Origin of the sequence: Mucilaginibacter paludis DSM 18603 (assembly GCF_000166195.2) — a bacterium.
Lineage (GTDB): Bacteria > Bacteroidota > Bacteroidia > Sphingobacteriales > Sphingobacteriaceae > Mucilaginibacter > Mucilaginibacter paludis.
This window is the reverse complement of record NZ_CM001403.1, coordinates 7,221,233-7,278,903: the sequence shown is the minus strand read 5'-3', so window position 1 is coordinate 7,278,903 and position 57,671 is coordinate 7,221,233. Positions and strand designations below refer to the sequence as shown.

Annotated in this window: 47 protein-coding genes (2 of these 47 running past the window's edge); 12 read left to right on the top strand and 35 right to left on the bottom strand. The window is 43.4% G+C overall.

Annotated features, from left to right (window positions below):
* Positions 1 to 150, top strand: the end of a protein-coding gene (gene tenA, locus MUCPA_RS30925; protein WP_008511903.1) for a thiaminase II. It extends 513 nt beyond the left edge of the window; 150 of the gene's 663 nt are visible here — the last part of the coding sequence; the start codon falls outside the window, past its left edge; its stop codon occupies positions 148 to 150.
* A gap of 59 nt (positions 151 to 209) precedes the next feature.
* On the opposite strand, the gene MUCPA_RS30920 is transcribed toward tenA, so the two are convergent.
* The 5 genes from MUCPA_RS30920 to dcp all read right to left on the bottom strand — a co-directional run bounded on the left by MUCPA_RS30920 (position 210) and on the right by dcp (position 4,875).
* Positions 210 to 482, bottom strand: a complete 273-nt coding sequence (locus MUCPA_RS30920) for a UBP-type zinc finger domain-containing protein (RefSeq protein WP_008511902.1) — start codon at positions 480 to 482, stop codon at positions 210 to 212.
* A gap of 147 nt (positions 483 to 629) precedes the next feature.
* On the bottom strand, positions 630 to 851 hold the full coding sequence (locus tag MUCPA_RS30915) for a hypothetical protein (protein WP_008511901.1): 222 nt from the start codon (positions 849 to 851) through the stop codon (positions 630 to 632).
* Positions 852 to 1,653: 802 nt separating this feature from the next.
* Complete coding sequence (locus tag MUCPA_RS30910; RefSeq protein WP_008511900.1) at positions 1,654 to 2,025, bottom strand: response regulator transcription factor; 372 nt, start codon at positions 2,023 to 2,025, stop codon at positions 1,654 to 1,656.
* A gap of 165 nt (positions 2,026 to 2,190) precedes the next feature.
* Positions 2,191 to 2,574, bottom strand: a complete 384-nt coding sequence (locus MUCPA_RS30905; RefSeq protein ID WP_040626705.1) for a nuclease A inhibitor family protein — start codon at positions 2,572 to 2,574, stop codon at positions 2,191 to 2,193.
* 168 nt (positions 2,575 to 2,742) lie between these two features.
* The gene (gene dcp / locus MUCPA_RS30900) at positions 2,743 to 4,875 is read right to left on the bottom strand and encodes a peptidyl-dipeptidase Dcp (RefSeq protein WP_008511898.1); all 2,133 of its coding nucleotides are present in this window, start codon (positions 4,873 to 4,875) and stop codon (positions 2,743 to 2,745) included.
* 854 nt (positions 4,876 to 5,729) lie between these two features.
* Between dcp and MUCPA_RS30895 the strand changes: the two genes are divergently transcribed.
* Both MUCPA_RS30895 and MUCPA_RS30890 read left to right on the top strand, forming a co-directional pair.
* A complete protein-coding gene (locus tag MUCPA_RS30895; protein WP_008511897.1) occupies positions 5,730 to 6,629 on the top strand; it encodes a helix-turn-helix domain-containing protein in 900 nt (299 codons plus the stop codon).
* Between the two features lie 81 nt (positions 6,630 to 6,710).
* Entirely contained in the window at positions 6,711 to 7,547 is an 837-nt protein-coding gene (locus MUCPA_RS30890; RefSeq protein ID WP_008511896.1) for an SDR family NAD(P)-dependent oxidoreductase, read from the top strand.
* A 129-nt stretch (positions 7,548 to 7,676) separates the two neighbouring features.
* Here MUCPA_RS30890 and MUCPA_RS30885 read toward each other — a convergent pair whose 3' ends face one another.
* A complete protein-coding gene (locus MUCPA_RS30885) occupies positions 7,677 to 8,438 on the bottom strand; it encodes a PfkB family carbohydrate kinase (protein ID WP_233276811.1) in 762 nt (253 codons plus the stop codon).
* Between the two features lie 236 nt (positions 8,439 to 8,674).
* Between MUCPA_RS30885 and MUCPA_RS30880 the strand changes: the two genes are divergently transcribed.
* Entirely contained in the window at positions 8,675 to 9,442 is a 768-nt protein-coding gene (locus tag MUCPA_RS30880; protein ID WP_008511893.1) for a DNA alkylation repair protein, read from the top strand.
* A gap of 141 nt (positions 9,443 to 9,583) precedes the next feature.
* Here the strand turns inward: MUCPA_RS30880 and MUCPA_RS30875 are convergent, their stop codons facing one another.
* The 9 genes from MUCPA_RS30875 to MUCPA_RS30840 form a co-directional block, all read right to left on the bottom strand.
* Entirely contained in the window at positions 9,584 to 13,081 is a 3,498-nt protein-coding gene (locus MUCPA_RS30875; RefSeq protein WP_008511891.1) for a TraB/GumN family protein, read from the bottom strand.
* A 258-nt stretch (positions 13,082 to 13,339) separates the two neighbouring features.
* Positions 13,340 to 14,881 carry an AMP-binding protein gene (locus MUCPA_RS30870; protein WP_008511889.1) on the bottom strand — a complete coding sequence of 514 codons (1,542 nt, stop codon included), beginning with the start codon at positions 14,879 to 14,881 and terminating at the stop codon, positions 13,340 to 13,342.
* A 30-nt stretch (positions 14,882 to 14,911) separates the two neighbouring features.
* Positions 14,912 to 15,922, bottom strand: a complete 1,011-nt coding sequence (locus MUCPA_RS30865; RefSeq protein ID WP_008511887.1) for a hypothetical protein — start codon at positions 15,920 to 15,922, stop codon at positions 14,912 to 14,914.
* Positions 15,915 to 16,217 carry a diacylglycerol/polyprenol kinase family protein gene (locus tag MUCPA_RS39085; RefSeq protein ID WP_233276810.1) on the bottom strand — a complete coding sequence of 101 codons (303 nt, stop codon included), beginning with the start codon at positions 16,215 to 16,217 and terminating at the stop codon, positions 15,915 to 15,917. The genes MUCPA_RS30865 and MUCPA_RS39085 overlap by 8 nt, the downstream gene beginning before the upstream one ends.
* 2 nt (positions 16,218 to 16,219) lie before the next feature.
* Positions 16,220 to 16,588 (bottom strand): hypothetical protein, encoded by a 369-nt coding sequence (locus MUCPA_RS39080; protein WP_233276809.1) that lies wholly within the window; start codon positions 16,586 to 16,588, stop codon positions 16,220 to 16,222.
* The gene (locus MUCPA_RS30855) at positions 16,585 to 17,673 is read right to left on the bottom strand and encodes a DUF3419 family protein (RefSeq protein ID WP_008511883.1); all 1,089 of its coding nucleotides are present in this window, start codon (positions 17,671 to 17,673) and stop codon (positions 16,585 to 16,587) included. Before MUCPA_RS30855 ends, MUCPA_RS39080 begins: the two co-directional genes overlap by 4 nt.
* Entirely contained in the window at positions 17,673 to 20,291 is a 2,619-nt protein-coding gene (locus tag MUCPA_RS30850) for a PEP/pyruvate-binding domain-containing protein (RefSeq protein WP_008511880.1), read from the bottom strand. The genes MUCPA_RS30855 and MUCPA_RS30850 overlap by 1 nt, the downstream gene beginning before the upstream one ends.
* Positions 20,288 to 21,259 carry a UbiA prenyltransferase family protein gene (locus MUCPA_RS30845; protein WP_008511878.1) on the bottom strand — a complete coding sequence of 324 codons (972 nt, stop codon included), beginning with the start codon at positions 21,257 to 21,259 and terminating at the stop codon, positions 20,288 to 20,290. Before MUCPA_RS30845 ends, MUCPA_RS30850 begins: the two co-directional genes overlap by 4 nt.
* Positions 21,256 to 21,447 carry a hypothetical protein gene (locus MUCPA_RS30840; protein ID WP_040626703.1) on the bottom strand — a complete coding sequence of 64 codons (192 nt, stop codon included), beginning with the start codon at positions 21,445 to 21,447 and terminating at the stop codon, positions 21,256 to 21,258. Before MUCPA_RS30840 ends, MUCPA_RS30845 begins: the two co-directional genes overlap by 4 nt.
* A 92-nt stretch (positions 21,448 to 21,539) precedes the next feature.
* On the opposite strand from MUCPA_RS30840, the gene MUCPA_RS30835 reads away from it, so the two are divergent.
* Positions 21,540 to 22,778 (top strand): IS4 family transposase, encoded by a 1,239-nt coding sequence (locus tag MUCPA_RS30835; protein ID WP_008503844.1) that lies wholly within the window; start codon positions 21,540 to 21,542, stop codon positions 22,776 to 22,778.
* Positions 22,779 to 22,854: 76 nt separating this feature from the next.
* Here the strand turns inward: MUCPA_RS30835 and MUCPA_RS30830 are convergent, their stop codons facing one another.
* The gene (locus MUCPA_RS30830; RefSeq protein WP_008511876.1) at positions 22,855 to 24,069 is read right to left on the bottom strand and encodes a hydroxymethylglutaryl-CoA reductase; all 1,215 of its coding nucleotides are present in this window, start codon (positions 24,067 to 24,069) and stop codon (positions 22,855 to 22,857) included.
* A 143-nt stretch (positions 24,070 to 24,212) separates the two neighbouring features.
* On the opposite strand from MUCPA_RS30830, the gene MUCPA_RS30825 reads away from it, so the two are divergent.
* On the top strand, positions 24,213 to 24,812 hold the full coding sequence (locus MUCPA_RS30825; RefSeq protein ID WP_008511874.1) for an START domain-containing protein: 600 nt from the start codon (positions 24,213 to 24,215) through the stop codon (positions 24,810 to 24,812).
* A gap of 219 nt (positions 24,813 to 25,031) precedes the next feature.
* Positions 25,032 to 26,240: an MFS transporter gene (locus MUCPA_RS30820; protein WP_008511872.1), complete on the top strand. Its 1,209-nt coding sequence runs from the start codon at positions 25,032 to 25,034 to the stop codon at positions 26,238 to 26,240.
* On the opposite strand, the gene MUCPA_RS30815 is transcribed toward MUCPA_RS30820, so the two are convergent.
* The 19 genes from MUCPA_RS30815 to MUCPA_RS30725 all read right to left on the bottom strand — a co-directional run bounded on the left by MUCPA_RS30815 (position 26,221) and on the right by MUCPA_RS30725 (position 51,732).
* On the bottom strand, positions 26,221 to 29,874 hold the full coding sequence (locus tag MUCPA_RS30815) for a CheR family methyltransferase (protein ID WP_008511870.1): 3,654 nt from the start codon (positions 29,872 to 29,874) through the stop codon (positions 26,221 to 26,223). The genes MUCPA_RS30820 and MUCPA_RS30815 overlap by 20 nt on opposite strands.
* 429 nt (positions 29,875 to 30,303) lie before the next feature.
* Positions 30,304 to 31,410: an NADH:flavin oxidoreductase gene (locus tag MUCPA_RS30810; RefSeq protein WP_008511868.1), complete on the bottom strand. Its 1,107-nt coding sequence runs from the start codon at positions 31,408 to 31,410 to the stop codon at positions 30,304 to 30,306.
* A gap of 17 nt (positions 31,411 to 31,427) precedes the next feature.
* The gene (locus MUCPA_RS30805; RefSeq protein ID WP_008511867.1) at positions 31,428 to 31,727 is read right to left on the bottom strand and encodes an ArsR/SmtB family transcription factor; all 300 of its coding nucleotides are present in this window, start codon (positions 31,725 to 31,727) and stop codon (positions 31,428 to 31,430) included.
* A 520-nt stretch (positions 31,728 to 32,247) separates the two neighbouring features.
* The gene (locus tag MUCPA_RS30800) at positions 32,248 to 32,478 is read right to left on the bottom strand and encodes a DUF433 domain-containing protein (RefSeq protein WP_008511865.1); all 231 of its coding nucleotides are present in this window, start codon (positions 32,476 to 32,478) and stop codon (positions 32,248 to 32,250) included.
* A 97-nt stretch (positions 32,479 to 32,575) separates the two neighbouring features.
* Positions 32,576 to 32,977 (bottom strand): DUF1634 domain-containing protein, encoded by a 402-nt coding sequence (locus tag MUCPA_RS30795; protein ID WP_008511863.1) that lies wholly within the window; start codon positions 32,975 to 32,977, stop codon positions 32,576 to 32,578.
* A 14-nt stretch (positions 32,978 to 32,991) separates the two neighbouring features.
* Positions 32,992 to 33,825, bottom strand: coding sequence for a sulfite exporter TauE/SafE family protein (locus tag MUCPA_RS30790; protein ID WP_008511861.1), 834 nt, complete (start codon positions 33,823 to 33,825; stop codon positions 32,992 to 32,994).
* Between the two features lie 4 nt (positions 33,826 to 33,829).
* Complete coding sequence (locus MUCPA_RS30785; protein ID WP_008511859.1) at positions 33,830 to 34,480, bottom strand: FadR/GntR family transcriptional regulator; 651 nt, start codon at positions 34,478 to 34,480, stop codon at positions 33,830 to 33,832.
* A gap of 365 nt (positions 34,481 to 34,845) precedes the next feature.
* Entirely contained in the window at positions 34,846 to 36,084 is a 1,239-nt protein-coding gene (locus MUCPA_RS30780) for an IS4 family transposase (protein ID WP_008503844.1), read from the bottom strand.
* Between the two features lie 251 nt (positions 36,085 to 36,335).
* Positions 36,336 to 36,971, bottom strand: a complete 636-nt coding sequence (locus MUCPA_RS30775; protein WP_008511857.1) for a DUF4291 domain-containing protein — start codon at positions 36,969 to 36,971, stop codon at positions 36,336 to 36,338.
* A 2-nt stretch (positions 36,972 to 36,973) separates the two neighbouring features.
* Entirely contained in the window at positions 36,974 to 37,456 is a 483-nt protein-coding gene (locus MUCPA_RS36545; protein ID WP_008511855.1) for a hypothetical protein, read from the bottom strand.
* Between the two features lie 203 nt (positions 37,457 to 37,659).
* Positions 37,660 to 39,807 (bottom strand): catalase, encoded by a 2,148-nt coding sequence (locus tag MUCPA_RS30765; protein ID WP_008511854.1) that lies wholly within the window; start codon positions 39,805 to 39,807, stop codon positions 37,660 to 37,662.
* A 68-nt stretch (positions 39,808 to 39,875) separates the two neighbouring features.
* A complete protein-coding gene (locus tag MUCPA_RS30760; RefSeq protein WP_008511852.1) occupies positions 39,876 to 40,346 on the bottom strand; it encodes an ankyrin repeat domain-containing protein in 471 nt (156 codons plus the stop codon).
* 54 nt (positions 40,347 to 40,400) lie between these two features.
* Positions 40,401 to 40,958 carry a metal-dependent phosphohydrolase gene (locus tag MUCPA_RS30755; RefSeq protein ID WP_008511850.1) on the bottom strand — a complete coding sequence of 186 codons (558 nt, stop codon included), beginning with the start codon at positions 40,956 to 40,958 and terminating at the stop codon, positions 40,401 to 40,403.
* The gene (locus MUCPA_RS30750) at positions 40,955 to 41,533 is read right to left on the bottom strand and encodes a DUF1543 domain-containing protein (RefSeq protein WP_008511848.1); all 579 of its coding nucleotides are present in this window, start codon (positions 41,531 to 41,533) and stop codon (positions 40,955 to 40,957) included. Before MUCPA_RS30750 ends, MUCPA_RS30755 begins: the two co-directional genes overlap by 4 nt.
* Positions 41,511 to 43,238 carry an FAD/NAD(P)-binding protein gene (locus tag MUCPA_RS30745; protein WP_008511847.1) on the bottom strand — a complete coding sequence of 576 codons (1,728 nt, stop codon included), beginning with the start codon at positions 43,236 to 43,238 and terminating at the stop codon, positions 41,511 to 41,513. Before MUCPA_RS30745 ends, MUCPA_RS30750 begins: the two co-directional genes overlap by 23 nt.
* 134 nt (positions 43,239 to 43,372) lie before the next feature.
* Entirely contained in the window at positions 43,373 to 45,874 is a 2,502-nt protein-coding gene (locus MUCPA_RS30740; RefSeq protein ID WP_008511845.1) for a beta-galactosidase, read from the bottom strand.
* Between the two features lie 174 nt (positions 45,875 to 46,048).
* Positions 46,049 to 49,237 carry an efflux RND transporter permease subunit gene (locus tag MUCPA_RS30735; protein ID WP_008511843.1) on the bottom strand — a complete coding sequence of 1,063 codons (3,189 nt, stop codon included), beginning with the start codon at positions 49,235 to 49,237 and terminating at the stop codon, positions 46,049 to 46,051.
* Between the two features lie 15 nt (positions 49,238 to 49,252).
* Positions 49,253 to 50,383 (bottom strand): efflux RND transporter periplasmic adaptor subunit, encoded by a 1,131-nt coding sequence (locus tag MUCPA_RS30730; protein ID WP_008511842.1) that lies wholly within the window; start codon positions 50,381 to 50,383, stop codon positions 49,253 to 49,255.
* Positions 50,384 to 50,397: 14 nt separating this feature from the next.
* Positions 50,398 to 51,732, bottom strand: a complete 1,335-nt coding sequence (locus MUCPA_RS30725; protein ID WP_008511841.1) for a TolC family protein — start codon at positions 51,730 to 51,732, stop codon at positions 50,398 to 50,400.
* A gap of 335 nt (positions 51,733 to 52,067) precedes the next feature.
* On the opposite strand from MUCPA_RS30725, the gene spt reads away from it, so the two are divergent.
* The 5 genes from spt to MUCPA_RS30700 form a co-directional block, all read left to right on the top strand.
* Positions 52,068 to 53,273, top strand: a complete 1,206-nt coding sequence (gene spt, locus MUCPA_RS30720; protein ID WP_008511840.1) for a serine palmitoyltransferase — start codon at positions 52,068 to 52,070, stop codon at positions 53,271 to 53,273.
* Positions 53,270 to 54,388, top strand: coding sequence for a hypothetical protein (locus MUCPA_RS30715; RefSeq protein ID WP_008511839.1), 1,119 nt, complete (start codon positions 53,270 to 53,272; stop codon positions 54,386 to 54,388). The genes spt and MUCPA_RS30715 overlap by 4 nt, the downstream gene beginning before the upstream one ends.
* Before the next feature lies 1 nt (position 54,389).
* Complete coding sequence (locus MUCPA_RS30710; protein ID WP_008511838.1) at positions 54,390 to 55,379, top strand: NAD-dependent epimerase/dehydratase family protein; 990 nt, start codon at positions 54,390 to 54,392, stop codon at positions 55,377 to 55,379.
* A 99-nt stretch (positions 55,380 to 55,478) separates the two neighbouring features.
* Positions 55,479 to 56,804, top strand: a complete 1,326-nt coding sequence (locus MUCPA_RS30705; protein WP_008511837.1) for an inositol-3-phosphate synthase — start codon at positions 55,479 to 55,481, stop codon at positions 56,802 to 56,804.
* A 392-nt stretch (positions 56,805 to 57,196) separates the two neighbouring features.
* Positions 57,197 to 57,671, top strand: partial view of a DUF5686 and carboxypeptidase-like regulatory domain-containing protein gene (locus MUCPA_RS30700; protein ID WP_008511836.1) — the 5' portion only. Its footprint extends 2,066 nt past the window's final position; only the first 475 of its 2,541 coding nucleotides appear in the window; it begins with the start codon at positions 57,197 to 57,199; the stop codon falls past the right edge of the window.

The window sequence follows — 57,671 nt, the reverse complement described above, 5'->3', positions numbered from 1 at the left end:
GCTATTGATATTTGCAATGATGCGGCTCAAAACTGTACCCAACAGCAACAACAAGCCATGGCCGATGCTTTTGAAATGGGCTGCCAGTTGGAATGGTTGTTTTGGGACAGCGCCTGGCGGATGGAAACATGGGCCGCTAAGCTTATTTGATAGTTAAAAAAAGTCGCTCGGCAGAAACCGGACTGAACGACTTTTTTGACAATCATGTATCAATATTCCACAAACTGCTCATCCGGGTAGCACCATAGCCAGCGTTCTCCGGGCTCGGCAGATGCTATTACCGGGTGATGTTCAGCATGGTAATGCTTGGTCATGTGCTGTTGCGGCGAATCGTCGCAGCATAAGGTAACACCGCAGGTTTGGCAGGTACGTAGGTGCACCCATTGCTGATGATGCTTCACGCATTCTTCGCAAACGTGGCCCTCCCCTATTTTTACCTGTTCTATGGCCTGAAGATGCTTACAAAGTTGTTGATCGTTCATAAATTAAACTGGTTTTAAGCGATACAATCGATAACCGGCCTTGCACCGTATTAGAGCATACCCGTATCAATATTCAAAATTGCACAAAGCCCGTTTAATACGGTAGTTTTATTCCCTTATTTTTAAACGCTTTTACAACCTATCCGTTTATTCATCTTCAAGCGTATCCGGATCGCCAGATTCTAAGGGTACTAAGTCCGGATCTTCCGGATCGGGTTCATCCACATCATCGCTGGTTCTGATTTCCCTGAGATCGTCTTCATCTTCGGTATATTGTTCCTCCTCATTACCTGCCAATTCCTCGTCAGTAGTTTGATCTTCATCATCAATCGGGTCGATATCCGGGTTGTAATTTGCTGGAGTTTTCATGGCGCTTGTTTTTAAGTATAACCACCAGAAATCATTTTTGATTCGGATGAATACAGAAAAATAAACAAGCCGCGGAATTAACATCGCCAAAGGCAATCTTAAAAGGCTAATTTATACCTGATATTGTCCTCGTACGTAATGAATACAAGGTGAGGCACTTGCCTTCAGGAAAAATAAGATGATGAAGTAACAACCCTCCCCGCGGCGACTGAGCGGGCCGATGTAGTAAATTAAAAATACTGATTATTGGAGCAAAGATAGCACATTGACAATCAGCGCACCCGATATGATGCATACTTATCGCGCGCAAAAGGTCCCTCCTGGCGTCGGGATGACATGACGGAGAGAGATTCAACTTTGACAATCAACAACTTAACAGCACATCATTATAAGTAATGGACCCGGCCAACCGAAAAAAAAACAAGGATGACGTTTGAAAACCTATAGATTACCAAGTGCAGATATGAAGAGTGCGCAAAGGCCCCGACTGCACGCCGGGCCGGGTGTTGGCCTGTGGGCGGAAGGATCGGGCAGTCTTGACTTTTTGGTTCTTTTTTGTCAAGAAAAAAGAACAAAGCCCTTCCCGCGGCGACTGAGCGGGCCGATGTTACAAATTAAGAATACTGATTGTCGGAGCAAAAACAGACGCACTCATATCAAAAACTTAAGTAGACGCCTTTATAATATACAGGGAGAACCTTCAAAGCCGCTCTGCCTATGTAGAGATTGCTTCGTACCTCGCAATGACGATTTGATATTGATAATCAATAACTTAACATCATTATAAACAAACAGTTTCTGGCTACTGAACAATGGCGTCGGCATGGCTACGCACCTTTTGCAGAAAAAAAGTAAGATCGAACGGCTTGGCAATATGATCGTCGGCACCGCATTCCTGTTTAATCTGTTCCAAATCGCTATTGGCCGAAACGAGTATTACCGGTATATGTTTCAGGTCATCTTGCCCTTTAATATAGGCACACATTGATTGGCCGTTTTCGCCCTTCAAACCCAGGTCAAGCATCACCATGTCTACTTCTTTTTGATGAAGCTTTTGCCGGGCCCTTGCCGTGTCGGCCAGGCTGATAACCTTATAGCCCTCAACCTCCAAAAGTATGCTCATCATCTCCGCAATAATGGGCTCATCTTCAATTACAAGTACTTTTCGTTTCATAAACTTACACAAGCAATTTTAAGACCACTTTATGCATTGTTCACCACATCTTTATAAAAAATGTATTGAATATGGCCTTTAAAACCGGTTTGGATATATTTTGGTTTTTAAATAACATATCCACCAGCCAAAACTGGTTTATGATAACCTAACCTGGCTTTAAAATCAGGTTTCGATTAATTTAGTGCGCATGCCGGCTATCACACCTTCGTTTGTTTTACCTAAAATAAATACATCAATCTGCCTGTCGCCCACCCGGTACACCTCGGGCTCACTTAACTCTTGCTTTAAGGCAGTGGATAACTGGCTAAACCGAGTTGCTATTTCGGGAGATACGGAACCCGAAGCGGGATTGGTCATGTTGCGCAACAAATAATCGAGCGTTGTTTTTTCTACTAAGGTACCAGCGGGTTTTCCGGCAAGTTTTAAAATCAGGTTATCATCAACCACTTCATCGGTTGTGGTAAAGTAATCAAACGGGTAGTCAGATTCACTCATCATCAACAAGCCATCTGCCGCGTTTTCTAATTTTGTTTGTGTATTTTCCATGTGTAGGATCAATTGAATGTCCAATCAGTAAACGCATTAGCGTAAAATTGTTTTGAAACAGCTCAATTTTGCCATCCAAAATTTAAGAATCCAATAACGACCATTGAATGTCAGGGCCGATTATTGGAATCTTATACAGGGAATAACGTTCTTTTAAATCAAAAGCATTTATTTAGTAACCAATCCGCGGCTGATTAATAAAGGTTTGATATCCGCATCATGTCCGCGGAAATCGCGATACATTTTTCCTAATTCTATCGTATTACCGCGAGACAATATCATATCCCTGAAACGCTGGCCGTTTTCGCGGGTCAGGCCGCCATGCTCTTCGAACCAGGCAAAAGCATCGTGCGCCAGCATTTCCGTCCACGAGTACGCATAGTAACCGGCGGCGTAACCGCTTCCCCAGATATGTGAAAAATAAGATGAGCGGTACCGAGGTGGAACCTGCGGTAAATCCAAACCAGTTTGATGTAACGCGCCGGCCTCAAATTGATCTACGTCCTGTAACGGCGCATCGGGTGGCAGGCTATGCCATTTTAAATCCAGGTTATGTGCCGCTAAAATTTCTGTAAACGCATAGCCCTGGTTAAAAGTGGCCGCACTTTTCATTTTGTTGATCAGGGCCTGGGGCATAGGCTCGCCGGTTTTATAATGCAAGGCAAAATGGCTGATCACCTTAGGATCGGTGGCCCAATGCTCGTTGAATTGCGATGGAAACTCTACAAAATCGCGCGCGGTGCTGGTGCCCGATAATCCCGGATATTTCTGGCTCGAAAACATCCCGTGCAGGGCGTGACCAAACTCATGGAACATGGTTGTCATTTCAGAGAAGCTGATCAACGCTGGCTGACCCGGCGCGGGCTTGGTAAAATTACATACGTTGTAAATAACGGGTATGGTACCCAACAGGTATGATTGGCCAACCATATTGCTCATCCAGGCACCGCCCCTTTTATTATCGCGCTTGTAGTAATCACAGTAAAACAAAGCCAGTTGTTTGCCATCTTTATCAAAAACATCAAACACCCGTACGTCTTCCTGGTAAACGGGTAAATCTTTACGCTCCTTAAAGTTTATGCCATAAAGCAGGTTAGCCGCATAAAATATGCCCTTCTGCAATACGTTGTTAATTTCAAGGTAAGGTTTAATCTGGCTTTCGTCAAGGTCATAACGAGCTTTACGAACCTGCTCGGCATAAAAATTCCAGTCCCAGGCTTCAACCTTAAAGCCACCATTTTGCTGGTCGATCAAAGCCTGTATATCAGCCGCTTCCTGCTTTGCTTTTGCTGTGGCAGCGGGTACCAATTTATCCAAAAATGCTTCAACAGCTTCGGGAGTTTTAGCCATCTGGTTCTGTAGCTTCCAGGCGGCGTAACTTGCAAAACCTAAAAGCTTAGCTTTTTGAGCCCTGATTTGTGCTATACGCGAGATGGTTGCGCGTGTATCGTTAGCATCGCCCTTTTCAGTCCTGGTCCACGATGCCTCAAAAAGCTTGTGGCGGGTAGCGCGGTTCTTAAGCGATTGTAAATCGGGCTGTTGCGTAGTATTTTGCAAAGTAAGCAGCCATTTACCTTCCAGGTTGGCAGCTTTGGCATTTTGAGCGGCCGCAGCGATAGCTGCGTCAGACAAGCCATCCAATTCGGCCTTATCATTGATCACCAGGCCGCCCGCTTTGGTACCGGCCAGTAACTGACTACCAAATTTGGCTCGTAACGAAGCTTCCTCCTGGTTTAATTTTTTGAGCGTTTCTTTATCCGGTTCAGACAGCCGGGCTCCGGCCAGCACAAAATTTTGATAATAAAACTCAACCAGCCGTTTTGATTCGGCATCGAGTTTCAGTTGTTCTCTTTGTTGATAAATAGCCTCTACCCTTTTAAATAATTTTGTATTGAGGTAAATGGCATCGTTGTTGGCCGCCAGTTTAGGCGCTTCATCCTGCTCTACCTTTTGCAGCACCGGGTTGGTATTGGCTCCCGTGTACACATTGAGCACTGCGTTTACCCGGTTTAATAACCTGCCGCTTTTTTCCATGGCTACCAGTGTATTGGCCAAGGTGGGTGCAGCCTTATTATCAGCAATTTTTTGAATTTCGGCTAATTGCTCTTTCATACCAGCCTCCATAGCGGGCCTAAAATCTTCATTTTTAATCTTATCAAATGCAGGAGCCTGGAAAGGCAACGCGCTGGGCAGATAAAAGGGGTTTGCAGGGTCGAGGCCCGATGCCGGGGTTGTTTGGCCAAAGGCACTGCCTGCCGAAACAGTTAACATAGTTAGTACAGGTAAAAATAAATACTTCATTATATCGCTTTAATTATTAATGAGTAGCCAGTTAATTATAAAGCCGACAATTTATAAAAAAGGAACTGTTAATGGCTGCTGTTTGTAAACAAATGTTAAAATAGTTTGGTGGCAAAGGTACCTTTATGGTTGCAACGGTATCGCCTATCCTGTTTATTTAAGTGTTGATCTTCGCAAATACTCAATTTGGTTGGCATCCCTTACAAGAAACAGATCCGGCCAGCCGAAAAAACAGGAACCACGTTTGAAACTTGATAAATTTAGAGCGACAATACACACATTGACAATCAAAAACTTAAGCAATCGCAATGATCAGCTGCATCAAAAAACACCTCGTACAAGGCCATGCCACACGTCCTTCGACAGGCTTAGGACAGCTTCAGAGCACACAAAAGGGGATATGTTTGAAACCTAAAGACTGTTATGCGCAAAAAAAAAGCGGGCAAAGGCCCTGACTGCACGCCGGGCCGGGAGCTGGCCTGTGGGCGGAAGGATCGGGCAGTCTTGACTTTTTGGTTCTTTTTTGTCAAGAAAAAAGAACAAAGCCCTTCCCGCGGCGACTGAGCGGGCCGATGTTGTAAATTAAGAATACTGATTATTAACGCAAAAACAGACGAACTGATAATCAAAAACTTAAATAGACGTCTTTATAATATACAGGGAGAATCTTCAGAGCAACTCTGCCTATGTAGAGATTGCTTCGTACCTCGCAATGACGATTCGATATTGAATCAATAGCTTAAGTATACGTCATTATTAAGGTAGAACATCACACTGGCACTACGCTAAACAAATGGCATAAACACCAATCAACCAACCCTGGGTATTCAGTTTGAATTTTGTAACTTCGCGCTATGGCAACAGAAACACTCGAAGAATTTTACAAAAATAAATTTGATTGGCTACCCGATAACTTACAGCAAAACATTGGGCACTTCAACGTTTTCAGGGTAGAAGACTGCTCGGGCCCGAATTCCAAACCGGTGACCTACAGCCGCAGAAATTTTTATAAGATAAGCTTGAGCCGCGGAAAAGGCATCTGCCATTATGCCAACAAAAGTTTAGAGCTATCGGGCACATCGCTCATCTTTTTCAATCCGCAGGTACCTTACACATTTGAATCGCTGGGCGACGAGCGTACAGGCTTTTTTTGCTTGTTTACCGAAGCGTTTTTCACAGAAAAAATGCGGGGGAACTTAACCGAACTACCTATGTTTCAACTGGGCGCCACTCCGCTTTATTCGCTTGACGAAAGCCAGGACGCCTATGTTAGCAGTTTGTTCCTGAAAATTATCGACGAAATAAATTCGGATTATGCCTTTAAATATGATTTGATCCGCAATTACGTGAGCGAGATTATGCATTATGCATTGAAAACCCAGCCTACGGAAAATATTTATAAACACCCGGATGCCAAATCCAGAATCACCTCTGTTTTTACAGAATTACTGGAAAGGCAGTTCCCTATCGAATCGCCATCACAGCGCTTTCAGTTAAGGTCGGCAAGTGATTTTGCACAACATCTATCGGTACATGTAAACCACCTGAACAGGGCCATACGCCAGACTACCGGCAAAACCACTACCGACCATATTGCGGAACGACTGCTGAACGAAGCCAAATCGTTACTCAAGCATACCGACTGGAATATTGCCGAAATTGGTTACTGCCTGGGCTTTGAAGAACCTACCCATTTCAACAACTTTTTCAAAAAACAAACCCGTACTACGCCCTCAACTTTTAGAAATGTTTGAATTTTGTAAGCATCTGTTTGATTAGCGTAATACTTTGCGCCTGCCCGCTATCTACTTTTGTATATCAAATCAGTAGCACGAATGGATAACAACAAAAAAGTATGGTTTATTACCGGGGCTTCAAAAGGCTTCGGGCTTAGTCTGGTTAAACAATTATTATATGCAGGTGAGTTTGTGGCAGCCACCTCCAGAAATCAACAGGAATTAATTAATGCGGTTAACACAAACAGCAGCAACTTTTTGCCCTTACAGGTAGATTTGGTGAACGAAAGCAGTGTATCGCTCTCCCTGCAGCACACTTATGAAGTTTTTGGTAAGATAGATGTAGTGATTAACAATGCTGGTTATGGCATAGGCGGCGCAATTGAAGAATTGAGCGATGAAGAGACACGGCAAGCTTTTGATGTGAATGTTTTTGCAACGCTCAACGTTATCAGGTATGTAATGCCTTACCTGCGTAAACAACGCTCGGGCCACATCATGAACATCTCATCCATAGCGGGTATAGCGCCGGGCACAGGCTGGGCAATTTACAGTGCCGCCAAACACGCTGTAGTTGGTTTAACCGAGGTACTCGCCACGGATGTAAAATCATTGGGTATTAAGGTTACTTTAGTAGCTCCAGGCGCTTTCAGGACCAATTTTTTAACCCCAGAATCATTGGCGATGACTGCAAACCCCATAGAGGATTATGAGGATGTAAGGGCAACCCACAAAAAGTATAAAAAGATGGATGGCCAACAGCCCGGCGATCCCAAAAAAGCTGCGGAGGCCATTATAAAAATAGCAGGCGAAGAGAATCCGCCACTTTATTTATTGCTGGGCGGAGATGCCTACAACAGAGCCCTTATCAAAATTGACAATTTACACGATGAGATCCGCTTATGGGAGAATTTGACCTGCTCAACTGACTTCTGACCCCATTTGCATTCGCTGTATAAACCTTTGCTTTTCTCCCTGAAGCGGCGCTTAGCCAAGCAAGTGCTCTTCAGGGAGAAATTGCCAGCTACATGCTTCATTATGCTGTATGCCCTATCAAAAAGGCAATCACTTCAATAAAAATCTGTTTACATCCTCTTCGGTACCGGCAAACGGGCCGGCACTGGCGGTTTTTAAACCAGCCATGGCTGCTGCAAATTCGCCGCGTTGCTGTATACCTGCGCCCTTGTTACGCTGGTATAAATAACCGGCCATGTAAGTATCGCCACAACCGGTGGCATCTAAAATTACCGGTGGTGCATAAGCAGGGATATCATAAAACTGATTATCACGGTAAATCAACGAGCCCATGCTCCCGTTGGTAATTACAATTTCTTTAACGCCCCAATCGTTTAAAATCCTAACGCCCTGGTGCACATCTTGGCAGCCCGTTAGTGCGTTCAACTCGGCAACGTCGGCCTTCAGTATGTCAACAAACGGTAGCGCTTCTTTTTTACCGGGCCAGTCGGTAGGGTATACTTTTTTGTCCTCAACCTTACGCAAATACCCTTGCACATCCAAACTGATAGTGCCTTTGCCCGCCAGGTACCGGATCAGATCGACCGGAATATCATCGGCCAGCAAAGGGCCAAGATGAAAAACGTTAGCATCAACGTTTTTAAACTGTTCTATTGAAAAGGGATCAGCTTTCTGCAATACATTTTGTGTACGCTGGTCCTGATCTTCGGCATAAATATTTTCAAAATTTACAGTGTTGGCACTGGGGTAGGTTATTATAGGGATACCTTGATTTTCCAGACTGGCAACATAATCCATCTCGGCCGGAGCAAGGGATGTTACCAAAAGGTAGCTCATGTTAAGCTTGCTCATTGCGCACGAAAAATAGAGAGCAGTGCCGCCGGGCATATACATTACGGCCCTGGCGTTGACTACCTTATCTGACGTGATATGACCTATACAACAAATATCATACATCGCGGCAAGATAGATATTAAATTAAGATTAAAAAAAGGTTTACTTATCTAACCTTTGTACTTACCTCAATTGTTGAATTACCATGACCAATTGATAGGGTAATTTACCCAGATACCTTAAATTTACGCCCCATGGACCCGATAAAAGAAGAATTATTGCAGCTACTGGTTAAAGCGGCGAAAACCAATAAGCCATCCAAATTTAAGGATCTGAAGAAATACATCGGTACCAATTATGATCTTATCGGTTTGTCGGTTCCTGGGCAGCGCTTGTTATTTAAAAAAGGATTCAGCTTTAGCAGGCTACCTGTTGATAAACAATTGGAAATCTGGGATCAGTTGTGGACAACAAGCCGACAGTATGAAATTATGAATTTCGCGTTGATGTTTGTAAGCCAAAATGAGCGTTGTTTTGAGCCTGCTTTTTTATGGGACACATTAAAAAACTGGGTAAAGCAGGTTGACAATTGGGCGCATTCGGATAGTCTGTCGTCCGTGTATGCTCACCTGCTCGAAAAAGAACCCTCTGTAGTATACGCCCAATATATGCTTTGGAATAAATCCGCAAACCCATGGGAACGCCGGCAATCTGTTGTAGGTACTTTATATTATAGCAGGATCAGAAAAAGCCTTCCCTCTTTTGAAAAACTATTGGCCATGTTGAGTACCCTACTAACCGACGAAAACTATTTTGTACAAAAAGGCGTTGGCTGGGCTTTGCGCGAAATGGGCAATGTTTATCCGGCACAAACCCTGGCCTTGCTACAACAACAAATTGCAGCCATACACCCGGTAGCTTTTACGGCAGCTATTGAAAAATTGGATACGGCTAAAAAAGACGAACTTAAACAATTAAGAAAATTCTTAAAGAAACAGCAAAAAACACCCAAGCAGGGTTAATCTAAAAATGATTTAAGCTTTCCCCTGATGGAGCCACTGCCGTATACTTTGTAAACCAACCACCGAATCTCTAAAATCCACTACCCAGTAAAAGACCGACAGGAGCTAATCAACTTGAAAACCAATACAGTCGCCTGGAAATTATTTTTGCTTTTTCCACTCGGCTATCATCTTTTGGGCCTGAAGTTGCCAATTAACTTTTTTGGAACTCCAATTGGCAAAACAATTGTATTTTTTAAAATCAAGACCGGCTGCCCCTATTTTGTGGTGTTTGTATACGCCAATAATGTCGCGGCTTTCATCACTAAGCAGTTGCCTAAATTTATAAACATAATAGGATACTCCCTGATAGGATACAGTTCCTAAAAAACTTACTTTATCCGGGTAGGCTTCTTCGTCAGAATTTTCTCCCACATAGTTATACATGCACACGCGGCCAAACTCCGCTGGCGTGCGATATTTTAAAGGCACTTTATTTAATTGATTAACCTTGTTGTATGCGGCCATTACATCATATCGCGTGCCAATGCTATCTAACAACAAATTAAGAACAGATGGCGGAACTGCGAGATGGTTTGCTATCCTCGCGCTTACGGCATTCAGAAGCTGAGATCCAGCACGTCCTTTTTTGATAATCTTCGCAGTAAAACTATCCACATCAGGGTGCCCAGGCACTTTCTCCATCAGTTGCAAATAATAATATACCGAGGTATTGTAAGCGGTGGTTGCGGTATCAGTTAAGTAACTGTCTATATCCTGGCCGTTATAGCTTGTCAATTCCTGATAATTACTTTTAATCAGGTCGGCAAATGCATTATTTTTATCCCCAAGCAAATTCACAGCCAAGCTCAACACCCGCTGCCGGTATTGCGGATGCTTTAAAAGAGGCATAATCCGGTTAAAGTTAGCCGCCGCATATTCCAAAGAATCCTGTAAAGGTAAAAATGCTTCATAGTTTTCTTGCAGCTTGATAAATGGAGTTGTTGTTAAATTATCAAAGTACAGAGGGTAACCTTTTTGTTTGTCGATAACTGGTAAAACTCTTAAAACCGCCAGTTTTAACTCGTCAGGTGTGTTAGTAGCATGGTAGAGAACGTTTAACTGATTTAAGGTAGAATCGTTATGGCATTTGATGAGTTTGTTGATGAGTTTATGCCTAATACCCTGGTAAAGTGTATCATCAGGATAGCTTCTTTTTAGCGCGGCGTAAACAGAGGGAAGCTCAGTATCTGTAAAATCATAATAATTTAAAGCCCCTTTGGCGGACTTGGTGATTGTACTATCCGGCGACCGAAGATCGCCCAGTATCCTATCTGCTTTTGAAGCCTTGATATCAAATGGCGCTGCGTCTTTCAGCTTAACGTACGAGTTAAAAAACCTGTTACTTGCGGCGCTAAAGTATTCATCACTATTCATGTAACCTGTTAAAAGGATCATGGATTGTTGATCGATAAACAAACGGTGCCGTTTTTTATGGGCGCTATTTTTAGTTTGAGTAATAAACTCGCGCCCTTTGTGGCCATCAAATAATACAGTATCTACCTTTAACAACGTATCCGTATAGCTCAATAATTTATTAATTACATTTTTATAGAGGGTATCCACGTTTTCGGCCCGGTAATAAGGGGCGATTTTGAGGTACTCTACACCATACACTGCGCCCGATGCCGGGTTAGTTGCCAAAGTGGTGATTGAGTTTTGCAGGTAGGTTGTATTGCCGATAGAATCTTTTTTAGTTTTCGGCTTAGAGAGCAGATCGATACTAAAGCTCTCATCAGCAGGTTTGTAAATAAAAGACGGTGCATCCTGGTAATCTGTAAACTTAAAGGAGTTAAAAAAATCATCCTTCGGCATTACTTTGCCGCCTGCTACGGTGCTTTGCCTTAACAAAAAATACTGCCGGTTACCCCGGATATAAATATTAGCTTCTGCGTTAAAGTTGCTGAAAGTCAGTTTTACCGATCTACCTTCAAAACCATCCTTTTGTATTTTAACAGGTTTGCCAATAAAGCCACCTGCACCCTTAAAACTTTGAAATATACTTTCGAAAGCAGCCTGTTCACCAAACATATACATTCCGGTTGGAAGATCGTTGTAGCGGACCAGGTATTCCATTTTATTTTTTTCGTCGGCAGATGAGTAAATATGCAATAGATATGGGCCAAGGTCGCTGCCTGCAGCCAAGGGCACTTCCTTATTAAATAACTGCGGTACAACCGGTAGCGAAACAGAAAAAGCCCCCTCGGGATTTTTATAATTGATCCAGGGAGTAGCGGGCTTTTCTGTACGCTGGAATATTCGTAAAGATTTGAAAAATCGATTTGCATCAGGCTGATGAAGAGCATCAGCCCGGTTGCCAAGATATAAGCAGTACAACAGGTTATTTTTTGCAACAAACTCCATGCGCATGGTGGTTTCCTGGGTTTTAACTACCAGCTCAACACCGGGCAAATTGTTTACACTGATAATTTTCTCATCTATAAGTTTGCCTTGCATACTCGCTTTATAGCGCTTAACACCGTTTTCAACCGCCTGTAAATTACTCTCCTTTCCGTTTGACGGCATCGGGATCACATAGGCGCCGTAATATAATTCGTTAACCATATCCGGATAGATCACTATTTTAAAGCTATTTTCGTGAGCATCTCTTATCATTGGCGGGCCTGGTACTTCCATCGTGTAGCCGTCGTCTTTCGAGGTAAAGGTTGTCCACGGAAACCTGGACTGGTCGATCTTAAACTGATCGCTCACTCCGGTAAAGGATGCATTTACACAGGTAACTGTATATCCATTTTTCCGAAGCAAGGCTATCAAGCCGTCGCCCCCTGCCAAATGCGCCACCCCAACGGCTGTAAACATGGCTTTTGTGGCCATAATGCGCAGCATGCTGTTCAGCATCACCTTGTTCCGCGCAATTAACACAGAGTCGAACGCGTTATTCTCATCCAGGTATTTATAAATATCATCCAGGTAACCCTTGCTGTAAAGGTTAGTTAACTTATCCATTTCGGCATCCTCAGCCAAAGTATCCTTGCCATCCAGGTAATACTCAATCCTGCTTTTAAGCTTATCCGCATCATCAAAAAAATTAACCTGGTCTTTCGATTTTTCTAATCCATTAACATTTTTGCCCAGCGTATTGGCTATACCCAGTAAGTAGGCATCCACAAAAGTATTTTTATCATCAGGCTTTGGTTTTTTCCTATCAATCAGGTTTTCAATCACCAGGGAGTTAATCTCGCCCATGGGGTAGCCATTTTTTTGTTCAAATCGTTTGGCTAACTCTTTATACTGCTCATCGGTAAGCATCTCGCGTATTCTTTTACTATCATCCTTATCAATGGCGGTAAACATATCATAAAGCAAGGTATCCGGATGTACCTCCAGGGCAAAGGCTTCACAACGCTGCAAGGCCAGCATCACCGAATCACTAAACTGAAAAGCCCGCTTATCCTTAACGTGCATGGTGCCGAACAGGTACGAGGGTTGCTTTAAGGTTTTACCGCTAATGCGCCACAGCAAACTATAATTGGACTTGTTTTGCGAAAACGCAGGGATGGAGATTAACGCCAGAAAAAAAATAAACAGGCAGAATTTGATAACGTTACCAGGTTTGGCAGATTGTGATTGATAAAGCATAAGGTTGAACGGCGCTTGTTTAAGGCGACAGCTAAAAATAAGCTTCTTTTTTAATTAATACCTCATAAATAATACACTAATTGTAAGGTAAGTATAATTGATAACAGCAACTATACATTAAATATAATTTGGATGGAATGATGCTGATGGCGAGGGAAGTGGCACACCAGCCTGGGCGTAGGGTTAAATTATTGATGTGCACGTCCCTAACGACAGAGCGATCGTTCATTACCAGGCTTTTGAATATCCTGTAATTTATCAATCAAGTTTCTCTAAAACTGTTGCCAGGTTTTGATAATCAATTTTGGAGTTATGCCTTAAATCGCGAGGTGCTTTTTCCAGGAAAACTACTTGTTCAATCTGATCGTCGGCCATAAGGGTATTCTTTACATCTTTATCTTTGCGCCGGTTTTTGAGTTCGATAACCGCCGTGATCCGGTCTTTCAGCAGCACCATCGTGCCTACCTCCACACCATCCACCGATTGAAAATAATTTTCATAAATAAAAGGATAAACCATCTTCCCGTCTTTTTCAATCAAGGTATTGCATCTTCCGGTTAAAAACAAATCGCCAGCGGCATTCAGGTAGCCACTATCGCCTGTCCGGTGCCAGCACTCATCAGCAATAAAAATTTTATTCCTTTTTAGGGCCTTATCGTTATTAAAATATTGCTTCAGCACATGCTTGCCGCTTACTATAATCTCGCCAACCTGGCTAACCGGCAGCGTGATACCCGTTAATTCGCCTTCAGTATTCAGTTCAATTACTTTATCCAAAATTTGGATAATTTTCACTTGGGCACACTCAGCTACGCGGCCTACGTTTAGCCCGTTAAAAATTTGATCATTCAATGTTAACAAGCGACGAATGTTAATTAAACTAATCGGCTCCGCCTCCGTAGATCCATAGACAATTTGTATGGTTGTTTTAGGAAAGGCTTCATTATAAATTGCAGCTTCCGCCGGGAACACAGGTGCCCCACCCGTAAAAATCTTTTCCATCCCGGCAATTGAAATTTGGTTTTGGATGATGTATTCCGAAAGCTTCTTCACAAAAAAAGGCGACGCGATGATCAGATTAACCGAATAGGTTTCAATGTCTTTAATGATTTGCTCCGGCTTGAGCGAATTGGGTTTGCTGCTCTTAAAATCGGTAATAACCGACGTGGTACCCGTTGCCAAATTAATCAGCAATACAATAGGTAACACTACCATGGCTACATTTGCATCGGCAGGCTTTATCTCCTCGCGAAGCGCTATAAATTGGTGATACAAAAAACCATGGGTACGCAATGCCGCCTTAGGGGTACCCGTGCTACCGGTGGTAAACGTAATTAATGCTGTATCTTCCGTTGTGGTAACCGGGATTGGCATCTTCGGCCCTGCCTCCTTATAACCCACACCCAATTTAATCGGTATCTTTCTTAATTCGGCCGAAAGAAAAGCCAATATCCTCGCTTTGGCAATACCAATAAAGGCTTTGCATTGCGCCACCTTGCAACATTCTTCCATCCTTTGCTTACTCACCCACTCATCCAGAAAAACCGCGGTAGCGCCAATCTTAAACAGGGCCAGCACAATACGGTACAGGTTGACGCCCATTGGTACAAATACCAATACCCTATCGCCTTTGCCAATGCCTTTTTTTAAAAAATACTGGGCGGTTCTTTCAACCTCAGCCGCAAGGCCGCCAAAATGGATCCGCTTTCCTTGGGCAATAATTGCCGTTTTAAGCGGATGTTTTTTTGCCGCTTCAAAAAACAAATCTGTAATGTTAAAGGCTTCGTAATTATTGCTCATGCGGTGTGACCATTTAAAATCCGGCAATTTTCAGGATAGTTCCATCCCCATTAAAACATAATTTTTGTACGGGTTGCCTGCAAAGTTTTTCGACATGGTATTGGATGTACCCTCATTATACATAAAGGCGTGGATGATAGCCTGGTAACCATCATTGAAAGCCCTTTTACAAATGATATTCCCCAAAACATGCCCCATACCGCTCCATTTTTTATCCGGATGGCGGGCAACGGTTTTGGCAATTAGGGTTTTACGCTTCCGGTTGTAAAAATCCTGAATACAAAAAAAATAACCTATCAGGTTGCCCTGGGCATCTTCGGCCATTAACACCATGCGGGGATCTATCAAGCGTTTGGTTTGGGCGTACTTCCGGATAAAATCGGCTTTGGTAACAGGGGTATACAGCAAATTGGATTGAAAAGCAAGCGAGTTAAACGCGAAAACCTTTTCAAGTTCCTGTTCAAATCCGGCCATATCAAGGTCCCGGATTACAACCCCGGCTTGCCTGAACTCCGCTTCCCTTTGCATCATCGCGGGGTTATTAAACCCAAGGTCTGTTTCGATACTCGAGTAATAATTGGCTATGACCTTAAAGCCGGCGCTCAGAAAATGCCTGTTATAATACAGGTGGTGATACGGCTCTAAAAAAAAGGGCGGATAGTTATGCTCCACGCTGAAACGGTAATTATCCCAGGTGCTGCCATTCATAGGGCCGATGAGGTATTGAGCGCCCGATTGTTTTGCGTGTAGGGCGATCTGCTTAATCAACTCAGCCGACAGCGCCGGATTATCCACTGCTTCAAAATTACCTATGGAGGATGCCTTTAAACTTCTATAATACAAGTGCGGATTATGGTATAAAGCGGCCCTGCAATAAGTATGTCCGTTAACTTTAACAAGATATCCGGCTTCCAGGTATTCGTAATTAATACTTTCGGCAATTTGATGAGCCGGACTATCTGCAGGATATACTTCTTTGATAAAATTCTCAAAGTCGCTAAAATTGCTATCTCCCGGAATTGTTCTTACAATCTCAAACATCCAATAAAGTTAAAACAAATACCACACTCGCCGGGATGGTTAAGTTATCAAAACCCTTTGCGCTGAAAGCCTCTGCCAGGGTAGCTATCGCAGCAGATGAAAGGGTAACAATACATACCGGGGCGAAACCATATTGGCCTTGCGGCAGAAAGTAAAATAAAATAACACTAACGATACAGGCCGATAAAAAAAAAGCTAATGACCCCACCAATGTTTTTTTATCTTTCAGCACATAAAACTTGCCGTAGGGCCATCTTTTGCCAAATACAGCCGCTACCGGATCGCTAATGGCCATGGTTAATACCGGCAGGAAAAATACAGGTAGTTATTGTTGTGGCAGGTATAAACACAAAAACAGGCATAAACCGCAACAGGGTATAACAAACTGCCGTACGAAACACGATCGATAGCGTTGATCGATTTCAGCAAATTAAACTTCAGGCTTGTAAAAAGGATTAAACCAAAACTGGCACACAGCAACAAAACAAACCAATGGCTCTGCAACATTACCGGGAACAACATGGTTAACAAGCCCGTGCCAATATGTATCACCTTTCGGGTATCATCGGCCTTCATTTTGGTTTGATGATAAAGTAATTCGCCTATCGCGAAGAGCGCCAAAAACAAACCCGCCAATACCAAGCTGTTGATGATATTTTCCCTCATTTAATGGTATCGATAATCATTTGGTTATAAAAAAAACCTTTATCTTTTTTGGTTAGCTCAGTTGAAAGTTCGCGCTCATAATTTACTTTTTCAGCAAAAACCTGTGATATCCGTCGTGGCACCATTAAATTCCAGTACGCCAGCTTACCACCCCGCTCTGTGCCGGCTACCAGGGCTTCAGCCACGGCCGAAAAGGTCCTTTTATCCATATATTCAAATATATTAGATAAATTCATGGCTCCAAACTTTCCATAGTCACCAATGGCTTGTTGCGCGTAACCTTCCTTGATAACCAGGCGATCGATATTTGATTTAATAAGGGCAAAGTTTTCTTCGCGGAGATAGTAGGGCAACAGTGTCCCAAAAGTTCCGGTGAGCGTAAAATGGAGGATAAAGTTTTGCTGGGCTTCTGCCGATTTTAAATGAGCCGAGGCTTGGTTGTAAATGGTTGTGGAAACTGATACATCAACTTCTTTCATAAACTCCGGGTCGCGCCCGTAGCGTCCCATCACATATTTACTGAAAAATATTTTGAATAGAAGTTTCCACCGCCAGGAGTTCCATTTCTGATTAAAAAACGCTTCCTGTTCGACTTGAGTCTTAATGGCGAATAGCTGGGCCACCGTTTTTTTTGAGTGGATAAGCGGTAAAATGCGGCTGGTAAATAACTTAAAGTACGTTTCAAATTTGCCTGCATAAATTACCCCTGTCTCTATAATAGTTTTTTTTGCTTCCCAATAGGCCCGCGCTTCGGTGCTCAACCCGGCTTTAAAGCTATTAAACATTTTAAGCCTTTGAGATGATGGCTCAAAGCCTAAAAATTGTAATACTTCGGCATAATCCAAGGCTTGGATAGCGGCCTTTTTCAATTCGATCAAATGAAGTTGTATCCTGTTGATATCCACGGCTACCACTATTGCGGGATGGGTAGCCAACAGCGCGAAACTATTATCGCCCGCCGAGCCGATGGAAAGTATTTTAGTGCCTGCCGCTGGCGATAAACCCTGGAGCAGGATATCCGCATCTTCCCAGCAATTGGCATACCGGATGATGTTAAAATCAACTTTTTTCGTCAGTTCGTCCATCAATTATCGCCCGTTATCCTTGTGATTATGCCCGTACTTCCGTCCATTTCAATTTCATCGCCCGTTTTAAGTGTCCTTAAAAGGCCATTCACGCTCACAATGCAGGGCTTCCCCATCTCGCGCGATACAATGGCCGAGTGGCTTAGCACACTTCCCCGCTCTGTAATAATACCCGAAGCGCTGGGGAAGAGTGTAACCCAACCAGGGTCGGTACTCGAGGTAACCAAAATATCGCCTTTCAGCGACGATACCTGGGTTGGATCCGTTATCACTCTAACCCGCGCCCTTACCACTCCCGGGCAGCAACCTATCCCCTTGAGCATACCATCTGCCTTCTCAATCTTAGTTTTGTCAAAAAAATTATTGGCCTGGTATACCGTACCCACAGTGGAAAAACGTTCTGACGGTGCCTGTTGTGTTTGGTAATTTTCAAATTCTTTTTTCCGCAAGGCAATCAAGGCCCTGATGTTTTGTGTAACCGAGGTTCCCTCAATAAACGCGCAAATTTCTTCTTTGGTTAAATAAAATATATCGCGCGGATTATCCATAATTCCATCCGAAAAAAATCGCTGTCCTATGGCCGAGAACATTTCACGTACCATGCCAAAGGCCCTGGTACGTTCATAGCGCAGGTTTTCGCGAGCGCTTACCAGTTGCCGTGCCATTTTGAGGTTACGTTTTAGCTTCCATTGCTTATACCACTTGTTTTTAAGGGCTATGGCTATCTCTTGTTCTGCGTTTCTGCGGATCTCCTCTTCAATTTTACCCGATGTGCTCGCTATCGTTATTTCTGTTTCTACATAGGCTTTTAATACCCTGATAAATTTAGCCGGATCTTGCGTGTAGGATATGGTTTCCAACTTTAATTCACCTATGTAGCGTTCGCCAAAATCCTCAATATACCGGTCGATTTCGCTTTTTAACGTACAGTATTTTTCCCGTTGATCACGGCATAGCTTTTCCCAAATACCGGTTTCACCTTCCGACAGAAATAAGGCTTTTAATTCAGCATCATCATGAATCCGCGTGGCCAGCGCCACACAACGGTGTATGGGTTGGGTAGAAATGATGTCGCTGCTGCCACAAAGCAGATCGTTATGAATATTGGGATTTTTGCTGATAGCATATTTTTGGCAACGCTTTTGCAAACTCCCATAACCTATCATGGCAAAAAAATCGTTAATCAGCGGCGCCTTCCACTCGTTTAACAAGGTACTTTCAAAGGCGAGATAGAGATGCATCAGTTGGTAGGCACTTTTCTCCCCAAAGTTGATCTTTTTATAATCGGCAATGGTGGTATTTAAAAGCGCTAAAAACGCTCTTCTTTTTTGGGGCAGCGTCAAAAATCGCAGATACATCCGGGCGGCCATTTTGATGATCTGCCAAAAGGCTTTTCTTTTAGGGAGGCGGTAACTTTCGGGCACATCAAATCGCTCTTTAACGCCCATCATACTTTCCATAAAACGGGCATTAATGCTATAGCCCGGAACCATAGCCAGCATGTGGTACCAGCTTTTTAAGTTATAATAAACCCTTCCGTTAATCAGGCCCAGGGTATTGGCAAAAACGCGTTCGTTCTTCTTGATGGCCTTATCGCTTACCCCCATATAGCTGCAAAACAATTGATAGGCCCCACGATATGATTGGCTGATGAACGAAAAAGTGAGCGGCGTGGTGACACCGGGGTACGACTCGATAATATTGCTGTTATCCCAAACGGTATATCCCTCGGGCGAGTCGGCCTGGCCATGCTTACCAGTAACCGGCCTGGCTTGTAACAGATACAATTGTTCATCCCTTACAGCGAACTCAATGTCTTGCGGAGCCTGGTATTCAACACAGAGCAGATCCAGCACTTTCGCCAGCTCGAAGATATGTTTATCCGTTAACGCCGGTATATTTTGCTTTTCCTGGGCTACCTCAACTTGTTTTATACCGCTTCCCCGCATCAGATCCGGCACCACCTGGTGTGTTTTTTCGGCGAGTTGGCTCGTTATCCTGCCATTGGTAACGGAGTACAGGTCGGCATTTAATTCACCCGAAACCAAGCCCTCCCCCAAACCATAAACAGCATTAATTAATTTCTCGTGCTGATCGCCGTTAACAGGATTGATGCCAAACGCCACTCCCGCCACGTCGGCATTCAGCATTTCCTGGATAATCACAGCTATGCCATTGCCACCCGGCAGCTTATTATTTTCGCGGTAGGCTGTCGCCCTATCCGAAAAAAGCGAACACCAAACACTTTTAATCTTTTCGGCAAGCCCGTCTGCGCTTACATACAAATAACTCTCAAACTGCCCGGCGAACGAAAAATCCGAACCATCCTCATCCATCGCCGATGAGCGCACCGCGAAATAGGTAGCGCCGGGAAAGTGCGAAAGAATATCCTTGACGATACTTTGAGGTATCTCAACTTGTTGCAAAAGAGATAGCGTGCCCTGGCGATCAATATTTGAACCGGCCGGCGACAAAATCGTTGTTAAAACTTCGCAAGGCAGCACAACAAACTGAGGCACCCGTATCCCTAACTCCACAAGCCGGAAAAGATTAGCGGCTTTGCCACCGATTCTAAAGTTATTGATCGATTCTTTTTTGGCGATAAGTGGATACATCATTTAAAAAAGAGTTTTGAGATCATGGGTCCGCCGCCTAAGGTTAAATACATAGCCATCGTCCATAAAGCCGAGGCGAGTTCAATACCTTTGGCCATTTTGGGGGTTTTCCAGCTTAAAAAAATAAAAGCGGGTATCGAACATAAAATAAACACGCAGCCCAAAACAATAAAAGCGATCATGCCATACCCGGCAAACAGGCTCGCGGCAATACTTAATGATAAAGTAACTACCAGCACACACAGCCAAAGCAGCACCGCTTTGTTTGCACCGAGCAGCCCCGAATAGGTTAACACTCCTTCGGCCTCCATATCCGGAACACGGATTTTTCTGCCTATTTCCAAAACAATACCATTCATATAAGATACCGCGAAGAAAAAGAGTAATCCCCTGGCAGGATTAGCACCCGCCAGCTTCCAGTCCAGGCCGCTGGCATACATATCAACCAATGGTATAATGAACATGTGTGAAGTGACATACCAAAACTGATGCTTTTTTAGCCAGGAGGCGATAAAAAACTCCTTGCCCATTAACAGCAAATAGGCAATCACCAATAAATAAAGCCATAGCATTTGAGGATAACAATACAGAATAACGCTGATTTGCATCACAAAGATCACCACTGCAACCCAACCCAACTCGCGGAGTGACACCAGGCCACGCGGTACAGGCAAATCGCCGCGATACAGGGCATCATCTTCGGCATCTTTAAATTCGTCGAAGATACGTACCAGCAAAAAAAGACTTATCGTGATCAGGATGCCGCTGAGGAATATTTTTGTACCGACAAAGCCTGCCGCCCCCCTGCAGATGCGCGAATAAGCTATTGCCGAAAAGCTGAAGCAAGCCACCAGTAAGCCATGGCCCAGAAAGGGAAATCTTTCCTTTTGATACAGATAAAACCTGCGGAAAAACGAAGCGCTGTTTTCTTCGGGTTTACTGAATGGAGATTCCACCACAGCCCTTCTCATTTCTTTCTTCCGTATTTTTGATGAGCCGCCGAAAAATGCCCGGCAGAAAGGGCCGCCGCTATAGAAAGCTCGCCGGCGAGTACTACCGCTCCGCAGATCTCAGCAAATTTTTTGGATTTGTCCGTTCCGTAACAATCCATCAGCTCCAGGCATTCTTTTTGTGTAGGCAGACCGGTTCCTCCCCCCACAGTACCATAGCCGTCAACTTTAGAAAAAAAAGGGATAAAATTTTTTTAGAGCAAGAATCGGAACTGCAAAATTGCAGTCATTATTCGAGCGAATGAGTTCGGAACTATTTGAACCAACGGTGTTAGATGGCCTGGCCCGTAAAACAGAGGCTATACAACGCAAACGAAAAGTGGGAGGCAAGGAACTATTGGATATGGCGTTATTTGATGGAGATCAATCGTTTAACGGCATGAGTATGCAGTTAATGCGGAGGGATGGGCTTGATATTTCGAAGCAGGCATTGCATCAAAGACATCACAGCAATATGACAAAATTTGTACAAGCCGTTTTTGAGCAATTAATAGCAGTTGAGTTACCGCAAGAACAAACACAAGGGTTGGAGATCCGTATCAAAGATTCCACCCGTTTCGCGTTGCCGGAAGTTATTGCAGAGACATTCCCCGGAACAAAAGGAAGTGGGATGAAAGCGGGAGCATCTGTACAATTTGAATTTGAAATCAAAAGTGGTAAAAGCGATATCAAAGTAACTCCGGCCAACGCAAATGACCAGGGTGAGAGTCATCTGGACAAGGCATCAATTCAGCCGGGGGTATTATATATGAGAGATCTGGGTTACACTCACTTGAGTTATATGAACAATATTAACAAAGTCAAAGCTTTCTTTATTAATAAATTATGTCCGAAAACAACGATTTACCTATTAAAGGACGACCAATACCAAAAGTTAGAGTTGTCGAAACTACAAGGCATAACCGGCGTATTTGATCAACAGGTATATATCGGAGCTGATAAAATGCCGGTAAGGATAATAATAGAACCGGTAAGTGAAGAGCTCAAGGCAAGGCGGATAGCCAATACTGAAAAGTACAATAAGAAGAAAGGCAGTACCACCAGTAAGGGATTCAAAGAGCGGGCAGGGTTTAACTTTATTGTTACCAACCTGGTGAGCGAAAAATATAGCGCTGAATTGATCCAAAAGTTATATCACCTGCGATGGCAGATAGAATTGGTTTTTAAAGCATGGAAGTCGTTTTTAAAGATACACACGTTCCCCAAAGGAAGTTCGGATCGTATAACCAGTATATTATACAGTAAGTTGATCTGGGCAGTTTTGAGTTGGAAAATATGCATGGCTATCGGTAAGATAGGTCAAATTAGTGTTTTAAAGGTGCATCGACTAATCGCTTCTACGAAAGAAGAATTGCGAGCGCAGCTTTTAGGGATATGCTCAAAGTGGTTAGCTCTGTTGGAGAAATTAAACTTAAAGCACCTTTCAAAAGAGCACAGAAAACATAGGTTAAAAATAGAAGAAATTGTAATAAGTATTTGATTATTAGATATTTAAATACTATATTTAGATAGTTAAACAAAAATAAGAAAGGCGGGGCCATCTAAACCTCCCCGCCTTAAAAAACGAAAAATATGAGAGTAAAAATACATAGGTTTGCCCATGCGGGCAAACCGCGCCTAAAAATTAAATTACTGAAAATCAACAATATATAAGTACAGCTACTTAAATTGACGGCTATGCCCACAGTACCTACAATTAAGTTAGGCAGCGTTACGCTGGCATACAAGTCGCCGTTGGCGGTCAGTTCCATGCGTGTTATGCCTACGGCAGCTTCGGCAATGCAGGCCACATCCTGGCCGGTTGCCAGAAACAAAGCCGTAAGCCCGTTGGCATAATGCCCCTGCGCCCCGATAGATCCGCTCTGGATGGCACCCACGGTTGAAGATTGCCAATAATCGGCCATCGCCTGGGGCATTGTCCGTAATATATCGATCACTATTTGCTGTGGTAAAATGATCTCGGTAGTTACTTTTTTTCCACGAACATTGCTAAAAGATAATGCCGTAGCTTTTTTATCGCCCGAGTAATTACTTTCAATAAACCAAAATTGTGGTTTTACCGGTGCATGCTCAACAATATATTTACATATCGCGTCGGTACAAATGGTAACCATATTTTGCCCTGCCGCGTCGCCGGTGTGGTACTCAAAAGTGAGTATCAGGTGATTGCCCTCAATATTGGGCTTCATATCCATTAGCTTGCCAAACCGGCTGGTTTTTTCGGTTATTTGGCTAAACATCTCCAGTTGCCCGAACAGCCAAATTAAAAAAGTACCCAACTCGCCTAAATTGGCAAACTTAAACAAGGGCGACCGTTGCACACCTTCTACTAAACAAACAGAGGTGGCCCCACCAGCCAGGTAACAAGCTTTTGCTCCCCTGTGATAGGACGCGATAAGCGCGCCTTCGGTTGTAGACAGCGGCACATAAAAATCGCCGTTGGCGGCCGATCCAGTAACCCTTACCGGGCCTATGAGGCCGGTGGGCACCATAGCCATACCTATATAATTTTCGATATTACCTTCTAAATGCTGGAATTGGGTAAAGGATTCGTTGCCTGTGAGGTATTTAAATTGATATCCTGTTTTGCCTGATAAAAATTCAAGCCGCTTTTTGATACCCTCGCCGGTAACGGATAATTCGCCGGGAAGGCTATCGCCTTTTTCTGTAGGCAGAGGCTTGTTCTTGATATTGTCTATCAAGGTATCCACATTTTTTAAAGCATTTAAGGATTTTAATGCCCTGATGGATTTATCACTCGACGATGCCATTTATAATTTTGGTTATATTACAGCGTACAAGATATATAATTTATTTTAACCGAAAATAATAATTTAGCAGCTGTGGTATGCATTATCGTTTTATATGTTGATTTTTAGGTATCCTATCGGGGCATAAATTATTAAAAATCGGCATGAAAAAAATTGGGGTTTCGGTTCTTTTACTCATATCACAGATTATTTGCTATGCCCAGGAAAAATGGACCTTAAGAAAAGATGAGAACGGTATAGCGGTTTATAGCAGGATGCTGGGCAGCGAAAAATACAAGGAAATCAGGGTGGTATGCGAATTTGATGCCCCAGCCGAAAAGCTGGTTAAAGTATTGCAGAACGTAAAAGATCATAAAAACTGGGTGTATAAAACCATAAGATCGTACCAGATCAGCCGGAAGAATAAGGATACACTTTATTATTATTCGGAAATAGCGCTTCCCTGGCCGGCAAGTAACCGGGATGCAACCGTTCAATTGGCGGTTGCTACTGATAGCCTGGGCACCTTTACTATAACCGTAAAGAGTATGCCGAACTTGACACCCGCTAAACCGAATTTGGTGAGGGTGCCTTACTCCGTAGGTACCTATAAGGTAAATAGCTTGCCCGGCAACCGCATCAGGGTTGATTATACCTTAAGTGTTGATCCGGGTGGTTCCATCCCGGCATGGCTGGTTAACTATACAGCAACTGTGGCTCCGTATTATACCTTTGTCAAATTAAAAGCTCTGGTAGAAAAGTGAAAAATAAATTTCAGCAGGCAAATGCGCTATAGGTCTAATGCCCCCCTCAATCACCAAACTGCAACCACTTTATCACCCGGACGAGCATCCTGCGTCTGACTCCATCTACGATCATCATAAATCTAATGATAGTGTCATTAATACACTATCCAGTAATTTAACTAACTCAAAAACTTTCAATCTCCTTAAATTTGCAGCACAATAAATAGTTTGAAATTGATGCAAGCAGATACGATCAGCAGCATTCCAGTATCCAAAGTGCGGTTAACCATTGCTGGGTTTGTAGCTTTTACATTTATAGGTTATTTTAACATTGGCTTGCCTCTGGCGGTTTTGCCAATTTTCATCCACCACCAACTGGGTTATAGTACCATGGTAGCCGGCATTGTTATTAGCTTACAATACCTGACTACTTTTTTATCGCGTAGCTACGCAGGCAATATTGTAGATAAAAAAGGGCCCAAACCTGCTGTTTTATTAGGCATGCTCGGCTTTATGTTAAGCGGAATTTTGCTATTTATGGCTTATGGTTTAAAAAGCAACCCGGCTTTAAGCCTGGGGCTGCTAATCATCACCCGGCTGATGACGGGTTTTTCAGAAGGGCTCGTGGGCGCAAGTCCTATTAACTGGGCTTTGCTGGCCGTTGGCAACCAGTATACCAGCAAGGCTATCTCCTTTAACGGTGTAGCCAGTTATGGTGCTTTAGCTGTTGGGGCGCCTTTGGGTGTTATTTTACAGAATGCTTTCGGTATGGGCAGCATCGCTATACTCACCGTTCTTTTGGGCGCTCTGGGGCTTATTTATGCCAAAAGTAAAGTAGCGCTTGGTGGCCACAACAACGCGCCGCGACAATCGTATTTACAGGTACTTAAAAAAGTATCGCCATATGGCATCTGCCTTGCTTTGGGTGGCTTGGGTTTTGGTACCATCTCAACCTTTATCACGCTATATTATTCGTTTTTAAACTGGCAGGGCGCGGTATTGAGCCTATCAGTTTTCAGCATCCTGTTTGTGTTGGGCAGGGTTTTATTTTCGCGTTATATCGATATCTACGGCGGCATGAAAACGGCTATAGCCTGCCTTGGCCTGGAAGCAGCCGGCCTATTTGTACTTTGGCAAGCTCCCGTACCCGGTGTAGCACTACTCGGATCGGGCATTGCGGGCTTAGGTTTTTCATTGGTTTTTCCGGCACTGGGGGTTGAAGCTGTTAAGCGCTTGCCTGTTGCCAACCAGGGCTCTGCATTGGGTAACTACGGCTTATTTACTGATATGTCATTAGGTATTACCGGCCCCCTGGTGGGCGCCATAGCCACTCACCTTGGTATGCAATACATCTTCCCTTTCTGTATGGTTATGGCGATTAGCGGCGCTTTAATGGCTATGATGATTTATATACGGCGAAGGCCAGCTACTTTAACGGCAAAGTGAACCAAAATGAGCTCCCTTTTCCAATTTCGCTGTCCACACCGATTTTACCGTCGTGCTTTTTGATGATTTCTGAACTGATATATAGCCCAAGCCCTAAGCCAGAATACTGGCTGCCAGAACTGTTCACCCGGTAGTAGCGCTCAAATAAGTGCGGCAACATGTCGGCCGAAATACCTGGCCCCTTATCCGTTACCGAAACTTTCACACCACTTTTTATCTTCTCAATACTGATCACAATTTCTTTGGAATCCGGTGCATATTTGATGGCGTTATTTACAAAGTTGATCAATATCTGTTCAATACGATCTTCATCGGCAAACACTTCGAGCGTTCTGTCGCCTGCTGTCATCACTTTATAAAGGCCTTCTGCCCGCACATGCTGGCAACATTCATCTACCAGGGTTGCTATAACAAATTTGGTTTTATTTAAATGGAGCTGCCCCTGGTTTAACTTGCTCACATTAAGCAGGTCCATAATCAGGTTATTTACTTTATCCATACTTTTATTGGCCGCATCAATAAGTACAGGCAGCATTTTAGGCGAAGGGTTATCCTTCATCTTATCCAGTAACTGCAACGAGGCTTTCAAGGTGGTTATCGGAGTTTTAAGCTCATGGCTGGCAATACTCATAAAATCATCCTTTTGTTTTAACAGCGCTACGGTTGCCTCATCGTGTATCTTCTGTACGGTAATATCCAGCGATGTTCCCACAAAACGATAAGCCACTCCCTCAGCATTCAGGTAAGCCTTCCCTTTAAAGCTCAACCATTTTATCTTTTTATAATGGGTTTCCGCCGTGCGGAACTCCTGGTTATATTCACCATTTTTTTTACCCTTTAACGCTTGCGCCAAAGCTATTTGAACCCCTTCCCTATCATCCGGGTGAATCAATGTCATAAAGTTATCGTAGCTGATGGCATCCGCTACAACCAGGCCGAACATTTCACGGCAACGATTGTCCCATATCAGCTCTCCGGTTAAGGGGTTATAATCCCATGTCCCTAATCCTGCTGCTTCTACGGCCAGCTTCAGCCTCTCTTTACTTTCTTTAAACAGTACCTCAACCGCTGCAAGCCCATCTTCTACTTTCCGTTTGTCAGTAATATCATCAATAGATAAAAGGATCATTTGCTCACCGTTCACTTTTTCAAGCTGGCGCGCATTGAGGCGCATTACCTTGCGGCCAATATTCGGAAACAGGTGCGCCACTTCGTATTCAGCCACTACTTTCTTTTCAGGCAAAATGGCTTCCAATAGTTCACGCAGTGCTGGAATATCCCATTGCTGGTTACCCAGCTCGTAAAAATACTTTCCCTCGGTTTCTTTTTCGGTTACCTTAAATTTGGCATAAAAACCGCTGGTTGCCTTCAATACCTTTAAATTCTTATCCAGAATAATGAGCGGGTCGCCAATGGTATTGATTATTCCTTCTGTATAAGTGCGCGCGCTATCCAATTGCGCATTACGGTCAACCAATTCATTGTTTACAATATTGATTTCCTCGTTAGTACTCTGCAGCTCTTCTTTTGATGTTTCCAGTTCCTCATTGATGGTTTGCATCTCTTCGCTCCCCGAAAGCAGTTCCTGGTTGGCATCCTGTAGTTCTTCGTATACGGCTTCCTGTTCTTCGGTGATGGTAAGCATATCGGCACGGGCCTGCAGTAATTCTTTTTCCAGTTGCCCTATCCGGATATCCCTGCCATCATTAGCTATCTCCGGATAATCAATATCATCAACGGAGGGTACAGCAGGCTTGCTTGTTCTGCCGTTTTTAAACAGCACAAGAAAGTGCTGGGTTGCTGCTCCAGTTAAAGGAATTACTTCTATATCCACATATAACTGCCTGCTTTCCAATTGAAATAATATCTTTTCTTTACAAGCTTGTTCATTGGTCCGCTTAACCATGTGCAGCAAGTTGCGTAATTCAAAAGCTAAACCTTCCCGGGCCATTTTAAACAGGTTGAGGCTTGCCCTGCCGGCAGCAAGCGTGAGCCAGGTATCTGTTTTGCCGCGAAACTGGGTCACGTCGAAACTCTCGTTTACTAAAACTCCCGCCGGCGTATATTTTTTCAGGATGATTTCATCCGCTATTTTAAAGGCGTCTTTTTCGTTGGTTTTACTTTGTGCGCCTTTATCAATGTCCTTGAAATTTTGTTCACTACCCTGCGATGCAACTTGCATAAAACGCCCTCGCCCACCTTTTTTGCTGAAAATCTTTTCCTTGCTACCATAAGTGGTAAACAAATCGGTACTGTTGTTGATGCTTTCAGATTTGCCTAACATCAAAAAACCGTTCTCGCTTAAGGCATAATGAAAGGTGGTGAGCGCCTTTCTCTGCAATACGGGTTCCATATAGATCAAAACATTGCGGCAGCTTACCACATCCATTTTTGAAAATGGAGGATCTGTCAATAAGTTATGATGTGCAAATACACACATATCGCGAATGGTTTTGGCAACCTGGTAATTGCCCTGCTGTTTGGTAAAAAACTGCTGCAAACGCGATGCCGACAATCCCTCCAAATCCATCGGCCTGTAAATACCAGCTCTTGCCTTAGCTATAGCGGTTTCTGATATATCGGTGGCAAAAACCTGGATCTTGATGGCCGCTGCCTTATCTCCCATCAGCTCCTGCAGGCAAATAGCTATAGAATAAGCTTCTTCGCCGGTAGCACAACCGGCTATCCAGATACGAATTGCCTCATTTTCGGTTTTATGTGCTATCAGATCAGGAAAGATAGTTGTGCATAATAAATCAAAACTATCCTTATCCCGAAAAAAGTGGGTAACCGAAATAAGCATATCATTGTACAAAGCATCCTGCTCGGTTTTGTTTTCGCGCAGGTATTGCAGATAATCTGCCGGTTTGCCAATGCTGTTAAGTGCCATACGGCGAATAATGCGCCGCTTGAGGGTACTGGTTTTATAAAAGGTAAAGTCGACACCACGACGCACCTTTAACAACGTAAGTAACTGTTTGAAAATCTCCTCGTCGGTATCCGGCTTTGAGGATGAGCCATTTGAATGAAAGGGGTAGTTAATGGCTATTAAATGCCTGGCAATTTCTGCCGGGGGCAATACAAAGTCCACCGCCCCGGTACTGATGGCATTTTTAGGCATATCATCAAAAGCGGCTGTGGCTTTATCTTGAGCAAAGGTGATACCACCGTATGCTTTGATAGCCTGTAAACCTACCGTACCATCATTAAGCAAGCCCGAGAGAACGATACCTACCGCGTAGCTTTGGTGGATTACGGCCAGCGATGAAAAAAAAAGATCGATAATTTTTACTTTGTGGCGCTTATCATCCAGCGGTACAAGTTTGAGCACGCCATCAGTAGCAGTAACTATTTTATTGCTTGGGATGATGTATAAATTATCCGGCTCCAAATGGATATTATCTGTAATTTGATGAACTGGCATTTTTGCCGATTTCTGAAGGATTTCGGGCAAAAAACTTTCATGCGTAGGGCTTAAATGCTGCACAAATACATAAGCCATTCCTGATTTTTGGGGCACGGCCTGCAAAAATTGCCTTACCGCCTCCAATCCTCCGGCAGAAGCCCCGATCCCTACCACCGGGAATTGAATAGAAGATATTGTACCATCTGCTGGCGACGTAGTTTTTATCATTGCAACGGCTTAAAAATGAAAAACTAAGACGCAAGCCTCTTAATTATTATTAAAAAAACAGCGGTAATTCGACTTTAGGACGGAGTTATTTTAATGTTTTTAAAGGTAACTTATTTAATTAACATTATTACGCGGCAAATAAACCTCCGGCATCTTGGGAGAGTGTAAAAAATGCGGATTAAATTGGAACTAATTTACATACCTTGTTGTTTAGGCAAGGCATAAACGTATTCACTTTGTGCTTAGAAAAGCCTGATGGCTGATAAAAAACGGGTAAAGCAGCAAACAAAAAAGCATCCCCCGTGAGGATGCTTTTTTGTTTGCTAAGATATTTTTATTGTGTCCGCATAAACGCTATTGCCGGAAGCTCCAAAATATTTGGATACTGCCATTAACTTTGGCTAACCGGCGATAGGTTATGGCGAAACATTAGTCTAACACCAGTTCGCCAAGGGCTGCTTTGGTAAAGCCCTTTAACTCGCCTGTACGTCCTTCGTGAATTTTTTTCACCCAGTTTGGATCTGATAACAATGGCCGTCCAACACCAACCAGGTCAAAATCTCCGCGATCAAAACGGCGCATTAATTCGTCGAGCGAACTTGGTTCGGAGCTTGCTCCTGCAAAGGCGGCTAAAAACTCGCCGTTTAAACCTACCGAGCCAACGGTTATGGTTGCCTTACCGGTTATTTTTTTGGCCCATCCGGCAAAGTTAAGGTCAGAGCCATCAAACTCCGGCTCCCAGAAACGGCGCTGCGAGCAATGGAAAATATCTACCCCGGCATCGGACAGCGGGTTTAACCAAGCTTCCATTTCTTGTGGCGTTTTTGCCATTTGTAAAGTATAATCGGCAGGTTTCCATTGCGACAAGCGGATAATTACAGCAAAATCATCCCCTACCTGTTTACGGACTTCTTTGATCACCTCGGTGGCAAAGCGGCTACGTTCGGCCAGGGTTTTACCGCCATAAATATCGGTACGCTCGTTGGTGCCATCCCAAAAAAACTGGTCAACCAGGTAACCATGTGCGCCGTGAATTTCAACACAATCAAAACCTAAACGTTTGGCATCGGCAGCGGCACGGCCAAACGCGGCAATGGTATCAGCTATATCGCTTTCGGTCATGGTTTTGCCATTGTTAAAGCCGGGCTTGTTTAAACCGGACGGCCCCTCAAATGGTTCAGCGGGTAACCAGCCTGAGTGATGGTTGTTCATTACACCCATGTGCCAAATTTGTGGGCCCATGCTTCCGCCAGCGTCGTGCACGCTGCTGATTACGTTTTGCCAGCCTGCTAATGCTTTTTCGCCATAAAAATGAGGAATGTTAAAATCGTTAGAAGAAGAAACACGCTCGATAACCGTTCCTTCAGATAAGATTAAGCCCACCTCGCCTTCAGCGCGCTTACGGTAGTAAGCAGCAACATCTGCAGTAGGTATGCCTCCCGGAGAGAAGGAGCGCGTCATGGGCGCCATAACGATCCGGTTTTTTATATTCAATGATTTTAGCGCAAATGGCTTAAATAAACTATCAGTATTCATCGTTTTATATAAGTTAATTAAAGTTCTGTTTCAATCAATTTAATAAGCGCTGCAAACGCTTCCTCATTACGTTTATAGTAGGTCCACTGGCCTTTACGGGTGGAAGATACCAAGCCCGCCCGCTGCAAGCTTGTTAAATATTCGGACACGGTAGATTGTGTAAGCCCTGATTTATCGCAGATTCTGCCAACGCAAACACCATGTTCAAAGCCAGATGCCATCTGCTCCGGAAAATTCAACTCCGGATTTTTAAGCCAGCTTAAAATCTGGAGCCTGGTTTTATTGGAGAGCGCCTTGAAAATTTCTACCTGATCCATACAGCAAAGATATATCGACTTTTCCCGATATACCAATTAATAGAAAGGATATGACATTCGGTTGATAAGAAGCGGGATTTAATGTTAAGTGAAGAGTACTTAGTCCGGAGTTCTGAGTCTTGAGCCGGGAGTCTTGAGCCGGGAGTTCATTCGGAATTCACGGTTAAGTATTAATGACTTTGCCAAAATGATAACCGGCATTTTATCGTTACACGACACTGGCTTAAAAAGGATTTAAAAAGCGGTGATGAATAAAGCATTGGATGAACACCTCAATACTATCATGCTCTAAATTAAGATTATTGGGATGTTGATGATGAAAATAGCCTTGCACTGGTGTTTGTTTAAAACGTTAGGATTGTGGGTGAACACGATAGGCTTATTCTCCCTTGTACACTCCATATGGATATGATCCGGGGCATGAAATTTTCCTTTAGAAGACCCAATGAACGGCTTGGATATTATTATGATTAAACTCATTCACCCATTCTGGGGATAAGTTCATATCGATCAAATATTTTCATGCAATAGCAAGTGGCACCTCTATTTCTTCGGAGCGCCAGGCAGCATAAGCTAAAGTCTCGGTGATGTCTTGCTGTTGCAGATAGGGATACATTTTTAAAATATCGTCGGTACTCAATCCGGAAGCTAATAAACCAATTACTGTACCAACCGTCATTCTTAATCCCCTGATACAAGGTTTACCTCCCATAACAGCAGGGTCAAGTGTAATACGTTGTAAATTCTTCATGATATATCCCTCGTTTACCTTTATCAAAAATACAAGTTATAATTAAATTTCATGTTTCTCCAAAGCTTATTTCTGCACCGCCTTATAAGTATTAACATCAAACTTTTAAACCGCCAAATATGCTGAACATCATTACCAATAACACGATTAACGTAATGCCGATGTAAAGCCGGTCTTTTTCTAAAATAAAACCGATTAAGGAGAAAAATATCCGCAGTATGGGTGTAGCAATCAGCACCATAACGCCGAGCTCGATAATGCCTTTAGCCTTCAGATCCATCAGGCCGGCCCATATTTGGCGCCCTGTTGTGAAGCCTGCTTTTTCGCCGATGAACAGCTGGTAATGTGGTAGTGGCAAACTGCCCGACTGTACCAGGTACAGTATACCTCCGGCCAGTACAATAAAGCTGGAGAGCAGTACGCCCCAGCGCAGTTGGAGGCCGATAAATTGCTCAATATCATGATCGGCCAGGTGTTTTTTTGAATTGTTGGTTTTCATCGTATTAATACTGATTAAAATTTATGATTGTAGCCATTGTAAATCATCTCGACAGCAACAAAGGCGATAGCCGTGCAGAAGATATATTTTAGTATGCGGGCATCTATCCGTGGTAAAAGTTTTGAGCCGGTAAATGCACCGCCTAATACACCCAGCACTACCGGAAATGCAATACCCGCATCCATATATCCCCTTTGCAGGTAAACAACTGCGCTGGCCGCGGCGGTTACACCTATCATAAAATTACTGGTGGTTGTGCTCACTTTAAACGGGATGTGCATGGTTGAATCCATGGCCAGCACTTTAAGCGCGCCGGACCCGATGCCCAACAGTCCGGAAAATACGCCCGCCAGTGTCATGATCGAAAAACCGGCACCAACATTTTTTAAATGATAACTTACTTCGCCATCTTTAGTGGGGTAGGTACTATTGAGCTTAAGCTTGTTTGCAGCGGGGCTGCCCACCAGCAAAGCTTCCTGGTTCTTTTTACGGAGTGTCATAGCTGCCGAAAAAAGCAGGATACTGCCGAATAAGATGGCAATGGTATTGGTAGGTGTATACACCGCTATCAGCGCGCCTACAACCGCGCCTACCGTAGTTGCAATTTCAAGAAACATGCCCAGCCTGATGTTGGTGATACCCTCCTTTACATAAGCGCTGGCAGCGCCTGATGAGTTGGCGATAGAAGCGAGCAGGGCAGCGCCGATGGCATACCGGATATCAACGTGAAAAACCAATGTTAGCAAAGGGATAATAACTACGCCGCCGCCTAAGCCGGTGAGCGAGCCTACTAAGCCGGCCAGGTAGGCGCCTGCAAGTAATAGTAGAGTGAATGTAATGATAGTCATGATGTTAATAATTATTGTTCAAAATAGTGGTGATAATTTCGACGGCCTGTTTTGTCTTACGGGCGAGTATCGCTTTCAAAAGGTCTTCGTGCAGGTGATGGCTCATCGCAAAATGGGAGATTCCCTGCTGCTCGCGTTGCGAAAAAAACGAGCGGATAGTTTGCGTAAAATTTTGATATAAGCCCGCAAGCACACTATTGCCAGATGCTACGGCTATAGCCATATGGAAAGCAATATCGGCGTTAGCGCAGGCTGCCCTGTCTTCTGCCAATATAGCCTGCTTACGCACGGCCAATTGTTTTTCCATTTCGGTTGCGTCGCCGGGTGTGTGAAGCTCTGCGGCCAGTTTTACAATTTCCTGTTCCAGTAGCCTGCGCACGGCGTTAATTTCGTCAAAGCTTGCATTTTTTAAACGCTGCTCCATGGGGAGTTGATCGGCTTGCTCATTAATGTAAGTACCGTCGCCCTGCTTTACCTGCAGAACACCAGCCATAGCCAGACTTTTGATAGCCTCCCTTACGGATGATCGCCCAACTGTGTAAATTTTCATCAGCTCGGGCTCGGCGGGTATCTTATCCCCTGCCTTGTACTTATTTTCTTTGATATCCTGCCTTATCCTGGCAGCTACTATATCCGAAAGTTTTTCCTTTTTCATGAGCTTTAATTACGCTACAAACATACGATGTTGTTTTTAAACATCAGATGTTTAATTTAGAAATAAAAGGTCTTTACATTGACATGACATTGGTATATGGATAAGCGCTCAGGCTGTGCTTGACAATCGCTTGCATAGGACACACCCCTCCGCCCCTCTCGAGAGCATAGCCGTCAATTTAAGCGACTGTACTCATACATAATTGATTTTCAGTTATTTAATTTTTAGGCGCGGTTTGCCCGCATGGGCAAACCTATGTATTTTTACTCTCATATTTTTCGTTTTTTAAGGCGGGGAGGTTTAGATGGCCCCGCCTTTCTTATTTTTGTTTAACTATCTAAATATAGTATTTAAATATCTAATAATCAAATACTTATTACAATTTCTTCTATTTTTAACCTATGTTTTCTGTGCTCTTTTGAAAGGTGCTTTAAGTTTAATTTCTCCAACAGAGCTAACCACTTTGAGCATATCCCTAAAAGCTGCGCTCGCAATTCTTCTTTCGTAGAAGCGATTAGTCGATGCACCTTTAAAACACTAATTTGACCTATCTTACCGATAGCCATGCATATTTTCCAACTCAAAACTGCCCAGATCAACTTACTGTATAATATACTGGTTATACGATCCGAACTTCCTTTGGGGAACGTGTGTATCTTTAAAAACGACTTCCATGCTTTAAAAACCAATTCTATCTGCCATCGCAGGTGATATAACTTTTGGATCAATTCAGCGCTATATTTTTCGCTCACCAGGTTGGTAACAATAAAGTTAAACCCTGCCCGCTCTTTGAATCCCTTACTGGTGGTACTGCCTTTCTTTTTATTGTACTTTTCAGTATTGGCTATCCGCCTTGCCTTGAGCTCTTCACTTACCGGTTCTATTATTATCCTTACCGGCATCTTATCAGCTCCGATATATACCTGTTGATCAAATACGCCGGTTATGCCTTGTAGTTTCGACAACTCTAACTTTTGGTATTGGTCGTCCTTTAATAGATAAATCGTTGTTTTCGGACATAATTTATTAATAAAGAAAGCTTTGACTTTGTTAATATTGTTCATATAACTCAAGTGAGTGTAACCCAGATCTCTCATATATAATACCCCCGGCTGAATTGATGCCTTGTCCAGATGACTCTCACCCTGGTCATTTGCGTTGGCCGGAGTTACTTTGATATCGCTTTTACCACTTTTGATTTCAAATTCAAATTGTACAGATGCTCCCGCTTTCATCCCACTTCCTTTTGTTCCGGGGAATGTCTCTGCAATAACTTCCGGCAACGCGAAACGGGTAGAATCTTTGATACGGATCTCCAAGCCCTGTGTTTGCTCTTGCGGTAACTCAACTGCTATTAATTGCTCAAAAACGGCTTGTACAAACTTTGTCATATTGCTGTGATGTCTTTGATGCAATGCCTGCTTCGAAATATCAAGCCCATCCCTCCGCATTAACTGCATACTCATGCCGTTAAACGATTGATCTCCATCAAATAACGCCATATCCAATAGTTCCTTGCCTCCCACTTTTCGTTTGCGTTGTATAGCCTCTGTTTTACGGGCCAGGCCATCTAACACCGTTGGTTCAAATAGTTCCGAACTCATTCGCTCGAATAATGACTGCAATTTTGCAGTTCCGATTCTTGCTCTAAAAAAATTTTATCCCTTTTTTTTCTAAAGTTGACGGCTATGCTCTCGAGAGGGGAATCGCACAGGCCACCGCTTGCCTTTCATATTTAATTGATAATGATCGATTTTATCTTTCTATTATCTTGAGGGGAGTGGGTTTGGCTTGCAGCTGTAGGGGTGTATTTCCGCGCGCGACGAACTCTGCAACTCTCGCGTGAACAGCTTGACTAAACGGTAGTGATACCTATTTGTTTGTTAAGTATTGGGTCGGAAGTTTTGAAGATTGTTTCTACCGGCACCTCTAATTCATCTAAACCATGGTGATCAAGCAGGTTTTTTTGTTGGTTTACAAAATCTGTAATATCCTCAATGCTTTTAATTTTACTACTAAAAAACCGAAGCATTTCTCCTTTTAAGCCAAGCTGTATTGCCCGGCGTTCAACTTTATTGCCATAGGGGTCATGATCCGGGTCCCACTGTAGACGGACCTCTTTTAAGCTCAATTCATTTTTCCAATGATCGTGATCGCGATAGTATTGCGGGTTAAAGGATGAGAAAACCGCCTGACGAAGAATCTCCTCGAAATCCTTTTGAGCAATCCAGATCGCTAAAACACGTTCCTGGTTTTCCTTTTCGGCCCAACCACATCGATACATCATCCACAAAAAATTGGGCTTAATCCACGACATCCGCGTGAAGCTAAAATCGGGGCCACCCAAAAATTGATTGTCGACAGCGAATTTTGCAATACCAGGTTTATAGGCCTGGTAAACAACCATATCATTTCCGGTTTGATGGGCCAGGATGTGTTGCCCATTTTGAGGTAGCAGGGTTAAACTTTGTTTATATAAATGGAGGGACATATTCATATAAACCAAGGCAGTATTTCAACAGAAAAATAGGTATCCAAATCGTCCAGGTCTCCGCCCGCCGCGCACGCGGTGATATATGCCAACGCTTTATCTGATTCAACACCCGCCTCGCTTTTTAAAAATGCAATAGTTTTTTCCAAACCGGCAAAGGCAATTAACTGGATATCTAAACCACAATAAGTATCAAAGTCTACATTCTTAGCTTCCCAAATCTTCAGGCTATCTTCAATTTGTTGATGTATACCTAAAATATAACAAGCAAACATTAAATTCTCAACGGGCACCATTTCTTGGGGCGATTTCCTCAGAATTATAAACTCATTTAGCAAGGTCAACGCTAATTTCCGGTTGGGATTCTGCCTTAAATAATAAATCAAATTCTTTCGTAAGGCACCATCTTTCCGAATTGCAGTTATAGTTTCGGTATTTATCACACCTTCCAGACTAAAGTAGTCCAGCATTATTTCTATTGTCATTAATACAATATAAACAATTATTGACAATTACAAGCAGAAACATTAAACCGTGCTCTTTTCAGATTCATCTTCTGTGAACACCCTTACCTCTGGACTAACGCCCCTCACCTTGCCCATAGTGACTTTCATCAAATAGCAGATGCGCCCTGCTGGGGTACAAAAAAAGTCAGTCCTTTCCGACTGACTTGAATGAATGAATATTCTTAAGCCGGAACTTTATCTTTCTTTTCACGCTCCCAGAAACGATGTTGGGCTATAGCATGTATAAAATCTTTTGACAGATCGCCTTTGCCAATAATTACACCGGCTGTGGCATCACCTTTGCCTTTTTTAAGCTTAGGGCCTACATAAGTTTCGTTAATCAGATCGACACCATCTCCATCGGCTGCGATAGCTTTGCAGTGACGGTAGCTTTCGTTAATAAAGTGAATGGCATCAGCGTTATCTAACAAGCCTTTGGCGCCAGCTGGCACGTAAACAGCATCAAATACAACGGATGCGGCAGTTAAAAAGCTCATATCAACAGGTAATACACTGCCCTTGGCATCTTTGATGGCACCACCATGCGGAGCAATCAGCTTACATTGAGCACCATGGGCAAGCAGGGCTTCCTTCATGGTTTTCAAAGAGGCTCCATCTACACCATCGGCTGCTAAAATAGCTATCTGACGGGTTTTGATGGTATCCTTAGGCGAGTTAGCCATGCTTAGCGCCGGCGATTTGTCGATTTGCTTTTTAGGCTGATCCTGGTAATCTGCCGGGTTAGCATCTGCACCATAATTATGGTTTAGTGGTTCTTTAACCTCTGGCACTGCCATACCTAAGCCCTCGGCTACTTTTGCCGCTAATACCGTACTTACCTTAGCCAACATGCCGACAATTCTTTCGCGGATGGCAACGGTTTCTAATTTACCCAGTTCAAAACGCAAAGCATCGATGATATGATTTTGCTCCGGCTCAGACTGGCTATTAAAAAACAGTGTTGCCTGGCTAAAAAAGTCCATAAAGCTCTTGCTGCGTGCGCGCACTTTACGGGCATCAATTCTTTCTTCGTAAGATGTAAAACCGCCTTCGGCTATGCGGGCCTGTTGCGGAAAACCTGCACCTACTGTGTTAGGATGATAACTTGATTTGCCAACATTGATCTGCTGGCGCATATGGCCGTCGCGCTGGTTATTGTGTATTGGGTTGATAGAGCGGTTGATCGGAATTTCATGAAAATTAGGGCTACCTAAGCGGGATAGCTGGGTATCGGTATAGGAGAATAAACGGCCCTGCAATAAAGGATCGTTAGTAAAATCAATTCCGGGCACCAAATGGCCGGGATGGAATGCTACCTGCTCAGTTTCGGCAAAAAAGTTATCTACGTTGCGGTTAAGTGTCATTTTGCCTATACGCATCACCGGCACCAATTCTTCTGGTATCAGTTTAGTTGGGTCGAGCAAATCAAAGGGGTATTTGTGTTCATCTTCTTCGGGTATAATCTGTACGCCAAACTCCCATTCGGGGAAAGCGCCGCTTTCGATGGCTTCCCAAAGATCCTGGCGGTGAAAATCCGAATTTTTTCCGGAGATTTTCTGCGCTTCGTCCCAGGCAACAGCGTGCATGCCTAACAGCGGCTTCCAGTGAAACTTAACAAAGCAGGATTTGCCTTCGGCATTGATAAAACGGAAAGTATGGATCCCGAAACCTTCCATCATGCGTAAACTGCGGGGTAGCGCCCTGTCGGACATGGCCCACATAATCATGTGCATGGATTCGGGCGTAAGGGATATAAAATCCCAGAAAGTATCGTGAGCACTGGCAGCCTGCGGAATTTCGTTATGGGGTTCGGGCTTTACCGCGTGGATAAGATCCGGAAATTTAATGGCATCCTGGATAAAAAACACCGGTATGTTATTGCCCACAAAATCAAAGTTGCCTTCTTCGGTATAAAACTTAACGGCAAAACCGCGGACATCCCGGGCTAAATCGGTAGAGCCCCTAAAACCGGCTACCGTTGAAAAACGAACAAACACGGGTGTTTGCACCGACGGATCTTGCAGAAAACCCGCCTTGGTGTATTTAGCCATCGACTCATACACCTGGAAAACACCATGAGCACCTGAGCCCCGCGCGTGAACGATTCTTTCAGGAATACGTTCATGATCAAAATGGGTAATCTTTTCCCTCAGGATAAAATCTTCAAGTAACGTGGCTCCACGCTCACCGGCTTTAAGTGAGTTTGTATCATCATTGATTCGCAGGCCTTGGTCTGTCGTCAAGAACTCGTTCGCGCTATGCTCTCTGTCTGGAGCAAGATCGTCGAGTTTCTTATTCAAATTTTGGGGGTTATTATTTTTTTTTGCCATTATAGGTAGAATTGAGTAATGTATTCAAAACTCAATTAAAGCAATATTGTTTCGTTTTATGACAAATATTAAACTAACAATTGTAGCGCTTCATCGTTGCCCTGCAATCTTGCCATATCCATTACAGACTGGCCTCCCCTATTCAAAATATTTTTATCGGCACCTTTTGCCAATAAAAGCTTAACCATTTCGTTACGGCCAAACATGGCGGCAAACATCAGCGCTGTACCACCGTTGCCATGCTGCAAATCCAGGTCGGCACCAAAGGATATCAACAGCTCCGCAATATCCGGATAGCCTTTAAACGCTACGCCCATCAATGCGGTATTGCCGCCGCTATCCGCTCCGTTTACATCGGCGCCAGCCTTTAAGAGCAACTCGGCAGCGGCATACTGGTTGTTATAACAGGCAATAATTAAAGCGGTATAGCCTTTTTCGTCGCGGGTTTCCAGATCGGCCCCCTGGCGTATCAGCTCTGCTAAAACGGCTAATTCACCTTTACGGGCGGCAGGTATCAATAAATTATTGATGGGTATCATAGTGGTTTTTTTTATTCATAAAACGCCAAAACCAATAATTGTTTGCAATTAAGTTTAAGTTTTTGGGGATGCCGCTGGGCGCGCTTTTTTAATCACTTGCAGCGCCATGTGGCGTAAACGCTCATCACCTTTAACCATACTTTCAATAAGTAATTTCTTTTTTCGCAGGTATTCGGCAACCACCTGCCTTTCTTCATACTGTATCACTACCTGCATATTGTCAATCAGGTCGCAATACTTAATAGTTTGGGCAGCTGCGCTGATGGTTTGCAGGCGTATGGCTTCTTTTTCTTTACGGGCCTTTTTGCCCAGATGCGGATAGGCCGACGGTACGTATACATCTGTAAGCTCTGTTACGCTGTCGGCAATATAGCGTGCCTCGGCAATGCCATATCCAAAACCTGTTAGCGTTTCTACCAACTGGTTAGCAGTGGTATCTGTGTCTTCCAGCAGATCGTGACACAGGCCAATTTCATAGCCCATAAAAACTACCGGTTTTGCCATTTCGGCAACAGTTGCCAAATGGCTAAACACGGGTTGGCCGGTATACCTTTTTATCTGCCCGGTATGGTTCAACTCAACCCAATGCGCCAGTTGCTCCGTTCTGCTCATTTAATTTTATCCAGTTTAAGATAGCCTAAATAAATCTGATCTTCTTGCACATCATCAGCCGGGCTAATTAAAATATGGTACTTCTCTTTGAGCTCAGCAGCAAGAATATCTTCTATGCGGTAAATATCGTCGACATCGATACCATACTTTTCATCAATATGCGAACCGGCTCCTTTGATGGTATTAGTTTTAAAAAATGTTGTTTTCCTGGCGTGCTGGATAGCTTTTGTACGATCATCCTTAACGCTTAAAACAGTATAGTGCTGTTCTTCCAGTTTATTGGACTGATAGCCGCCCAGGTTAATAAAAAACAACTTTTTTGGCGTTGGCGGTAAATTATCCTGCTTTAAAACTATGCTAATGCTGTAGCCATCAACCTGATTTATTTCGCGCCATCCGTCAACATGGATGCTGTTACCGGCCTCTGGCCAAAATGAGCGCATGGCGGGTACCAGCTCCTTCAAAGTACGGGCAATGCCAAAAAAGTAATCATGCTGTTCCACATTTCTATGCGGCGCTTTTGAGCCCAGCAAAACCATAAATAATTTAAGCTCAGTTAACGGTTGAATATACATCTTCGGCTAATACGTTTTTAATGATAATGGATGAGGCTTCTTCACTGAAATCAAGACCGGAATAATCAGGATTATAGCCCCCTATATAAGGTACAGCCATCACATAAATCCTTTCGTTGTAAGCGCCATAGGCATCCACCGTTTGGAAACGATCATTGATGGCAATGCCCGAAACCTTCAGATAGTAATCGCCGTTAGCATCCTGTAAAACATCCTTCCCTTCTGCCAGGGCTTTAGTCGCTTCTTCTGCCGAGCGGAATTTGAGCCGGGCGGGTGTAACGGTTCTGTTGTTTATCAAGCTTTTAAACGGAAGATCGTTAAAGTCAAGTCGCGGCTGACCCACACAATCAATATAGGTATTAAAGTGAACAGACTGCTGGCCGGCTTCGTTGGTGTAATGGTAAGTGGCACCGCCCTTAGGCTCTGCCTCTACCCAACTATCATCCCCAACAGAAATAAGGCTTAATACGCCAGCAGAATGAAGGGCCAGCAACTCTTCGCTCGAGCTTTGCGGAATGTAGGCTATTACAATTGATATTAAAGGCGTAAGCGACTTCTGCAACCTCTGCATATCCTCGGCCGAGAGGTGCTTTGCCGGGTAGTTTAATGCGAAACTTAACACGCCCAACATTTCTTTCCAATAGATGGATTGTTTGCGCTTAATTGATTTTTCGGCTTCTGCATACTCGGCTTTTAATAATTGGAACGGATCCAGATGCTCACGCAGCTCAAGCATGGCAGATACAAAATCTTCCAGGCCAAGGTCTTTGATCTTGTCGTAAAACTCCGGCTCTTTTTCGCGAATGGGCAGTTTAAAATCTTTTTCGAAGATATAATCCAGCGATAAAAATCCATTGTTGGCTGCAATGTGTTTGGCAATTTCGTCCTTGCTTAACAATGACGTATTAACCAGGTGCGAATTATCAAGGTGAAACCTTACGGCAGGCAACATGCCGTTACGGGTATGCAATACAATTTTAAAATTAGCGCTATCAGGGTGCAGGTGGTATATCACCTGGCCGTTTTGGTGCTTCCCGAAACTTCCGTTATGGCGGGCCAGGGTACGTATGGCATCAACTGCCGTTAACGAAGAGCCCTTAATTGCCACAGCATGATCAAGTTTAAGGGCCAGTTTTACCGGCGGGTAGGGCGAATCAAAATAGTGAGGTACAATACCCTCGTTTTTAACAGGCCAGTTATGCCCGGTGCAAACAATTACGCGGTCAAACTCAAAACGTTCCTCGCCGTTTACCTCCACAAAAACTCGTTCGTTAGCGGCATCGTCTATAATATCGGTAACAGGGCTGTTATAGTGTACCCGGTATTCCAGCCCGGCTTCCCTGGCCTGCTTTTGCAACAGATCAAACTGGGCGGTAAGGTATTGGCCAAATAACAGGCGCGGTAATACTTTATAGTCGTTAAAATGCTTTGGATCGATATGGAATTTATCCAGCGTGTCTTTAGGTACCGTCGTGATCCAGTCTGCCAGCGAGGTAACCAACAAAGGAATCTCATTGCCAGAAACATTAGTAATATGCTCATCATTAGCTCCTTCGGCACTATAGGGCATCCCGGCGCCTAATCGCTTTTTGCGTTCAAAAACATCTACACTAATATCGCTTCTGTTAGCATCCACCCACCTTTTGAACATAAAAAGGCCACTTGGCCCACCGCCTAAAATGGCTATTCGTTTTGTATTTTTCAATTATTGAGCCCCCCCTTATTGATAGATTCTACGCATCAACAATTTGCAAGGGCAAGTGTTTGCCGGTGAGATGATTTAGTGGTTGACGAAGGAATAAAACGATATTGCATTTTTACTTCGCCCCCTTCAACCTGCTAAAAAACTACCTGGTATACCGGTTTCAATTTGATTGCCTTCAATTCGGCATGAATATCTTTGGCAAACGCTACATCGGTACCCGGTTCAAAATGAATCTGGTAAGCTTGGAGTAAAGGCGTAATTTGCAAAACAAATGGCTTTTTGCCCAGTAAGTCCTGGCGCCTCCTTAAGCTATAGGGCATGGTGGTTCCGGCGTAATAATCGTCGGCTATGATGGTTCCACCGGCATATAGTTGGGCTGTATTGCCTTTATAATCAAACTCAAGCAAAACATCCTGAACATGGGGAGGGATTACGGGTGGCATAGCAATACTGTAAGCTTTATAAGGCAAGCCGGGGTTATAATTGATTTGATAAGTAGGCCCCAACGGCGTTTTACCATCCAGAGAATCACAATACTTTTTAAAATCCCGATTGTTTGATAGCTGCTTAAAGGCAACGTTAACCGGAGCCCATTGTGGCAGGCTTACCTGGTAATGAGCAAAAATACCGGCAGTTCCGCTTGCCTTAATATCGTTATTTTTAGGCTTGATAGCCGGGTAAGCATCAAAAGTAAAGTTGGCATCCCCGGTTGATCTGATGGTTAACGAATCTTTCACCTCATCATAATAAGCCATATTGGATGTGAGCAGCATAGTTTGGACGCCTTTGATATCAAACACATAAGAATACCTTGCCTGGTTTTTGCTTAATAACAATATGCGGAAGGTGTTGCCGGTATTGGTAGTCACATCAATTATACAATTTTCGCCCGGCGTAAGGTTTTGTACCAAGGTATAATTGCCCGATTGAATTTGCCTGCCCGTAGTTTTAAAAGCTTTGATGTTTTTGTTTTCAAATTTAAACTCGGGTGCAATGCCATCCATGGCGTAATAGCAATACACTTTACTTTTATTATCGAGTATGGCGCATGGATGTGCCGTGGCATATTGCAGCACCACGCCATCCATGTTGTAATTGAAAGGCATAATGCCATATATTTTGTTGCGGATGTTTAAGCCTCCCTTTTCGGGAATGCGGATAGTTCCGTCTTCGGTTTTGATATTGAATACTACGTTGGGGTGGTTAGCCATATCAAAATGGCGCACATAGTTGTTAAAAAAAATATACCCGGCCCCATCCTTACTCCTCACGGTGTAGCGCAGGCTTTGCATATCATTAGCCTTTGCCGGATTATCGGCCGGAATACGGGCTGCCATGGGCGACAGGTTGCTGCCGTAGCTATTGATAAACTGATGAAGGAGCTTAAAATCATGATAGTAGTCGCGTATGAATCCCCATTCGGTGATAGGCGACTCAAAGTCGTACGATATCATCGGATAGTCATTGGGGTAAGGGTAAATGGTTGACTTAGACTCCTGGGTTGGATATTCCTTGTTCCAGCTTAAAGGATGCTGCGTACCATGAAAAACGTAATACCCCAGCATATTGGCACCCACGCCCAAGCGGGTATAATCCAAAGCCAGCAGATCGCCGCCCAGCAGCGTAGGCCTGCGGTGGTAGGTTACCTGCATGCCTCCACCCAGCTCAACCGTTAAAAAAGGATGGCGATATACAGGTGTACTTACCGTGCCTGCCTGGTAGTTCAGCACATCGTTACCAATGTTTTTATCTTTCCGGTCGGCTGTAAAAGTGTAGATATTGTTGGGTGGCAAATCCTTGGTGTTCTGTGTCCAGGGGGCATCGGGGTATCCTCCCCATAAGGGCATCACTTCATCTTCGGGCACCTGCGGACCGGGCCAGCCGGTTACCACATACAGCGGAACATCCATACCGCATTTAACGGCTAATTTTTTGAGGGATGTAAGGTACTCATAACCTGCACTGCCGGGCCCATTGCTGCGCATTTCGTTATCCAGCTGCACGCCAATCAGTGGGCCGCCGTTTTTATAATACAGGCCGTCAAATTGTTTGGCGAGTGCTTTGTACCAGGTTTCAACTTCGGGCTCTACACTGCCATTTTTAGTAACCCGGTCAAAACCGCTTTTCATTTTCTTTTTCACAAACCAATCGGGCATGCCGCCGTTGCGGGCTTCGCCGTGCGCCCAGGGGCCAACACGCGCTATAGCTAACAAGCCATGCTTGGCGCACAACTGGATAAAATAACGTACATCCAGGTTATCATCAAACCGAAAACGTCCTTCTTCCTGCTCATGGTGAATCCAAAAATCGTAAAAGGCTATTACGTTAATTCCTGCGGCCTTCATCTGTAATAAAGCCTGCTCCCACTCGGCTTTTGGATAGCGCGAATAATGGATCTCGCCCATTACGGGTAAAACGGGTTTACCGCCCATGCGCAGGTAATAATTATTCAAATCAAGCACTACACCCTCCGGGTTTTTATTAGTCCCTTGTTTAAAATGCTGGTTTTCAATTAAACCAACATCTTTACCTAATACAATGGTATGCTCTTCGGCAAGGGACTGCCCGTTGCATTTAAACAGAGGTATAACAAAAAAAATGCCCGCCAGAGCGACTTTAATTACAGATGATAACATGGTTGGAGCGAGGTTTACAGCGCAAAATAGAATTATAAAATTATTTCACTGTCATGAACTATCCTTAAACTGTCAATCAGTTTTTGTTAATACTACCGCGCTGCCCTCCGCGCCACCAATAAAAAACCCCTGAACTCAGTTGAGCCAGGGGTTTCAATGTACTTTTTATTTGTTTTATTCTATACCCTTAATTTCATCGTGCTCGGGGTCGGGTTTGTAATTAGCTTGCATTTCGGCCAGTTTTTTTGAACCGTAAGCAAATTTGGTAATAATTACATAAAGCACCGGCACGATAAATATAGCCAGGAAAGTGGCCGAGATCATCCCGCCTAAAACCGTCCAGCCGATAGTTTTACGCGCTTCGGCACCTGCGCCCGATGAAAAGGCCAAGGGCAATACGCCTAATATAAAGGCCATGGATGTCATGATGATGGGCCTGAGGCGAAGGTGTACTGCTTCCAGTGTCGCTTTAACAACCTCCATCCCCCGGTCAACACGCTCCTTGGCAAACTCCACAATCAGAATGGCATTTTTAGCAGCCAAACCTATCAGCGTAATTAAACCAATTTGTGCATATACGTTATTGGTAAGCGATGGTTGCAGCGAGAGCACCAAAATTGCGCCGAAGGCCCCCAACGGTACGGCCAGCAATACCGAGAAAGGTACCGACCAGCTTTCATAAAGGGCAGCCAGAAAGAGGAATACGAACATGAGCGAAAGGATAAAAATATAAACCGTTTTTGATCCCGACAGGATCTCTTCGCGGCTTAAACCAGAAAACTCGTATCCATAGCCTTGCGGCAGTGTTTTAGCCGCCACCTCTTTCAAGGCATTCAGGGCATCGCCGCTACTGTATCCGGGGGCCGCATTACCATCAATTTCGGTTGAGCGGAACAGGTTAAAGTGCGATATCAACGGTGCGCTCTCGGTTACCTTATAACTTGTTAACGTACTTAACGGCACCATTGTACCGCCTTGGTTACGCACAAAAAACTGGTTCAGGTTTTTAATATCGCCCCTGTAATTGGTATCAGCCTGCTCCACCACGCGGAAGTTACGCCCGTAAATGGTAAAATCGTTTACGTAAGCGCTACCCAGGTAGGTTTGCAAAGCGTTACCCACATCGGATATGCTAACACCCAGCTTTTTACATTTTTCGCGATCAATGGTTAACTGGTAGCCGGGCGTACGTGCGGTAAAAAACGAAAATGCTTTGGCAATTTCGGGCCGCTTGTTTACCTCGCCAATAAATGTTTGAACTACTTTTTCAAATGTTTTAATGTCGCCTGTTTCCCTTTGCTGCAGGTTGAATGCAAACCCAGCCGTACTACCCAAACCGGGTATGGGTGGTGGTGGTATAACAATCACGTTAGCTTCTTTGATGGAGGTAGAAAGCTTTTGCTGTAACATGGCAACCAGGCCAAACAGCTGATCTTTTTTGTCCTTTCTATCATCCCAGGGTTTAAGCTGGCAAAACAAAGTACCGCTATTTGATTTTGTAGCAAACGATACCACGTTCAGGCCGCCCAAAGCTGCATAGTGCTGTATAGCGGGTACGCTATCCAGTATCGCCATCATTTTATGAATGACGTTAACGGTACGCTCCGTTGAAGATGCTTCGGGTAAATCAAAGGTGATGTAGATCCGTCCGTCATCTTCAGTAGGGATAAAGCCTGCAGGTTTATTTTTAAACAGCAATATAGCTCCCACAATGATACAAATGAGGATGACCACTACAAACTTCGAGTTTTTAATGCTTCGGCCAACTCCGTTTTGATATTTATTGGTTACGTTGCCAAACCAGGCGTTAAACTTAAAGAAAAATTTATTGAGCCCTGTTGACGATTCGTCAAGCTTCATCGGTTTCAATATCATGGTACACAAAGCCGGCGTTAAAGAAAGCGCCACAAAAGCAGATATCATTACCGATATGGCAATGGTGATAGCAAATTGTTGATATAAACGCCCAACTATACCAGGTATAAAACCCACCGGAACAAACACCGCGGCTAAGATGAGCGCGATAGCTATAACCGGGGCGGATATATCGCGCATGGCATGTACGGTAGCTTCCTGCGGCGACATTCCCTTTTCGTCGATATAATGTTGCACGGCCTCAACTACCACAATGGCATCATCCACCACAATACCGATAGCTAATACAAAACCAAATAGGGTTAAGGTATTAATGGTAAAGCCTAAGGGGATAAAAAATATAAACGTACCGATGATGGATACCGGGATAGCCAGAACGGGAATGAGGGTTGCCCTCCAGCTTTGCAGGAAAAGGAATACCACCACAATTACCAGCGCCAGCGCAATAAGCAAGGTTTCAATCACCTCGCTTACCGATACCTTAACCACAGTAACCGATTCAAATGGAACCACATAATCCACATCCGCCGGAAATTGTTTTTTAAGCTCGTTCATGGTAGCGTAAACTCCGTTGGCTGTTTCAATAGCGTTACTGCCCGGCGCCTGGTAAACCAACAGGTACGAGGCATTTTTACCATCAACATAAGAGTTACCCGAATAATTAAATTTGCCTAATTGAACGCGGGCCACATCCTTTAAGTAAACTACCGTACCAGTTGCAGGGTTTGTTTTAACAATTACGTTTTCAAACTCTTCAGGTTCCACAAGGCGGCCCTTTACATACACAGTATACTCAAATGTTTGCGCATTTTTTTGTGGCGGCGCACCTACTGTACCAGCGGCTATCTGCGCGTTTTGCTCTTGCAGGGCGGCAGTAACCTGGGCGGCAGTAATGCCTAAAGCGGCCAGTTTATCCGGCTTCAGCCAAATCCGCATACTAAAATCATCGGCACGGCTAACAATATCGCCCACACCTTTTGTTCTTAAAAGGGCATCGCGCACAAAAACGTTGGTGTAGTTATCAACAAAGGGCACGGTATGTGTACCCTTGGGCGAATACAGAGCTACCAGCATTAAAATGCTTGGATTCCGTTTTTTAACTGTGATACCCAAACGTTGTACCTCTTGCGGTAAAGTTGGCTGCGCAATACTTACCCTGTTTTGTACATCCAGCGTAGCGTTATTAATATCGGTACCAACTTCAAAATTGGCTGTCATGCTCATGGCACCATTGGCCGTGCTGTTACTGGTAAGGTAAGTCATGCCGGGTGTACCGTTTACCTGCACCTCCACAGGGGTTGCCACGGTTTGCTCAACCGTTTGAGCATCTGCACCGGTATAAGTACCGGTTATTTGTACCGTTGGAGGCGTAATTTCGGGATACTGGCCAATGGGTAAACTGGTAATAGACAGTATACCCACTATCACAATAACTATCGATATTACAATAGCTGTTACGGGCCTTTTTATAAAAGTTTCTGCAATCATCCTTAGCTTCTTAAATTATTTCTGTTGACCCTGCGTCTGTTGAGCAGGCGCACCTATTTGTATTTTGCCACCATCGCGCAAGCGGTTCAAACCTTCGGTAACTATTTTATCGCCTTCTTTAACCCCGCTCAATATCACTATCTTATTACCTACACGCGGCCCTACCTGCACTTTATGTTGCTTGGCTATCGTATCTTGCGATACAAATACAAAAAACTCGCCCATTTGCTCGGTAATGGCCTTGTAAGGTACTAAAACCTGTACGCCCGATTGCTGGTTCAATACCTTTAAAACGCAGCTCATGCCGGTTATCAACTGCTTTTTAGGGTTAGGAAACTGGATCCGCACCTTAATCGTTCCCGACTGGTTATCTACCCCCCTGTCAACCACCAATATTTTACCGGGCTGTTGGTACAAGGTACCGTCAGACAAAGCCAACATAAAAGTAGAATCGGCCTTGCCTACTGTTTTGCCTTCCATGGATGAGAATCTTGAAATATCTTTTTCGTCCACAACAAAATCAACCGCTATTGGGTCTTCACTGGATATGGTGTTTAATAAAGTTGTTCCTGTACTAATCTGCGCGCCTAATTTAACCTGGGATATGCCTATCCTACCAGTAAAAGGTGCTCTGATAAGCGAGTAATCCAGATCGGTTTTGGCCGATACCACACCGGCCCTTGCCGATTCAACCTGGCTTTTGCTGCTGGCCAGGGTGGCTACTGCATTATCAACCAGTTGTTTGGCAACCGCATCCTGCTTTAAAAGCTGGTTATAACGGTCGGCATCCTTTTGCGACCTTACCAAACTGGCCTCGGCACTGCTCAAATTAGCCTGAGCCTGCAAGTAAGCTGACTGGTATTTTCTGCGGTCAATTTCGTAAAGAGGTTTTCCCTTTTCAACCACGTCACCTTCTTTAAAAAATATTCCGGTGAGGTAGCCCGCCACTTGCGATCGCAATTCAACACTGTTTAAAGCTATAACAGTACCGGGATATTGATCATAATATATAGCGCTTGCTTTTTCTGCGGCTACAACATTAACAGCTGTTGGCGGCAAAGCGGCATTTTGCTTTGCCGGTTGCTTGCACGATACCCACGCCAGCAATGCTACAGGGCCTATTAAATAAACGTATCTTTTGTTCATAGCTAAGTATTGTATTAATATTGGATAGAAAGTGTTCCGAGTGATTTTTGTAAGTCTATTTTGGTTGATAGCACGTTAAATAAAGCATTATAGTAATTAAGCTCCGATGTACGCAGATCTGATTGTGCGTTAATTACATTTAAATAAGTTTTGATGCCTTCGCGGTATTGCAGGCTCACTACATTATATACATCCTTAGCTAATTCAACATTTTGCTTTAGTATTTTATACTCGTTGTAGTTGCTTTTATAACCTGCCAAAGCCTGCGTATACTGCGTACTGATAACGTTGCGGGTATTGATGAGGTCCAGATCGGCACGCTCAACCTGTAATTTAGCTTTACTTAAATTCTGGAGGCGCTTGGTTCCCTGGAAAATAGGGATCGAAAAATTTAAGCCTACCAATGAGTTGGGGAACGAGCGGGTGTACAAATCTTGCAGATGAGGGTTAAAGTAAGCCAGGTTATAGTTACCAAAGGCAGATACCGATGGCAAAAAGTTCCATTTATAATAGTCCACATTTAAATTTTGCAATGTTTTTTGGGTTGATAACAATTTGTATTCGATGCGGTTGTTTACATCTAAAACCTGGTTGGTATCTATTAGCGTTTCCCGCTCTAACTGGGTAGAATCATAGGCCAGCTGCATGGGCTTTTCGGGAGCGAAGCCCATTATTTGTTTCAAATAAGCAATTTTGCTGTGAATAGCCTCCTCCGACTGCTTGCGGCTGGACAGCTCATTATTTAAAGCAATGGTAGCCTGCTTGTAGTCTATTTTATCAACTATGCCGCCTTGATATTGTGCGTAAGCATCTTTTAAACTGCGTTGCAGGCGTATGATATCCTCGTTAATAATGGATAATTGCTTTTGCGATAGCAGCACATCATAAAAGGCCTTACTCACATCAGATACCACATTGATCTGGCTGCTTAAGGTATTCTCCTTGTAGTACTCGCGGCTGTATTTAGAGGTGCGGGCTGCCAGCGCTACTGTACTATTGTAAATAACCTGATTGGCTTGTAAGGATAAAGTGGATGAGTTTTGGGCACCCGATGTTACAAAGTTGTTATTAAAATAAGTAACCGGCATTTGAAAGTAATGCTGCGCATTGCCTGTAGCGCTAACCTGCGGAAGCCAATCTGCAAGGGCTATACCTATGTTTCGTTCGTTAATTTGCTCGTCTAAACTGGCTTGCCTGGTTACTGGCTGATTGCGGAGAGCAAAGCCTATACATTGCTGTAATGACACTGTTGATAGTGAAGATGTGTCGGATTTTACTTGCGCAAACAAAGAGGTTGATAAAAAACAGCTTGATATAATGGCTAAAATCTGGTAAAAGGATTTTTTCATAAGTTTTTAGGGCACTTCATTTAATTCACAAATTAAATTCATTAATTTAGATTTTTTTACCAATTTGGTCAAAAAATTACTAATACGTCATGCCAGAGCGTTTGTTGTGACAGCATTATTACAAATACATTTTTTTCCGGCCCCGCTTTATAACCGTATCGTTATATTAAAGTAAAAAGATCATTTTGGTTTTTATTATTAGCAATAAAAGCGATTAATTTGTCATCCGAAAATACGAGCCGAAACAATGTAATGTTAAAAAATTATAAAGCAACGAGCGGGATATTAGGATTTTCGTGGTATTTTTACAAAAATTTTAAGTAGGGTTAACATACATGGGTAAAAGACTACATGAAAAAGTTGCTCAATTTCAAGATGCAACTTCGATTAAAGAAGCAGGATTGTATCCGTACTTCAGGCCTATTGAGTCAGGTCAGGATACGGAAGTAATTATTGATGGTAAGCGTGTTTTAATGTTCGGGTCCAATTCGTACCTGGGCTTAACAAATCACCCTAAAATCAAAGAAGCATCTAAAAGAGCGATTGATAAATATGGCACTGGCTGTGCTGGTTCAAGATTTTTAAACGGCACACTTGATATCCATATCGAGCTTGAAAACAGGCTTGCCAAATATGTAGGTAAAGAGGCTGCTGTAATTTTCAGTACGGGTTTCCAGGTAAATTTGGGCGTATTATCGTGCATCACCGGCCGTAACGATTATTTGATATTAGATGAGTATGATCATGCTTCTATAATTGACGGTAGCCGCCTGTCGTTTTCTCGCGTTATTAAATTCGCCCACAACGATATGGACGATTTACGCCAAAAATTAAAAAACCTGCCCGATGAAGCCGTTAAACTGATTGCAGTTGACGGGATTTTCAGTATGGAAGGCGATATTGTAAAGCTACCCGAACTGTCAGATATAGCCGACGAGTTTGGCGCCAACATTATGGTTGACGACGCGCATAGCTTAGGCGTAATAGGCCATAAAGGAGCAGGCACCGCTTCGCATTTTGGCATGACGGATAAAGTAGACCTGATTATGGGTACCTTCAGTAAGTCGTTTGCTTCGTTAGGCGGTTTTATTGCAGCTGATAAAGATACCATCGAGTATATCAAACATAAAGCACGTTCGCTTATATTTAGCGCCAGCATGACCCCGGCCTCTGTTGCAAGTGTTATAGCCGCCCTGGATATTATTGAAACCGAGCCCCATCACATCGAAAACCTTTGGAAAAACACGCACTACGCCAAAATGTTGCTCAATGATGAAGGTTTTGATATGGGCCCAAGCGAAAGTCCGATACTACCTATTTATGTAAGAGATAACGCCAAAACTTTCCAAACTACCAACATTTTACAATCACAAGGGATTTTTGTTAACCCGGTAGTATCACCAGCGGTCCCTTCCGATTCATCTTTACTTCGTTTCTCGCTAATGGCTACACACACTTTCAGCCAGATAGAAGAAGCGGTTGATAAGTTGTCAAAGGCATTTAAAACTGTTGGTGTAAGCACTGTTAAAGAGAAAATATGATACAAATAGTTCCGGTAAAGTCAAAAAAAGAGTTGGCTTCTTTTATTGATTTTCCGCACGAATTATATAAAAACGATCCTAACTATGTCCCTGAACTCTTTATTGCTCAACGGGATCTGTTAACCACCCATCCGTTCCATAAGCATTCGTCGTTACAATGTTTTTTAGCTTATGATGGCGATAGGATTGTAGGGCGCATAGCTGCCATTTTGAACAATAACCATAATAACTTTAATAAAAGGAACGATGGTTTTTGGGGCTTTTTTGATTGCATCAACGATCAGGAAACGGCCAACCAGCTTTTTGCCGCAGCCACACAATGGTTAAAAGACAGAAAGGTTGATCAAAAAATAATAGGTCCGGTTAATTTTTCTACCAACGAAGCCTGTGGTTTATTAATAGAAGGCTTTGATAGTGCTCCTTTTTTAATGATGACCTACAATGCCCCCTATTACGCGCAATTAATTGAACGGGCAGGGTACTCAAAACAAATAGACCTGATAGCCTGGCATTGGGATGGCGATAATTATGATGATAAGTCAGTTCGCCTTTTAAATGCCTTGCACGAGAGGCTGAAGCGCAACAACATCATCATTCGTAAAGTAAATTTAAAAAACTTTAAAGAAGAAGCGGCCAAACTGCGCGAGGTTTACAATTCGGCCTGGGACAAAAACAGCGGTTTTGTGCCCCTGACCGATGATGAGTTTGATTACCTGGCAAAGGATCTTAAACTGATACTCGACCCTGATTTTGTTTTGGTAGCAGAGCAAAACGGTAAACTGATTGGCTTTGGTTTAGCTTTACCCAATTACAACGAAATTTTTCAGAAAATTAAAAAGGGACGTTTGTTTCCGACAGGTATTTTTAAACTTTTGCTCAACAGGCGAAAAATTAAAAGCTTACGAATATATGCTCTGGGCGTTGTGGACGGATACCGTAAAATGGGGATCGAGGCTTGTTTGTATGGCGGCATTATAAAAGAATATAAAAGAAAAGGCCTTTTGCACGCTGAAGCCGGTTGGACCTTAGAAAACAATACCATGATTAACGAAGCCATTATGGCCATCAAGGGCGATCCCTATAAAAAGTACCGCATCTACGAGAAGGATATCTAATATGAAGGAACGGGTTTTAATAACCGGTGCAAGTGGTTTTGTAGGATATCATTTAATTGAACATGCCCTAATAAACAACCTTGAAATATTTGCAGCAGTTAGACATACAAGCAAAACCGACCATCTTAAAGAGTTTGATATCCAATATACCGACATCAATTTCGAAGACGTTGATGCGCTGAAAAAGGAACTCGAAGAAAAGCAATATACTTACATTATCCATGCGGCGGGTGTAACAGCCGCCAAAACCCAGCAGGATTATAACCGGATAAACGCCCAATACACCTACAACCTGGCCCTGGCAGCAAGCCAGGCCAATATCCCTTTAAAAAAGTTTGTATTTTTAAGCAGCCTTGCTGCACTTGGCCCGTTGTTAACCATTAACGGCATTATTGAGGACGATACCCCGCCCCGCCCCGTAACAGCTTACGGGCGCAGTAAATTACTGGCTGAACAAAAATTGCTTAGCATACCCCAACTCCCGCTGATTACATTGAGGCCAACGGCAGTATACGGCCCCAGGGATACCGGAATTTACATTATTTTAAAACAGTTTAGCAAGGGCTTTGAGCCTTACATTGGCAAAATTGAGCAACGCCTTAGCTTTGTGTATGTTAGCGACCTGGCCAATATAGCTGTAAAAGCACTCCAATCGCCTATTACAGGCAAAACCTACAATGTAAGTGATGGCAAAGCCTACAGCAGGTATGCCCTTGCCGACTTCACGAAACAAATTCTAAATAAAAAAACATATAAAGTACATTTACCCGTTGTAGTAATCAAAGTTTTAGCTGGTGTGCTCGAGAAGGTTTACGCCCGGAGTAACAAAACCCCTGCGCTCAATATTGAAAAATTAGACGAACTAAACGCAGCCAACTGGATATGCGACATAGAAAATATTAGTCGCGATTTAAATTATTTACCCGCGTATGACTTGAATAAGGGTTTAGAAACGACCTTTGCATGGTACAAAAAAAACAATTGGCTTTAATATTTATTAATACAAAGTTAATATCACATCTATAGAACTACCGATATCCGCAAGGGTATGTAAACGATAGTTTAATCTTATAAAAACAATTTATATCTAATGAAAACTAACATTGAACCAGCCGAAGGAAAATTAGGTATCCTGATTCCGGGTTTAGGCGCTGTTGCTACAACACTCATTGCAGGGGTTGAAGCTGTAAAAAAAGGAATTTCAAAACCGATAGGCTCATTGACGCAGATGAGCAGTATCCGTTTAGGGAAAAGAACGGATAACCGCTACCCCAAGATAAAAGACTTTGTCCCCCTGGCCGATCTGAACGACATTGTATTTGGCGGATGGGATGTTTATGCAGATAACGTATACCAGGCAGCATCAAACGCAAAGGTGCTGGATCAGCACCTGTTAGATGCCGTTAAAGAGCCATTGGAAGCCATCGTACCCATGAAGGCCGCCTTTGATCATAACTATGTTAAAAACTTAACAGGTACCCATATCAAGGAGTTTACTACCCGCTACGACCTGGCACAACAGGTTATTGCAGATATTGAAAACTTTAAGGAAAAACACAACTTAAACCGCGTGGTATTGGTTTGGTGCGGCTCTACCGAAATTTATTTCGAGGAATCGGAAATCCATCAAAACCTGGCTAATTTTGAGCAGGCGCTGCAAAATAACGACGAGCGTATTGCGCCCAGCATGATCTATGCTTATGCTGCATTAAAGTTAGGAATCCCTTTTGCTAATGGCGCGCCTAACCTTACTGTTGATATACCTGCATTGGTGGAGCTATCAAAACTAACCAACACCCCTATTGCAGGTAAAGATTTTAAAACCGGCCAAACCTTAATGAAAACTATTTTGGCTCCGGGCTTAACTGCCCGGGCATTGGGTGTAAAAGGCTGGTTTTCAACCAATATTTTAGGCAACCGCGATGGCTGGGTATTAGATGACCCCGATAACTTTAAAACTAAAGAAGTATCAAAACTGAGCGTTCTGGAAGAGATTTTCCAACCGGAAATAAACCCCGAGCTGTATGGCGATATGTACCATAAGGTACGCATCAATTATTATCCGCCCCGTGGCGATAATAAAGAGAGCTGGGATAATATCGACATCTTTGGCTGGTTAGGCTACGAGATGCAGATCAAGATCAACTTCTTATGCCGCGATTCAATTCTGGCAGCGCCTATTGTTTTGGATCTGGCTTTGTTTATGGATCTGGCTAAACGTGCGGATATGAGCGGTATACAGGAATGGTTATCATTCTACTTAAAATCGCCGCAAACCGCGCCCGGTTTAAAACCAGAGCACGATATTTTTAAACAACTCATTAAATTACAAAATACGCTGCGCCATATGATGGGCGAAGATTTGATTACGCACTTAGGGCTTGATTATTATCAGGAACTGGTAGAATCGATGTAAATGCCTGAAATAAAGAGCTTGTTATATTAACAGGCTCTTTGTTTCTAAACGCGGTATGTTATAAAGCAAACAGTTTATGCGGATGCACATTGGGCCAAAAACCTAAATATTTGCGACTAACATATGCAGTTTTATTAGTGTTTTGATTGCATTTAAAGCAAAAAGCATCGCACAGCTGAGGGCGCCGGGAGCAAGTGAACACAATCTGGATGTAAGTGATATATTTAAACCTATCTTGTAACAACGGCCGAGTTTTACCGTCTGTTAAGATAACGAGATTTGACTTTTTGACCACAAACGTCTAAGTTGTTTTTTTTTACCTTTGTTACGTTTTATTATAATAATTTCAGCATACAATATGCTGATGTAAATAAAACGTATTAGTATCACAAATGAAGTATATATTATCCGCGTTTCTTGTTTTTTTTTCAATCCTGGTACAGGGGCAAACCACCATTATCAGGGGCGTTGTAACAGATGCTAAAACCAATCAGACATTGCCCTACGTATCTGTGGCGTTTACAGGTAGCAGCGTTGGCACAAGCACTGATATCTCCGGAAAATATACTTTAAGAACAAATAAACCCTTCGCGGAAATAAAAATCACTTTTTTAGGTTATAAAACAGTACTTCGTACCATCAAACCCGGAGAAGAGCAAGTGATCAATATCAGGCTTGAACCCGAAGGTAAAACGCTCAACGAGGTTACCGTTAATTCGGCCAAAAGGCAACGTTACCGCAATAAAGATAACCCAGCGGTTGAGTTGATCAGGAAAGTTATTGAACATAAAGATAGAAACCGCATACAGAGTTATGATTATGCGGAGTATCAGCAGTACGAAAAGTTACAGTTTTCGTTCAGCAACC

Excerpts from the sequence above, each read along its gene's own strand:
- MUCPA_RS30920 (WP_008511902.1), bottom strand. The coding sequence starts at position 482 with ATGAACGATCAACAACTTTGTAAGCATCTTCAGGCCATAGAACAGGTA.
- MUCPA_RS30915 (WP_008511901.1), bottom strand. The coding sequence starts at position 851 with ATGAAAACTCCAGCAAATTACAACCCGGATATCGACCCGATTGATGAT.
- MUCPA_RS30910 (WP_008511900.1), bottom strand. The coding sequence starts at position 2,025 with ATGAAACGAAAAGTACTTGTAATTGAAGATGAGCCCATTATTGCGGAG.
- MUCPA_RS30905 (WP_040626705.1), bottom strand. The coding sequence starts at position 2,574 with ATGGAAAATACACAAACAAAATTAGAAAACGCGGCAGATGGCTTGTTG.
- dcp (WP_008511898.1), bottom strand. The coding sequence starts at position 4,875 with ATGAAGTATTTATTTTTACCTGTACTAACTATGTTAACTGTTTCGGCA.
- MUCPA_RS30895 (WP_008511897.1), top strand. The coding sequence starts at position 5,730 with ATGGCAACAGAAACACTCGAAGAATTTTACAAAAATAAATTTGATTGG.
- MUCPA_RS30890 (WP_008511896.1), top strand. The coding sequence starts at position 6,711 with ATGGATAACAACAAAAAAGTATGGTTTATTACCGGGGCTTCAAAAGGC.
- MUCPA_RS30885 (WP_233276811.1), bottom strand. The coding sequence starts at position 8,438 with ATGAGCAAGCTTAACATGAGCTACCTTTTGGTAACATCCCTTGCTCCG.
- MUCPA_RS30880 (WP_008511893.1), top strand. The coding sequence starts at position 8,675 with ATGGACCCGATAAAAGAAGAATTATTGCAGCTACTGGTTAAAGCGGCG.
- MUCPA_RS30875 (WP_008511891.1), bottom strand. The coding sequence starts at position 13,081 with ATGCTTTATCAATCACAATCTGCCAAACCTGGTAACGTTATCAAATTC.
- MUCPA_RS30870 (WP_008511889.1), bottom strand. The coding sequence starts at position 14,881 with ATGAGCAATAATTACGAAGCCTTTAACATTACAGATTTGTTTTTTGAA.
- MUCPA_RS30865 (WP_008511887.1), bottom strand. The coding sequence starts at position 15,922 with ATGTTTGAGATTGTAAGAACAATTCCGGGAGATAGCAATTTTAGCGAC.
- MUCPA_RS39085 (WP_233276810.1), bottom strand. The coding sequence starts at position 16,217 with ATGGCCATTAGCGATCCGGTAGCGGCTGTATTTGGCAAAAGATGGCCC.
- MUCPA_RS39080 (WP_233276809.1), bottom strand. The coding sequence starts at position 16,588 with ATGAGGGAAAATATCATCAACAGCTTGGTATTGGCGGGTTTGTTTTTG.
- MUCPA_RS30855 (WP_008511883.1), bottom strand. The coding sequence starts at position 17,673 with ATGGACGAACTGACGAAAAAAGTTGATTTTAACATCATCCGGTATGCC.
- MUCPA_RS30850 (WP_008511880.1), bottom strand. The coding sequence starts at position 20,291 with ATGATGTATCCACTTATCGCCAAAAAAGAATCGATCAATAACTTTAGA.
- MUCPA_RS30845 (WP_008511878.1), bottom strand. The coding sequence starts at position 21,259 with ATGAGAAGGGCTGTGGTGGAATCTCCATTCAGTAAACCCGAAGAAAAC.
- MUCPA_RS30835 (WP_008503844.1), top strand. The coding sequence starts at position 21,540 with ATGAGTTCGGAACTATTTGAACCAACGGTGTTAGATGGCCTGGCCCGT.
- MUCPA_RS30830 (WP_008511876.1), bottom strand. The coding sequence starts at position 24,069 with ATGGCATCGTCGAGTGATAAATCCATCAGGGCATTAAAATCCTTAAAT.
- MUCPA_RS30825 (WP_008511874.1), top strand. The coding sequence starts at position 24,213 with ATGAAAAAAATTGGGGTTTCGGTTCTTTTACTCATATCACAGATTATT.
- MUCPA_RS30820 (WP_008511872.1), top strand. The coding sequence starts at position 25,032 with ATGCAAGCAGATACGATCAGCAGCATTCCAGTATCCAAAGTGCGGTTA.
- MUCPA_RS30815 (WP_008511870.1), bottom strand. The coding sequence starts at position 29,874 with ATGATAAAAACTACGTCGCCAGCAGATGGTACAATATCTTCTATTCAA.
- MUCPA_RS30810 (WP_008511868.1), bottom strand. The coding sequence starts at position 31,410 with ATGAATACTGATAGTTTATTTAAGCCATTTGCGCTAAAATCATTGAAT.
- MUCPA_RS30805 (WP_008511867.1), bottom strand. The coding sequence starts at position 31,727 with ATGGATCAGGTAGAAATTTTCAAGGCGCTCTCCAATAAAACCAGGCTC.
- MUCPA_RS30800 (WP_008511865.1), bottom strand. The coding sequence starts at position 32,478 with ATGAAGAATTTACAACGTATTACACTTGACCCTGCTGTTATGGGAGGT.
- MUCPA_RS30795 (WP_008511863.1), bottom strand. The coding sequence starts at position 32,977 with ATGAAAACCAACAATTCAAAAAAACACCTGGCCGATCATGATATTGAG.
- MUCPA_RS30790 (WP_008511861.1), bottom strand. The coding sequence starts at position 33,825 with ATGACTATCATTACATTCACTCTACTATTACTTGCAGGCGCCTACCTG.
- MUCPA_RS30785 (WP_008511859.1), bottom strand. The coding sequence starts at position 34,480 with ATGAAAAAGGAAAAACTTTCGGATATAGTAGCTGCCAGGATAAGGCAG.
- MUCPA_RS30780 (WP_008503844.1), bottom strand. The coding sequence starts at position 36,084 with ATGAGTTCGGAACTATTTGAACCAACGGTGTTAGATGGCCTGGCCCGT.
- MUCPA_RS30775 (WP_008511857.1), bottom strand. The coding sequence starts at position 36,971 with ATGTCCCTCCATTTATATAAACAAAGTTTAACCCTGCTACCTCAAAAT.
- MUCPA_RS36545 (WP_008511855.1), bottom strand. The coding sequence starts at position 37,456 with ATGACAATAGAAATAATGCTGGACTACTTTAGTCTGGAAGGTGTGATA.
- MUCPA_RS30765 (WP_008511854.1), bottom strand. The coding sequence starts at position 39,807 with ATGGCAAAAAAAAATAATAACCCCCAAAATTTGAATAAGAAACTCGAC.
- MUCPA_RS30760 (WP_008511852.1), bottom strand. The coding sequence starts at position 40,346 with ATGATACCCATCAATAATTTATTGATACCTGCCGCCCGTAAAGGTGAA.
- MUCPA_RS30755 (WP_008511850.1), bottom strand. The coding sequence starts at position 40,958 with ATGAGCAGAACGGAGCAACTGGCGCATTGGGTTGAGTTGAACCATACC.
- MUCPA_RS30750 (WP_008511848.1), bottom strand. The coding sequence starts at position 41,533 with ATGTATATTCAACCGTTAACTGAGCTTAAATTATTTATGGTTTTGCTG.
- MUCPA_RS30740 (WP_008511845.1), bottom strand. The coding sequence starts at position 45,874 with ATGTTATCATCTGTAATTAAAGTCGCTCTGGCGGGCATTTTTTTTGTT.
- MUCPA_RS30735 (WP_008511843.1), bottom strand. The coding sequence starts at position 49,237 with ATGATTGCAGAAACTTTTATAAAAAGGCCCGTAACAGCTATTGTAATA.
- MUCPA_RS30730 (WP_008511842.1), bottom strand. The coding sequence starts at position 50,383 with ATGAACAAAAGATACGTTTATTTAATAGGCCCTGTAGCATTGCTGGCG.
- MUCPA_RS30725 (WP_008511841.1), bottom strand. The coding sequence starts at position 51,732 with ATGAAAAAATCCTTTTACCAGATTTTAGCCATTATATCAAGCTGTTTT.
- spt (WP_008511840.1), top strand. The coding sequence starts at position 52,068 with ATGGGTAAAAGACTACATGAAAAAGTTGCTCAATTTCAAGATGCAACT.
- MUCPA_RS30715 (WP_008511839.1), top strand. The coding sequence starts at position 53,270 with ATGATACAAATAGTTCCGGTAAAGTCAAAAAAAGAGTTGGCTTCTTTT.
- MUCPA_RS30710 (WP_008511838.1), top strand. The coding sequence starts at position 54,390 with ATGAAGGAACGGGTTTTAATAACCGGTGCAAGTGGTTTTGTAGGATAT.
- MUCPA_RS30705 (WP_008511837.1), top strand. The coding sequence starts at position 55,479 with ATGAAAACTAACATTGAACCAGCCGAAGGAAAATTAGGTATCCTGATT.